A 50672-nucleotide genomic window follows, 5' to 3' on the forward strand; every position below is an offset into this window, starting at 1 on the left:
GCAAAACGTTCGACCTTTTTGTCGATCCGCGGGATCGCGGCCATCAACTCTCGGCTATAGTCTTTGCTGGGCTGGGTCAGGATCTGCTTGGTCGGGCCGTGTTCGACCATGCCGCCATAGCGCAGAACATAGACGTAGTCGCACATTTCGGCCACGACGCCCATGTCGTGCGTGATGAGAATGATCGCGATGTTGTCTTGTTTGGCCAGCTTTTTCAGCGTGTCCAGAACGGCTTTTTGTACGGTCACATCCAGCGCCGTGGTGGGTTCGTCCGCGATAATCAGGTCGGGTCGGGCACAGATCGCAATGGCAAAGACGATCCGTTGACACAGGCCACCTGACAGCTGATGCGGGTACTTCGACAGCCGGTCCTCGGCCTCGGGCACTTCGGCCTGTTCCAGCAGTTCGATGGCATAGGCGCGGGCAGCCTCGTCGCTTTTGTCCGTGTGGGCCTGAATGGTTTCCATCAGCTGCTCGCCAATGGTCAGCACGGGGTTCAGGGCCGTCATCGGGTTTTGATAGATATAGCCGATGCGCTTGCCCCGGATCGGGCCAAAGCCAGCTTCGGGCAGATCACTGAGGGACTTGCCCTCGAGTGTCACGCCGCCGCTTTCGATCATGGCGTTTTCGTCCAAAAGCCCAAGCGCTGTCTTGCCAATGGTGCTTTTGCCTGCGCCGCTTTCCCCTACGACGCCGACGATCTGGCCGCGATGGATGTCAATCGAGATCCCCTTCAGAGCGCGAAAGATCTCGCCGTCTGACATGGGATAGGCAATGGTCAGGTCTTTGATAGAGATAAGGTTTTCCATCGACTTAGTCCTTTGCACGCAAATAGGGGTTGGCATGGTCGCGCAGGCGATCTGAGACGACATTGATGCACAGCACCATCGCCACCAGGACCAGGCCTGGGAAGATGCTGATCCACCATTTGCCCGACAGCAGATAGTCGTTGCCATTGGCGATCAAAAGGCCCAGCGACGGTTCGGTGATCGGCACGCCGACCCCCAGAAACGATAGGGTTGCTTCGGCCCCGATTGCGCCTGAAATCGACATGGGAAGGACCACCAACACGGGCGAGATTGAGTTCGGCAGCAAAAAGCGGGTCATGATGCGGAAGTCCGACAGACCGGCAAGGCGCGCGGCGTCGATGTATTCCTTTTTCATCTCAGACAGTGCCACGGCACGCACCAGCCGCGCTTTAGACGCCCAGGCCCCAATGATCAGCGCATAGATGACTTTATCGACGCCGGTGCCAAAGATCGCCAGCAACATCAGAGCCAGCAGAATGCCAGGAAAGCTGATCTTGAGATCGACGGCGCGCATGATGATGGTTTCGACCCAGCCGCCCCGAAGGGCTGCCAGCAGGCCCAGCAGAACCCCGATGGCAGAGCCGACCAGCACAGCGGTGAAGGCCACAAACAACGAGATCCGCAACCCGTACATCACGCCGCTGAGAATGTCGCGCCCCAGCGCGTCGGTGCCCAGCACACTGTAGGTGCCATCAAACAGCGTCGAGCCCGGCGGCAGCAGCCCGTCCAGAATATCCAGTTTTGCCAGATCATAGGGATCCTGCGGTGCAATCCACGGCGCGAGGATTGCGACCAAAACAAACATCGAGATACCGATAAGGCCAACAACGGCCATCGGGTGGCCCTTGAAAACTTTGCGGAAGCGCTCCCAACGGGTTGGTTCAGGCTTGTCCGCTTTAGGGGTCAGGTCTTGGTCCAATGCCGCCTCCATCATGTGTACCGAATGCGCGGATCAAGCAGCGCATAGAGAACGTCGACTACGAAGTTGATGACCACAAACATCAACACGATCAGGATCAGATAGGCCACGACGACGGGCCGGTCTGCGTTGTGAATGCTGTCCAGAAGCAACTTGCCGATGCCGGGCCAGCTGAAGACCGTTTCGGTCACCGTTGAAAAGGCGATCAAACCGCCTAGTTCCAGCCCCGTGATCGTCACGATCGGGATCAGGATGTTGCGGGCCAAGTGGCGGCGCACCAGACGGGCGCGTGAAATTCCTTTGGCGCGGGCAAAGGTCATATAGTCCTGAAACATCACCTCTTGGGTGCCAGAGCGCGCCAGTCGGGTTTGCATACAGATCTTATAGATCGCCAGATTGACCGCCGGCAGGATCATATGGCTGAGGCCATCCAGATTGAGGAAGGACACAGGGATGCCGAACAGCATCGTTGTGTCTCCACGACCTGAGGCGGGCAGCCACCTAAACCAGACCGCGAAGACCAGGATCAACAAAAGCGCCTGCCAGAAGTTGGGGATCGAATAGCCCACGGTTGTCATGAAACTGATGGACTTGGTCGAGCGCTTTTTCCGGTTAAGGCCGGAATAGATGCCCATCGGAACACCGATAATCAGCCCCAGACCGATGGCCAGAAAGGCCACTTCAAGCGTTGCGGGCAGGCGTTCGATGATCAGGTCCATCACCGGTCTGTTATAGACAAAGGACGTTCCAAAATCGCCGCGGGCGACATTGGAGAGGAAGCTGAAATACTGAACCAGCAGCGGGCGATCCACGCCCAGTTCTTGGGCCAGTGCGATGCGATCTTCTTCGGTAAAGTCATCGCTCGCAAGAACGGCGACCGGGTCCGAGACCACATACATGCCAAAGAAAACCAGAACGGACATAATCAAGACCAGCACGCTGCTTTGACCTAGCCGTCTGAGGACGAAACTCAGCATTTCCTATGCTCCATGTGTGAAAGAAACCCGCGCGAACATGCGCCCTCGCGGGTGAGGGAGGGTGTGTTTACTTCTTAGAGACCATGAAGGCGCTGGTGCGCTCGTCCTGGCGGCCATCAACGGTCAGATCCGCTTTGTGGGCCCAGAGCGAGTGGGTGTAATAGACTGGAATACCAGGCAGATCCGCCATCGCGGCAACCATCGCATCGGCCACAAACTCATTCGCTTTGGCTTCATCGGTCTCTACGGCCCAAGCTTCCATCGCGGCATCAAAGGCCGCGGAGGAATAGTTGGAGTAGTTCGAAGAGCCCAGACCCAGGTCTTTGTTGCGAGACGCAAAGGCAAACGAGATCATCTGTGCCGCGCCCTGAGGGTGACCCCAGCCATAAAAGAACGCGCCCATGTCACCTGCACGGCGGGCTTTTGCAAAGACCGACCAAGGCTGGGTGTTCAGCTCGACATTGATGCCGATGCGGGCCCAGTACTGTGCCAGTGCCTGCGCCACGCGGGTGCCGCCGGGATAGCGATCAGAAGGCGCGTTGAAGGTCAGCGTGAACCCGTCGCCATATCCGGCATCTGCAAGCAGTTCTTTGGCTTTCTCTGGGTTATATTCCAAAGCGGGCATCTCTGGTGCGCCTGCGCGATAGGCAGGGGCAAACTGGTTCGCAACCGTCGCGTTGCCGCCAAACAGACGGGATGTAATGGCCTCGCGGTTAATCGCCAGCGACATCGCCTGACGCACGCGCACATCTGCCAGTGGAGCCGAGCCGTCAGGGGCCGAAACACCGTTCGCACCCTCTGGATTGACATCCAGAACCACGAACATGGTCCGCCACGCCGGTTTTCCGGTGAACGTGTAGTCGTCGTTGCGATCCAGCGCCGAGATGTCTTCGGCGGTCGGGTTCTCGATCAGGTCATAGTCGCCAGCCAGCAATCCCGCGAACCGTGCGCCAGAGTTGCTGACAGAGGAAATCTCGACCCCATCCCATTTGGCCGGAGCGCCCCAATAGTCGTCGTTGCGCGTCATCTTGGCGAATTCTTTTTCATAGACCACGTGTTTGTATGGCCCTGTGCCAATCGCCGCGTCGCCGTTTTCAAAATCGTCGCGTGTTGGATAGGCTGTGATACCACAGTCGCCCTCGGCGTCGTATTGGATCGGCCCGTCAGGCACATCCGCGCCGGAGGCTGGCAGGACCGACAGGAACTTCATCTTTTGGATCCACAGCGGATATGGGTTCGCCATGTCAAAACGCACGTTGTAATCATCTACGGCAACAACGTCCGTCAGCGGCCCCATCGAGCTGGTCAGCAGGTTCCGTTTGCCGTCAATTTTGAACATCATACGGCAGGCAGAATACACCACGTCCCGCGCAGTCAACGCGTCGCCATTGTGGAACTTTACGCCTTCACGCAGGTGCACTGTTAGGCTTGTCGGGCTGTTCCAGGTCCAGCCGGTTGCCAGCAGTGGCGAGTCATCATGCGCCACGAGTGCTTCGTAGATGTGCTCTTTATAGCCAGCCGTGGTCGCGCCGCCAAAGGGATATGGATCGACGGACCGCGGTGCGGAACTATAGGCCATACGCAGTACGTCGGCCTGCGCTGCGCCACTAAGAGCAACGGTCGCAACCGCCGCCAGGGTGGTTAGTGTTCGTTTCATGAACTCCTCCTGTCATGCATCTGTGTATCTGAAGTGTGTGTGTCGCGGGCTGCAACATAGTCTTTGAAGTCACGCAGGATTGCGGCGCAATCTGCTTTGACCCTTAGAAAATTTTCGTTCCGGGCGCGGGTGGCCTCGTCCATGTAAAGGTCGCGCCGCAGCTCGACTTGAAAGATGTGCTGGTCCAGCTCGGGCCAGCCATAGCGCAGGGTGACTTCGCCCCCGGCAAACCGTTTGTTGATACCGACCTCATAGCCGCGCGCCTCAAACAGTTCGGCCATTTTGTCAGACAGATCCGACGCGCAGCTTTCGCCGCTGCGGGTGCCAATGTCGATCTGCGGGCGCTCTTTGCCGCCGCGCAAAGCAGTGTCAAAGCGGGTCATCGAGTGACAGTCGATGATATAGGCCCGACCATGTGCGGCGCGGGTCTCTTCTACCAACTGCGTCATCGCCTGATGATACGGAATGAAATAGCGCGCCAGCCGCGCCTTGGCTTCTTTGTGGGTCAGTTTGCGGTCATAGATGTTCAGACCGTTGGTGATGGACCAAAACAGGGTCGCGCCCGCCTGAACAGAACCTGGCAGCAGGCGGCCATACCATTTGCCAGCTTCCAGCATGTTTTCGTCGATGTCGTGCTGATGGCGGTTAACGTCCACATAGGATCTTGGGAAATTCGCCTTGATCGAAGAATACCCCAAATCCTTTGAGTCCGCGAAAAGTTCATCGACGTATTTGTCCGATGGGAAATCCAGCTGCTCTGGTGTCAGGCGAGAGTCGGCGCCAAAGTCATCTGGGTAAATGCTGCCAGAGTGGGGGAAGGAAAGCACAAGCGGCGAGTCGGTGCGATGGATCTCGACGACATCGTGGCGTTTGCCTTGGCTTATGAACTGAGGGGTGTTTGACATGAGTCTTTCGTTTCGAATCTGATTTTCACAGGTTGGGAAACGCTAGCATGTGAAAACTGCATCAAAAATCTTATGATAGATTCTAAGAGATCCATAAGTTTACGTAATGGAGTTTCGGGGTGTTTCTATCTCAGAAACCTATGCCTCTATTACTTAGACTAATAACATTCCGGCGCGGTTTTGCCTGATTTACAAGGGCGAAAACTGACAAGGCTCCGCGTTATGAAAATCTGTATCCTGCACATCGGCCATTCAGAACCGGGCGCCGTTTCGGCGCATCGCCCCTCGCCTGAACGCTTCCGCACAGCTCTTGCACCGCATTTGCCGACAGCAGACTGGACAACGATCAGCGCCGTTTTGGACGATCTGCCTGACCCAGAGGCGTTTGATGCTTATCTCATCACTGGCGGGAAGTATTCGGTGTTTGAGGATCTGGACTGGCAGCACCGTTTCCTTGAGTTCATCACCACGCTGATCAAGCAAGAAATCCCGCTGATCGGCATCTGCTATGGCCACCAAGCCATCGCCAAAGTCATCGGCGGCACGGTCGAGCGTTCTCCCAAAGGCTATGGTGTCGGCCTGATGCCCGTGAATGTTGTTGCAGAGACCGATTGGTCCACAGTATCCGACACGCCTTTGATGTTGCATGCCATGCATCAGGATCAGGTGACGTCGGTCCCAGAGGGTGCCGAGATATTCCTGAGCAGCGATTTTTGTCCGATCAGCGGCTTTTCCTATGGCACCTCGGTTCTGGCGATCCAGCAACACCCCGACTTCACGGCCGCGCTGAACCGGGATTTGATTGAAAAACGCATAGACCGCATTGGTCAATCAACCGCCTCTGAGGCCTTGGCGTCCCTAAGCGGACGCGATGACACGGAAGCAAGCGTGGCTTGGATGGCCAAGTTCCTGCAATCGGCGCTGTCACGCCGCTTCGCATCTGCTGGCTGAGAGCTAACGGAACTGCGGGATTGGGAGCCGGCCTGATCGGCTCCTATCTGCCGTCTTAAACCCAGCCATCGCTGACGCTCCAATTTTCCACACAACTAATCCCTGTTGGTGAACCCCTTTTTAGGGGCACCTCCAGCTGATCCGTTTCTACCGCTCTTGCCAGAGAGGTGGCGTTTTCGTTGCGAAGTGTTTGAAAATCTCATAAAGTGAAATTCGATTTCACTATGCGAAATGGAAGGGCGAAGTGAATAACTTTTTTAAATGGGGTGCTGCGGCCGTGTTGGCTTTTGCTCCAAATGCATCAGCGGCGGAAACGGTCCTTATTTTGGGTGAAGCCGGTCCGAACCGCGGCGCGCGTGCTGCGGCCACCAAATGGTTTGCCGAGCAGGTTACAGAACGGTCCGGTGGTGATTTGAAAGTTGAGATCCAGTGGGGCGGCGCGCTTTTTAAGGCCAATGCAGCGGTGCAATCCATCGGAGATGGTGTTGCGGATCTGGGAACTGTTATTGGTGTTTATTACCCACAAGAACTCGTATCTTACGGCATCGCGGATCTGCCGCTGGACAACCCAGATGCGTGGGTTGGCATGCGCGCCACGCATGATCTGATGACAAACTCTTCACAGATGCAGTCTGCGCTGGCGGATCTGAATCTGGTTTATCTGGGCACCTATACCACCAGTCAGGTGAATATCGGTTGTAAGGATGCGGCGATCCGCACGGCGGATGATGTGGCCGGACTGAAGGTGCGCGGCGTTGGGGCTTATGGCAAAGTCTTTGGTGATATGGGCGCCGACATGGTGCGGATGTCTATTTATGACGCCTACCAAGGTTTGGATACCGGGCTGATCGACTGCTCGCAGGGATATTCCTATGCTGTGTCTGCGCTTAAGCAAGGCGAAGTCATGACAAGCTACACCCTGTTGAACTGGGGCCAGGTTGGTGGCGTCGGCAACGTGATGAACAAAGACATGTTCGACAGCCTGTCCGATGAACATCAAGCCATCCTTCTGGAAACCGGGTCTGACATGGTGGACTATTTCGGGCGTCTGCTGACCACTGCTAATGCCAAGGCGATCGACGCGATGCGCGAGCAGGGTATCGAGATCATCGAAATGGCGGACACAGAACGCGCCAAGCTGCTGGAAAGGGGCGAAGGGTATCTGTCTGACTGGGTTCAGCGCGCCAGCTCGCAAGGGCTTGATGGCGAAGGTCTGCTGACGGAGTATCGCGCGTTGATTGCGAAATACACCGCTGAGCGTGACGAAAACGGCTATCCCTGGGCCGAATAATCATGTTGGGACGCTTCGAAACTCTGCTGCTTGCGCTGGCTGCTTTGGCGGTCTTCGCAATGGGCCTGATTATCAGTGTGAACGTCGTTTTGCGGCTTTTCGGGGTGTCCCTTCCGGACAGCGTGGTCATCGTGCAGGAGCTGATGGTGTTGGCCATCATACTCCCTTTGGCGGTGGTCACGCGGCTGCGCGAGCATGTCAGTGTCGAGGTTGTCTCGAACCTAATGCCGGGCGGCTGGCAGCGCTGGCTTCGGGTGTTGGGCTGGATCGTGGGGCTGTTTGCGCTTGGCGTGCTCACTTGGGCCGGAACGCGTGAATTCCTCAAGGTCTGGGAAAGCGGAAGCTTTTATTTCGGGGACCTGTCGTTGCCAAAATGGCCCGGGCGATTGGCCTTTGCTGTTGGCATGGCCGCGGCAGTTCTGCGGTTACTGCTGGTTCTTAAAGACGACCTGCTGGGCGTGATGAAAGACTGATCAATGGATCCTACTGTACTTGCGATAACGGCATTCTCAGCCGTCCTAATTCTGCTTGCCTTGCGGGTGCCGATTGCGTTCTGCTTAGGTGGCGCAGCGGTGATCGGCAGCTTTTTGTATTTCGCCTTTCGGACCGGCAGCTTCGCGCCAGAGCGGGCCATCAACCCGACGCTGTCCATGGCCTATTCCAACAGTTTTGACCTTGTTCACAGCTATAACCTGTCGATGATTCCACTGTTCATCGCGTTGGGGCACGTGGCTTATCACGCGGGCTTTACGACAAATATTTATCACGCCGCCAAAGTTTGGCTGGTGCGGATGCGGGGTGGCGTCGCGATGGCGTCGGTTGTTGGGTGCGGCGGTTTTTCTGCCATTACCGGCAGCTCGATTGCCTGCGCCTCGACCATGGGCCGGATTTGCACGCCCGAGATGATGCGCATGGGTTATGACGAAAGGCTTGCGACCTCTTCAGTGGCGGCAGGTGGTACGTTGGGGTCGCTGATCCCACCGTCGGTGCTGTTCATCATTTATGGGATCTTTACTGAAACCTCGATTTCCAAACTGTTTCTTGCAGGCGTCCTTCCGGGGTTGCTGAGCCTGTGCGGCTTCCTGCTGGTGATCTATGTCTGGGTGAGCTTGCGCCCCGAGATCGCGCCTGCAACGGGAACCTCCTACAGCGCTGAAGATCGCCGCCGCGCGGCACGGGATGCCTGGCCTGCGATCTTGCTCTTTGTGGTGATTGTCGGTGGGATTTATGGCGGCGTCTTCTCGGCCACCGAAGCCGCAGCGGTATCGCTGGCGATTGCCACGGCCGTTGGCTTTGCGCAGCGCAAACTGACATTGAAGCAAATGGTCGACAGTCTGAAAGAGACCTGTGTTCAGACCGCCTCGATCTTTATCATTGCCGCCTGCGCCAAGATCTTTGTAGCCTTTGTTGCGTTGACTGGTGTGTCCAATGACATCTTGACGCTGGTGACAGAGGCAGAGCTGAGTGTCTTTTGGCTGCTGGTTGCCATTGCTTGCATCTATCTGGTGTTGGGCATGTTTCTTGATCCGATCGGGATTATGGTTCTGACCCTGCCCTTGATGGTGCCACTGGTTGAAAGCTATGGGCTGAACCTGATTTGGTTTGGCGTTGTGGTGATCAAACTGCTCGAGATTGGCTTGATCACACCGCCCGTTGGTCTGAATGTGTTTGTCATCGCCAATGTGGTTGGTGACAAGGTGGCCTTGCACCGGATCTTTGCCGGTATCTTCAGGTTCCTATCCGTTGATATGATCGTGTTGATTTTGATCATTTCCTTCCCCACCATATCCTTGGTTTTGACGGGGGGATGACATGACGGATCGGAAATTCGCGAATACACTGGCGCGGGGCATGTCGCTGCTGCGCGTTTTTCGGGTCAGTGATGACGGGTTGACCCATTCCGAGCTGGTTGAACGGTCTGGCCTGGCTCCGGCGACGGTCACTCGGCTGTCCTATACCCTGTGCGAGATCGGCTATCTGACCCAAACGCGAGGCGTGTTCCGACTGGGGCCGGCGACGCTGGCGCTGGCATCGGTGGCATATTCCGGCACGTCCTTTCTGGATCTGGCCGACGCGCCCATGCGCGACCTGGCCAATCAGACCGGCACTCTGACCCTGATGGCAGTCGTAGATGGCCGCGCGATGTCGCTGGTCAAGACCTGGCGACCAGAAGGCGCTGCTTCGCTTTGGCTTGAGACGGGAAATCGTGTGCCTTTGGCCGGATCATCAACTGGGGCGGCCTTTCTTGCGGCCTTAAGCCAAGAGAAGTTTGACGCGCTGGACCCCGACGATCTGTTGCGCTCCCAACGCGAGAAAGCTTTGCAGGATCTGTCGACGCTTGGCTTCACCCATATCCTGTCTGCAGAGCGCTACACCTCTAAAATCAACGCTGTGGCCCGTCCTTATTTCTCCAGCAGCTTTGGCGCGCCGGTCGTCTTCGCGGCGGGGGCCGTTGCCGCAGAGCTGGATGAACGCAAAATTTTGGAAGAGGTTGGCCCCGCCTTGCGCGACGCTGTTGCCGATCTCGAAGAAGCGACCGGGACAGCCCTGTCCCTCGGTCAGGCAAGGTAAGTGAAGATGACGATCCATTACGAAAAACGCGGCGATATCGCTATTCTTCAGGCGGATAACCCACCGGTGAATGCGCTTGGTATCGACGTGCGCGCTGGTCTTGTTGCCGGTCTTGAGCGGGCGACACAGGAAGGCGCTAAAGCGCTGCTGATTTATGGTGCGGGGCGCACATGGTTTGCAGGTGCCGACATTCGCGAGTTTGGCAAGCCGCTCAAAGATCCGATCCTGCCTGACGTCTGCACCGCTATTGAGGCTGCAAGCATCCCCGTAGTGGCGGCGCTGCATGGTACTGTGTTGGGGGGCGGGCTCGAGGTGGCTTTGTCCAGCCACTTCCGCATCGCAGTGCCGGGAACCCGGCTTGGTCTGCCCGAGGTCACTTTAGGCATTCTTCCCGGCGCGGGCGGAACGCAGCGTTTGCCGCGCCTGACCGGGTTTGAAAAAGCGATCGAGATGATCACCTCTGGCAAGCCAATCAAAGCCGATGAGGCCAAGACGTTGGGGATCATAGATCGTGTTACCGATGGTACGCCGCTTGAGATTGGTCTGGCCTATGCGCAAGAGTTGGTGGATCAGGGCGCCACGCCGTGTCCCGTCGGGGCCTTGCCAGCGCCAGATCCGATTGATTTTGATGCGGCCCGGGCCAAGGTCGAAAAACGCGCCCGAGGACAGCTGTCACCCGTGACCGCCTTTGACGCCGTGCGCGCAGTCTCCCAGATGGGCTTTACCGAAGGTCTCGGCGAAGAGCGCAGGCTGTTTCAATCCTTGATGAAAACCATGCAGCGGGAAGGCCTGATCCACGCATTTTTTGCCGAACGTCAGGTGTCAAAGCTGCCAGAGCTGGCGGGGGTCGCTCCGCGCGAGCTTGATGTTCTGGGGGTGATTGGCGGCGGTACCATGGGGGCGGGGATCGCCACCGCTGCTTTGCTTGCGGGTCTGCAGGTGCGGATGATCGAGATGTCAGAGGCCTCTGCCGAGGCCGCAAAAGGGCGGATCGCGGGCAATCTGCAGGGCGCGCTTAAGCGCGGTAAGATCAGTGCCGAGGCCTTTGCCCAGATGACTGAAACCGCGCTGAGCTGCACGACCGAATATGCCGATCTGGCGGATGCAGATATCATCATCGAAGCCGTCTTTGAGGACATGGATGTCAAAAAACAGGTCTTTGCCGCGATTGATGCTGTGGCAAAGCCCGATGCCATTCTGGCGTCAAACACCTCGTATCTTGATATCAACGAGATGGCCGCTGGTATGTCTCGCCCGGCCGATTTCATCGGCTTGCATTTCTTTTCACCGGCGCATGTGATGCGCCTGCTCGAAGTGGTTGTCGGCACGCAGACCGCGCCTGATGTGGTCGCCACAGGCTTTGCGCTGTCCAAACGGCTGGGCAAGGTGGCGGTGCGGGCCGGGGTTTGTGACGGGTTTATCGGCAACCGCATTCTCAGCACCTATCGCACAGCAGCGGATCATATGATTCTGGATGGGGCGAGCCCGTTTCAAATCGATCGGGCGCTAGAGGCGTTCGGGCTGGCGATGGGGCCATTCGCTGTCTCGGATCTTGCGGGTCTGGACATTGGCTGGGCCAATCGCAAACGCCTTGCCCCGACACGTGACCCACGCGAACGGGTGCCGACATTTGCCGACAAGCTTTGTGAAGACGGGCATTTCGGTCAGAAAACCGGGCGTGGTTACTACATCTACGAGGGTCGCACCAAAACCGAAAACCCCGATGTCCTGCCTCTGATCGAAGCAGAGCGCGCGGCGTTGGGGCTGCGTCCGCACAGTTTTACTGACGAAGAGATCGTTGCACGTTACATGGCCGCGATGGTCAACGAAGCGGCGAAAGTCGTCGGCGAGGGAATTGCGCGCAGGCCGCTTGATGTCGATGTGACACTGCTCTTTGGCTACGGCTTTCCGCGGTATCACGGTGGCCCATTGAAATGGGCGGATATGCAGGGGCTGCCGGGGATCCTGAACACTATCACCGAGCTTGCGGCGCAAGATGCGTATTTCTGGCAGCCAGCCCCACTTTTGCAGCAACTGGTGGCCGAGGGCCGCGACTTTGACAGCTTGAACAAGGAAGCATCATGAAACAGGCGGTTATTCTGTCCGCAGGCCGGACCGGACTGGCCAAGTCCCATCGCGGGTCGTTCAACCAGACCCATGGGGTTACCATGACAGGCCATGTGATCCGCGAAGTGGTTGCCCGTTCGGGGTTAACGTCGGACGAAATCGAGGACGTCGTCATCGGAGTCGGCTATCCCGACGGCGAGACCGGCAGCAATGTGGCGCGACAGGCGGGGTTCAAGGCTGGCTTGCCTAAAACCAGCTCGGGCCATGTGGTCAGCCGGTTTTGCGCAAGCGGCTTGCAAGCGGTCGCGGCGGCGGCTGGGGCCATCGCGCAGGGTGCCGGTGTACAGGTTGCGGGCGGCGTTGAAAGCATCTCGATGGTTGTCCCCAAGGTGCGCCGCGCGCCCGAGCCGGGTTTGCTGGCCGACATGCCAGAACTGTATCACTCGATGATCGAAACGGCGGATCTGGTGGCCGAGCGTTATGGCATCACGCGCGAGGCGCAGGACGCCTTTTCGCTGGTGTCTCAGCAGCGCACGGCGGCGGCGCAACAGGCAGGGATTTTTGCCGAAGAAATCATCCCAATGCAGACCACCATGGCGGTGAAAGATCGCGAAACCGGCGAAATCTCGACTCGTGAGGTGACGGTGGACCGGGACGAGTGCAATCGCCCGGGCACCACACTGGACGGTCTTGCTGGGCTGCAACCTGTGACCGAGGGGCGCTTTGTCACCGCGGGCAATGCCAGCCAGCTGTCCGATGGGGCTGCGGGTCTCGTGATGATCGCCGAAGACGAAGCCGAACGCCGCGGTCTGTCCCCGATGGGGGCCTTCAAAGGGTTTGCTGTTGCGGGGTGCGGCCCAGAAGAGATGGGCATCGGGCCGGTGTTTGCCGTGCCGCGCTTGCTGGAGCGTCATGGTCTGTCTGTTGACGACATTGATCTGTGGGAGCTGAACGAAGCCTTCGCAAGTCAGGCGGTGTACTGCATGGAGCGGCTCAACCTTGATCCTGAAAAGGTCAACGTCAATGGCGGCTCGATTTCGATTGGCCACCCGTTTGGCATGACAGGCGCGCGAATGACCGGCCATTTGCTGCGCGAAGGCCAGCGGCGCGGTTCCAAGTGGGGCGTTGTCACCATGTGCGTCGCCGGCGGCATGGGGGCTGCGGGCCTCTTTGAAATTTATTGAGGTATCCCATGGAGTTGTCTCTTTCCCCCGATGATCAGGCCTTTCGTGCAGAGCTGAAACAGTTCTTGTCAGAGGCTTTGCCACATGAGCTGAGTGAAAAGGTGCGCAAGCATCAGTCTCTTTCAAAATCGGATTATGAATACTGGCATGCAAGGCTGAACGAAAAAGGCTGGCTGGCGGTAAACTGGCCAAAGTCCTTTGGCGGTGCCGAAATGTCGGCGACGCAGCGCCATATCTTTGAAGAGGAATGTGCGCTGGCCCATGCGCCGCGGATTGTTCCTTTCGGACTATCGATGCTGGCGCCGGTGCTGCAAAAATTCGGCAGTGCCGAGCAGCAGGCCCATTGGCTGCCCCGTATCCTGAGCGGCGAAGACTGGTGGTGTCAGGGATATTCAGAGCCCGGTGCGGGTTCCGATCTTGCGGCGCTTAAAACCCGCGCTGAACGGGATGGCGACCACTATGTGGTGAACGGCCAGAAAACCTGGACCACACTGGGCCAGCACGCCAACATGATCTTTTGTCTTGTGCGCACGGACCCTGCGGCCAAGAAACAGGAAGGCATCTCTTTCTTGATGATTGATATGTCCGCGCCTGGCATCGAAGTCCGCCCGATCCGGCTGATCGATGGCGGCGCCGAGGTGAACGAAGTGTGGTTCACCGATGTTCGCGTGCCCGTGGAAAACCTTGTGGGCGAGGAAAACAAGGGGTGGACCTATGCTAAGTATCTGCTGACCCACGAGCGGACCAATATCTCGGGCATCGGGTTTTCACGCGCTGGGTTGGCCGCTGTCAAACGTATTGCCGCCCGAGTGAGGGACCGGCATGGCACGCTGAACGATAACCCGTATTTTGCGGCGCGTGTGGCCCAGGTCGAGATTGACCTGATGGCCATGGCCGTCACCAACCTCAGGATCGTCTCAAAGGCTGCGGCGGGGCAGGCACCGGGGCTTGAAAGTTCCTTGCTGAAGATCAAGGGCACCCAAATCCGGCAAGAGATCACAGACCTTGCCCGCCGCGCAGTTGGGCCTTTGGCGCAGGTCTTTGCGTCTGAGGCTGTTGCGGGCTCTAACACCGAGCTGCCTGATGCGCTGGACGCAGGACATGTGGCGGCGAGCTATTTCAACAATCGAAAATTGTCGATCTTTGGCGGCTCTAACGAGATTCAGCGCGAGATCTATTCCAAAGCGATCCTGAAGGACTGACGCCATGTTCGATCTAAGCGAAGAGCAGACCATGCTCCAAGATATGCTGGCCCGGTTCTGGTCCGGTCCAGCGGAAACACAGACCTGGGATGCGCTGGCAGATCTGGGCGTCATCGGAGCCTGTTTTCCTGAGTCACATGGCGGGTTTGGCGGCACGGGCCGCGATATCGCAGTGGTTTTCGAAGAGCATGGCCGCGCCTGTGCAGCCGAACCGCTGATTGATATGGGGCTTTTGCCGGGAATCCTTCTGCGCGCGGCGGAGCAGGATTTAAAGCCGCTGATCGCTGGCAAAACACGTTATGCGCTGGCCCATGGCGAGGCCGCATCGCGCTATGATCTGGATTGGGTCGAGACACGGTTCGATGGCACGTTGTCTGGCGAAAAGACCGTCGTTGTTGGCGCAATGACAGCCGACAAGATCCTTGTGACCGCCCGCCATTCCGGTGTTGCGGGCGACGCGGCAGGCATCGGACTTTATCAGGTCGACGCAGGTGCCGCGGGTCTGACCTCAACGCCATATCGCACGGCAGATGGCGCGCAGGCCGCGGATCTGAGCTTTACTTCAGTGTCAGCCACTCCGGTGCTAACCGAGGCCTATCCCGCTTTGCAAACCGCATGGGCCGCCGGAGCGCTTGCGCAATCGGCGGATTGCCTGGGCGCAATGGCGCAAGCCGCGCATATGACGCGGGAATATCTTACCACGCGCCAGCAATTTGGCCGCCCGATTGGCAGCTTTCAGGCGTTGGCACACCGGTTGGCGGATATGATGCTGGCGGTGGAGCAGGCGCGGTCTGCAGTGCTGATGGCGGCGGCGGCTTTCGATACAGCCGAGCGTGATCTCAACATCGCTGCGTGCAAAAATCTGATTGGTCGCATGGGCCGTCAGGTGGCCGAGGACGCCATTCAGATGCATGGCGGCATCGGTATGACCGAAGAATACGCGCTGGGGGATCTGGCCAAACGGATCACCATGGCAGACCATCGGTTTGGGGATACCGACCACCATCTTACGGCCTTTCTTGACCTAAGCGGAGCAACGTCATGACCGCAAGGATCGAAGAAACCGACAATGCGATCATCGTCTTTAACCGCGCAGAGAAACGTGGCGCGTTGTCACCAGAATTCTACGAAAAAATAGTTGAGGGTGCGGCCCTGGCTGCGAAAAAACGCGCGCTGGTTTTGACCGGGCAGGGGTATTTCTGCGCCGGAGGTGATCTGGAAACGCTGAAACAACGCGCAACTTTGCCCTATTCCGAACGACGCGCCAAAATCGAATTGCTCAACGAGGTTGTGCGCGCGATCCGCGCGTGCCCAGTGCCAACCATCGCGGCGGTCGAGGGGGGCGCAGCCGGGGCGGGTCTGTCGCTTGCGCTGGCTTGTGATTTTCTTATCGCGGCAAAAGGCGCGCAATTTGCCGCGCGCTACGTCAATGCCGGGCTGACACCAGACGGAGGCCTGACAGGGTCACTGTCCGAAGCACTGCCACGGCAATTGGCATCAGAAATGTGCCTTTTGGGACGCCCTCAAACCGCCGAACGCCTGCACAGCTTGGGCGTTGTTAACACGCTCACTCCAGAGGGCGAGGCGATGACCGCCGCCCGGGCGTTGAACCAAGAGCTGTCTGAAGGGCCGCGCGTTGCACAGGAACGGATTTGCACCCTTTTGCGTGAGGCGCATGCGCTGTCGATGGAGCAAGTCCTTGCACGTGAAGCTGATTACATGGCCGCCGCGCAGGCCGGGCCCGAGGCCCAAGAAGGCATTTCCGCCTTTCTTGAGAAACGCAAAGCGAGGTTTGTCTGATGGCGACATTTGAAACACCACTGACGCGCCGCTTGGGAATCAAGACGCCCATTATCGCGGGCGGGCTGATGTGGCTCTCGAACGCAGACTATGTCGCAGCCGCGGCGCATGCGGGTATTATCGGGTTCATCACAGCGGCCTCTTTTCCAGAAGACGACGCCTTGCGCGCGGAAATCGCCCGGGCGCGTCAGCTGTGTGATGGCAAACCTTTTGGGGTCAACGTCTCTATGTTGCCGAAACTTGTCCCCGGGGAACGTACCGAAGACATCTTTCGCCTGATCGCGGGCGAAGGCGTGACCGTGATCGAAACCTCGGGCCGCAACCCGGCGGCCTATATGGACTTGCTCAAGGATCTGGGCCTGACGGTGATCCACAAGGTGCCCGCCGTGCGCTTTGCGCTTAAGGCAGAGGCGCTGGGGGTCGATATGGTGTCGATCGTCGGGGCCGAATGTGGCGGCCATCCGGGTATGGATATGGTGGGCAGTTTTGTGAACGCCGCCATGGCAGGACGTGACTTGCAGATCCCTTTCCTGATTGGCGGCGGTGTCGGTCACGGCGCGCAATTGGCCGCGGCACTGTCGATGGGGGCAGCAGGTGTGGTGATGGGGACAAGGTTTCTGGTCGCGGAAGAATTGCCCGCCCATGAGGACTATAAAGCGGCCATTTCAAATGCCACCGAACGTGACACAGTGCTGACCATGCACAGCGTTCGCAACACCGTCCGCACGCTTGCCAATGACACCACCGCCGCCGTCGCACAGCTAGAGGCCGAGAACCCCAACGTCACAATTCAAGAGCTTTTGCCGCTTGTCTCCGGCAAGATCGGTCGCGACGCGTATCGGACCGGAAATGTGTCAAAGGGGCTTTTGTCAGCGGGGCACGCACTTGGCCTCACCCGCGCCATTGAACCGATGGCCGATATCGTCCGCGAAATCGAAGAGCAGGCCCAAAACGCTGTCGCAGCGTTGAACCAAACTATGTCCAAAGTGCAGGTGGCATGATGAATATCAACGAGGCCCTGAGCGCACAGGCGCAGACGCGACCAACTGCGTCAGCCCTGACAGATACGCTGGGACACGAATGGAGCTTTGCAGATCTTGAAAAGGCTGCGGACGATCTGGCAGCAGAGCTGAAAACGCGCGGTGTTCTGCCTGGTGACAGGGTTCTGATGTTGTTGGAAAACTGCGCGCCCGTCGTCGCTGTGATTTTTGCGGCGACGCGCATCGGGGCCGTCGCCATTCCCATCAACGCCCGTCTTTCAGACGCAGAGGTGGATCGAGTGATCGCCCACGCCACACCAGCGGCCGTTCTGACCACATCACAGGTCTCGTCCGAAGCTGCCGCGCATGCCGACAGATTGGGAGCTGAGACGATCTCGGGCAGCTATGGAAATCTGGATTGCAAAGTGTTGGAAAACGATCCAGATCCCGACCTGTCAGACGTTGGCGTGATCCTTTACACCACAGGCACAACGGGTGTTCCCAAGGGGGTTATGCTGACCCATGACAACCTGATGTTCGCTGGCGCTGCATCGCGCGATGCCCGTGATCTTTGCCCCGACGACAAGGTTTTCGGTGTTCTCCCCATCAGCCATGTCTTTGGTCTGGCCTCGGTCGTCATGGCCTGCACCATCGCGGGCGCCTCGGTCCGGCTCGAGCCACGATTTACCGCGCAGGGCCTTTACACGGCGCTGCAAGAGGGGATCACTGCGCTGTCTGCCGTGCCACAGATGCTGGCCAAGCTGATGCATTACACGGCCACCAAAGGCTATGACAGTTTGCCCAATTCTGCACTGCGCTATGTCTCGTCCGGTGCGGCCCCATTGGATATCGACTGGAAACGCCGCACCGAAGCGTTCTTGGGCCTGCCTTTGCAAAACGGCTATGGCATGACCGAAGCCACAGCAGGGATCTGCCTGACCCGCCATACCTCTAGCACGGATGATATCTCGGTCGGTCCACCGCTGCCCGGGGTCGAATTACGCATCGATACCACCGCGCCTGGCAGTCAGGACGATGTCGGAGAGGTGCAACTGCGCGGGGCCAACGTGATGAAGGGCTACTTCCGCAACACCGAGGCAAGCGCAGAGGCGTTTACCAAGGATGGCTGGCTGCGCACCGGTGATCTGGGGGCATATGACGCGCAGAAGCAACTGCACATCAAAGGCCGGTCAAAAGAGCTCATCATCCACGGAGGGTTTAACGTTTACCCACCAGAGGTAGAAGCGGCGCTAAACGATCATCCGAAAGTCATCCAATCCGCTGTCATCGGACGTCAGATTGACGGCGATGAAAAGGTTTGGGCCTATGTCGAAGTATCCGCCGAGGATCGTCCAACCGAACAAGAGTTACTGGAGAGCCTGTCCAGAACCCTTGCCGCCTACAAACGCCCGTCCCGCATCGTCATGACCGAGAAACTGCCCGCCGCAGCGACGGGCAAGATCCTCAAGCATTTGTTGCACAAGATTCCAGAGTAACGTTTGGCGGGTGTTCTGTGGCGATGCCGAAGTCGCGGTCGGGCCGCTGTCAGACCAGATCTAGCGCGCTTGCGTATCAGGTTTCGACTGTGTTTGGAGCGACGCTTGCATCACGCAGAATCTGTATTATGCAATTAATATACTGCGTCGCCCTCAGCATCCCCCCGCTACCTAAGCTCTGACACCGCTTCATGCACCGCTTGTTTCCAATCGGGGCGTGTGATGCCAAATGCGGCCTCTAGCGAGAGGCAATCCAATCGCGCGTTCAAAGGACGCGGCGCGGTTGTTGGGTATTTGGACGTTGGAACACCCGAAATCGTCACTTGGGTTGTCGCAGCTTCGGCAATCTCCTCAGTGAAGGCTTTCCAGGACACATCCGGCGCACCGGCCAAGTGGTAGACGCCCGACTTTTTCGGTGAGGCTTTCAGCTGTTTTGCGATGTTAAGACAAGCCTGGGCGACGGCGCGAGCCGGGGTTGGGCCGCCGATCTGATCGTCTACGATCTCAAGGCTGTCGCGCTGATCAAAAAGCGCGAGGGTGGATTTCAGGAAGTTCTTCCCGTGGGCTGAAAACACGCGCGAGACCCGCAAAATCGCATAGTCGGCGCCCGAAGCGGCCACCGCGCGTTCGCCCAAGCGTTTGGAATGCCCGTAGACGCTCAGAGGTGCGGGGCTGTGATCAGGGGTAAAGGGCTGATCGCCCGCGCCATCAAAAACCTGATCGCTCGACAGGTGCACAAAGGGAATACCCAGATCCGCACAGGCAAGCGCGATTGCCCCCGGAGCCACGCCATTGATCAAGCCCGCCTGGCGTTCCTTCAGTTCCGCCCGATCAATCGAAGAAAACCCCGCGACATTGATCACCGCTTTCGGCGCGAGCCTGCGCACGAGGTCTGCACAGGTTTGTGGATCGGACAGATCCGCATCCTCACGCCCCAAACACCGCACGCTGGGATCCAATTCGGCCAGTTCACATGCAATCTGATCTGTTTTTCCAAACACGAGAATAGTCATCTATTTCACCTTGCTGTTTTCTGCCCGCTGCACATCAGGCGGGGCAATTTGTGTGCCTAAAAGGCATTGCGGCGATCAGTGTCGCAGCCAAATGCCGGTTAAATTATCGGTCTTTGTCAGATTGGCCTTTTCGAAATTGCTGCGGGCTTTTGCCGACCCGTTGTTCAAACAGGCGGCTAAAGGCCGTCCGGCTGGAAAACCCGACCATATCCGCGATGCGTTTTACGGGCGTTTTGGTGTCTCGCAACAGAACCGCGGCCTTGCGCAGTCGCAAATCTCGCAGCAGATCGATTGGCCCGCTGCCGTAGGCCGCTGAAAACCGGTTGGCGAATGTCGAGCGGCTCATGCCAACCCGCTCCGCCAGACTTTCCACCGTGTGCGGCTCTCCGGGCGCATCCAGCATCACACGCAGCGCATCCCAGACCTGCGGGTCACGCAGCGCCGCCATCCACCTCAGCCCGCTGTCGTCATCGTTCAGTCTGCGCCGGAAAATCTCGATCATACACTGGGTGAGAAGCGCCTGTATCATGGCGCGGCTGCCTGTTGTTGGCGCGCTGATTTCATGCAGCAAGGCCGCCAAAGTCGCGTGAAGGGGGCTCTCTTCGCAGATGTTCTCAACCAAAGGACTGCGGATCAAATCGACCACATTCTCGGCCCCGCGCAACCCGACGCGGACGTGGGCACAGAGCGCGATAAGTTGGCCTTCGGCTTTTTCATCCGTCGAGGGTTTCAACAGATGCTGCAGCTGTAATTCCGCTGGCTTGCACTGCGGAACGGGGTCGTTGCGCCCGGTTTTGCTACGCAGCGTATGAGTTTGCAGAGCAGGCACCAGGATCAAACTGCCAGGCTTGATCGGGATGTCTGGCGACGATTTCAGCTCTAGTACGCCCTCTCCGGAAAGGACGTAGTGCAGGATGGCCGTCGTGTCCTGCCCAAGGCCCAAATTGCTGGATCCGTTCAGCTCGCATACAGCAAAAGGTTCGGGCAGAATGTTAAGGTGGTCGAAAACATGTTCATAATTCATGCACAATGAGTTAGGCGACCACGATACGAAATGATACGCTCTTTTTTCGAATGGCACACATTCGATACAAAAAGATACATCGCCCTTCATACGTTTGTCTTACCGAAACTTTTAGGAAAGACGGATTTATGAACAACCAAGATGATGACCTGAAAAACCAATCGCTGTCGCGACGCGACGCGCTACGCGGTGGATTGATGGCGTCTGCTGCGGGTGCGGCAGCGGTTGTGGGCGCAGCCCCTGCGCAAGCGATGTCCGCAGATGATCCTTACGCAGATCCAGAGAATCCTGCGCTGCCCCCTTCTGATATGAAGCTTGACCTCAGCCGTGCAGCTGTCGTGATCATCGATCCCCAGATCGACTTTTTGCACCCAGAGGGCGTGACCTGGGGTGTGATTGGCCCAAGCGTTCAGCAGCACAACACCGTCGACAACATCGAAGCGCTCTTTAAGGTCGCGAAAGAGGTCGACATCGTCACTGCGGTATCGCCTCACTATTACTACCCAACCGACCACGCGTGGAAATTCGAAGGTGCGCTTGAAAAGCTGATGCACAACATCGGCATGTTCGATCTCGCTGGCCCTCTGAACCTGGACGGATTCGAAGGTTCCGGCGCAGACTGGATGCCACAGTACAAACAGTACATCGATGACGGCAAAACCATCGTGACATCTCCGCACAAGGTCTATGGCAATGACACCAACGACCTAAGCCTGCAGCTGCGCAAAGCCGGTGTTGATCAGGTGATTTTGGGCGGCATGTCAGCCAACCTCTGTGTCGAATCCCACATGCGTGAGCTGCTTGAGGACGGGTTCGAAGTGGCCGTTGTCAAAGACGCGACCGCAGCGGCGAAAGTTCCAGAGGGCGACGGGTATCTGTCCGCTCTGATCAACTTCCGCTACATGGCGAACGCCGTTTGGTCCACTGAAGAAGCCGTTGCCCAGATCCGCGCAGCAGCTTGACAGGCCTTAGGTGACAGCGCAGCTACGGCTGCGCTGTTGTCGTGTGCATACCGTCACAAAATCCCCTCAACCTAGGCAAACCCCATGCGTGATCCGGCACTTCAAGACGACAGAAACCTGCGCACGGCTTTGCGCCGAGGCTTCATGATGAAATGTCCACGATGTGGCGAGGGACGCGCGCTTCACCGCTATCTCAAGGTGAAACCAACATGCGATGTGTGCGATCTGGATCTCTCCCGCGCCCGCGCCGATGATGGCCCGGCCTATTTCACCATTCTGATCGTTGGACATTTGGCAGGCTTTGCACTGCATATCATCTGGTCTTTGTGGGAGCCCACTGCCTTGGTCATGGCCCTGACAGTGTCTCTTGGATCCATCGCGCTGTCGCTGGCACTGTTGCCGCGGATCAAAGGCGCGTTGATCGCGTTCCAATGGGCCAAGAAAGTGCACGGCTTCTAAGACGCATCTTTGACATCCAAGCATGAAAAAAGGCGAGGCCCTTGTCAGGCCCCGCCTTTTGTCGTTGTTTGGGCCGCCGCGACAGCGGCCCTTACGCGTGGATCAAAAGAGGTTCTTGCTGTCAGACGCAAATGTGGGGAACGCCATTGGCATATCTTTCAGCTCGCTTGCCGTGATGCCAAAGCGGATCGCCATGGCGAAGATATGGATCAAATCCTCACCGTGATGCCCGACCAAATGCGCCCCGACAACTTTGTCGCTGTCCGCATCGATGAGTACTTTCGCCCACGCCACAGGCTCGCCATAGCTTTTGGACGAGAACCACCCTGTCATGTCATTGACCGAAACTCTGACATTGATCCCTTGATCCCGCGCCTCTTGTTCTGTCAGACCAACCGTGCTGAGCGCGGGAACCGTGTAAACCGCACTTGGCGACGCCAGGTAATCAGGCGTTTTTTCCGCACCGTTCACGATGTTATGCCCAACGACACGGCCCTCATGGGTCGCAATCGGTGACAATTGAGGCGACTGAACCAGCGCATCGCCTGCCACCCAAATCGCCGGGTTGGATGTCGAACGCAAATACTCATCCACATCGATCTTGATACCATCGTGGGCGACATTTGCCGCCGCCAGATCCAGCCCATCGACATTGGCCACACGCCCTGCCCCGTTGACGACACGGTCGGCCTCGATCTGCTGCGTCTTGCCATCGTGGGTATAAAGGACAGTCAGACGCCCGTTTTCTTCGTGGATTTCGTGCACGCGTACATCTGTTTTCACGTCGATCCCCAGATGCTCTGATTGGCCACGAATGGCGGCAACCGCATCTGCATCGATACGTGGCAACAGCTGAGGCGCCGCCTCTAAGATCGTCACCTTGCTTCCGGCGTGGGCATAGACATGGCTGAATTCCATCGCGATCACACCGCCGCCGATAAAGACGACCTCTTTGGGCAGCTCGGACTCTGACATCACCTCGTCTGATGTAATCATCAGTTCGGCCCCAGGAATGGGCAGTGCGCGCGGCTTTGAACCCGTCGCAATCACGATATTCTCGCCCTCGATGCGTTTGCCGTTGACCTCAACGGTATTGGGCCCCACGAATTTCGCACGCCCCTCAAAGACGGTTCCGCGCTTTTCGGCCACGCCCTTCATGGCACCCGGAATAAAGCCGATCATATCGTCTTTGCGTTCGATCAGCTTTGCCCAGTCAAGCTTTGGCGTTCCAACGGAAATACCATGCGTTTTGGCCAAGGAAATCTCATGCATGCTGTGTGCCGCCGCAACCAGCACTTTCTTTGGCGTACATCCGCGGTTTGGGCACGTACCGCCAAAATCGCGCTCTTCAATGAACGCAATCGACTTGCCGGCCTCATGCGCAACGGCAGAGACGCCAAACCCAGCGTTCCCGCCACCTATAACTACAATATCAAACTTGGGCATCGCTATGTGTCCTTTCTCGTCCAGTGTCTGAGTTCGCTGCAGTATAGATAGGAAGTCGAATGTATCATTTCGTATCGATGTTGTGCGCGTGCCTTAAATTCATGGATTCTGGCGCAGTATCCGCCCACCCCATGTCGCCGTTCCACTTTTTCGAAAGAGAGAGCGCGCTTAAAAACCTCGCGATTTGCCCTGCCAAAAAAGCCGCGAAAGACCCGACAGGAACCTTGTTAGTTACATTTTCAACCAATATTCCCGAAGGAGCGATGCCGGGTGCCACCCGCTCCCGATCAACAAAAAGGAAAGCCAATGGCCAAAGCTTTTGCCTCCCAAGGCGACATGACCGAAAAACCCATCACCTTTGACGAAATCGGCGATGGGCTCTGGGCTTTCACCGCAGAAGGCGATCCGAACTCTGGCGTTATTATTGGCGACAAAAGCGTGATGATTGTCGAGGCGCAAGCCACCCCGCGTCTGGCCAATAAAGTCATCGAAAAAGTGCGCAGTGTGACGGACAAGCCGATCAGCCATTTGGTGCTGACCCATTATCACGCGGTGCGCGTTTTGGGGGCATCGGCCTATGGCGTGGATCAGATCATCATGTCAGACGCAGCCAGATCGATGGTTGTCGAACGCGGCCAAGAAGACTGGGACAGCGAATTCCAACGCTTCCCGCGCCTGTTTGAAGGACACGAGAGCATTCCCGGCCTCACCTATCCCACCACGACCTTCAGCGACTCTATGACGGTTTACCTTGGCAAACGCCGCGTCGACATCAAACAGATTGGCCGGGCCCATACAGCGGGCGATGCGGTGATCCACGTGCCGGATCAGAACGTCATGTTCACCGGCGATATCGTCGAGGACCACTCGGCCTGCTATTGCGGCGACGGCCATTTTGCCGATTGGGGTAACACGTTGGATCGCATCAAGGCCTATGACGTTGACGCAATTGCACCGGGTCGCGGCGGCGCACTGATCGGGAAAGAGGCCGTAGATCGCGCCATCGAAAGCACCCGTGACTTTGTCAAAAGCACCTACGAGCCCGCCGCAAAAGTCGCCATGAAAGGCGGCAGCCTGAAGGACGCGTGGGATGCCGTGCGCGACGCATGTGACCCCAAGTTCAGCGACTATGCGATTTACGAGCACTGCCTGCCCTTCAACGTCTCGCGTGCCTATGACGAGGCCCGCGGCATCGCGCATCCTCGCATCTGGACCGACAAACGCGACCTCGAGATGTGGTCCGCCCTGCAAGGGTAATCTTACTGCCACGGAGGCTTGAAAATGGTCCAAGCGCGCTACAGCACCGCATTCACCTTGTATCCATACAAGGCCAACGCCGATCAAACGGGCCCACAAAGACGCGTGCCTGTTCTGATCGTCGGCGGCGGGCCTGTCGGCCTTGCAACAGCGCTAGACCTTGGTCGCAAAGGCACTCCGGTGCTTCTGTTGGATGACCACGAGGGTCCGGGCCTTGGATCAAAAGCCATCTGTTTTGCCAAGCGGACGCTGGATATTGCCCATCGTCTGGGAGCAGGACAGACAATGGTCGACAAGGGTGTTGTCTGGAACATCGGCAAAGTCTTTAACCAGGACGACAAGCTCTTCGAATTCAACCTGTTGCCCGAAGGCGGGCATCGCAATCCTGCCTTTATCAATCTGCAACAGCCCTATTTCGAGCATTTCCTGCACGACGCCATTCTGGATGAACAGACCAAGGGCGCGCCGATCGAAATTCGCGGTCTCAACCGTGTGACATCGCTTGAAAGCAAAGACGATCACGTGGTGGTCTCTGTGGACACACCCGACGAGTCCTATGTCATCGAAGCCGATTGGCTTATCGCCTGTGATGGCGCGCGTTCGCCTTTGCGCACGATGCTAGGTCTGGGGTTTGATGGCCGCATCTTTGAAGACAACTTCCTGATCGCCGATGTGGAAATGCGCGCTGATTTTCCGACGGAACGCTGGTTCTGGTTCCGCCCCCCGTTCACCGAAGCGCAATCCACCCTCTTGCACAAACAACCCGACGACATCTGGCGCATCGACTTTCAGCTGGGCTGGGACATCGACCGTCAGGCCGAACTTGACCCAGACCGCATCCGTGCGCGCGTCGATGCCATGCTGTCTTTTCAAACCGGCGAAGTGCCGGAGTATGATCTGCACTGGACGTCGATCTATACATTCCAATGCCGCCGCATGCAGAATTTCCGCCATGGACGCGTCTTTTTTGCCGGCGACAGCGCGCATCAGGTTTCGCCGTTCGGGGCGCGAGGCGCGAATTCTGGCATGCAGGATGCGGAAAATCTGGCGTGGAAACTGCACGCCTATTTGCAAGGCGACGCGCCTGAAACGCTGTTGGACAGCTATAATCACGAGCGTGGCTTTGCGGCAGATGAGAACATCCTGAATTCATCCCGTTCAACGGACTTCATGACCCCAAAATCCGGGGTCTCCATGGTCTTTCGGGACGCCGTCCTTGACCTCGCGCAACACTATGATTTTGCCCGGCCGTTGGTGAATTCAGGGCGTTTGTCGATGCCTTGTGTGTATGATGACTTTCCGCTGTTTGGCGCCGACGAGCTGGCAGCCCCCCCGCGCACGCGACCCGGTGCCTCATGCACAGATGCGCCCGTCGCAGAGGGCTTTTTGCTCGATCACCTGCCCTCAGATTTCGCCCTGTTGGTGATCGGAGACCAAGTCGCGCAGGCCAACGGCTTTGACGACTTGCCCGTGGTGTCTGTTCCCGCCCCGTCGCCAGAGCTGAAAGACCGCTATTTGGGGGACGCGTCTGGAGCGGTCTACCTTATTCGGCCCGATCACCATATCGTGGCTCGCTGGGCAACTTTTGATGCGGGCAACGTCAACGCAGCGCATGCGCGCGCTTTGGGAAAGGAAACATAATGTCCTTAAATCTGACCCCGAATATCGACGCACCCGATAGCTTTTACCAAGCCCTGATCGCCGCGCATGAGGGCATGTCCGAAGAGGAAAGCCACGCCTATAACGCGCGTCTTATTCTGGTGCTTGCCAATCATATCGGGGATGAAACCACCCTGCGCGAAGCTTTGGCGGCCGCGAACGTCAAAGGGACGCAATAACACGCGCCGGGCCCGTCAGCCCGGAGCACCCAATTCATCTGTTGCGACCCTAGTCGCTGACCAGTGCCTTGGCCTTTTGCGCCGCACCTCGGATCGCCTTGGCAAACAAGGTGACGTCGATCTCGGTCGCCACAAAAGTTGCTCCAAGATCAAGGCAGGCCTTCTGCATGTCCGGTTGCAGCGTCAGAATGCCCGCAGCCTTGCCGGATTTCACGATCCGTGCCATCGCATCCAAAACCGCGGCCTTCACTTCGGGCGCATCTGCATTGCCAATAAAGCCCATGTCGGCAGCAAGGTCAGCAGGGCCGATAAAGACGCCATCAACGCCCTCAACCTCTAAGATGTCATCCAGGGCCGCGAGACCTGCGCGGTTTTCCACCTGAACCAACAGGCAGATCTCGTCATCGGCGGTCTGAAGGTAGTCTGGGATCGCCGAGAATTTGGACGCACGCGCCAAAGAAGAGCCAACGCCGCGCACCCCGTGCGGAGGATAGGTCACGGCACGCACCAACTCGCGCGCGTGCTCCGCGCTTTCAACCATCGGAATCAGCAGCGATTGCGCGCCGGCATCCAGCAGCTGTTTGATCATCCAGGTTTCACCGATCGGCGTGCGCACAATGGCATGGCTGTCATAGGCCGCCAAGACTTGCAGCTGCGCCAGAATAGACCGCAGATCATTCGGCGCGTGCTCGGAGTCAACCAGCAGCCAGTCAAATCCGGCCGTCGCGCTGATTTCTGCGATATAGGGATCGGCCAAACCCAGCCAGCATCCCATCTGCGGAGTCCCCGCTTTGATCGCGGCTTTGAAGGGGTTCTTTGGGCTGGGCATAGGTCTCTCCTTAGTCAAACCGCACGTCGACGGTGCCGAAATTCCCGAAGTCCGCATGAATATGCGTCCCTGACGGGCATTCAACGGGGCGAATAAAACTGCCAGACAGAATGACCTGCCCCGCTTCGATGCTTTGACCGTATTGTGCCATGCGACGCGCCAGCCAGACAACGCTTTCCACAGGATCGTTCAGAACTCCGGCGCCCAGACCCGTCTCTTCGATCTCGTCGTTGCGGAAACACATCGCGCCGACCCAACGTAGATCAAAGGCATCAACCGCGTGCTGTTCGGCACCCAGAACGATGCCTGCATTGGCCGCATTGTCACTGATGGTGTCATAGACCTTTCGGGTCGCGCCAGTTTCAGGATCCTGACGCAGAATGCGCGTGTCCAAAATCTCGATCGAAGGAGCCACATAATCAGTTGCGGCGATCACATCGTCACGGGTGGTATCGGCCCCGGCCAGTGATGATTTCATGACAAAGGCAATCTCGGCTTCCACGCGCGGCTGAATGAACCGACCCGCAGGCACCACAGCGCCATTGTCAAACGCCATATCGTCAAACAGGATCCCGCTGTCGGGGATGTCGATGTTCAGCGCATATTGCATCGCCTTCGAGGTCAGGCCGATCTTCCAGCCGATCACTTTCTGACCTGCCGCCAGTTTGGCGCGGTAGATGGCGTTTTGCACCTCATAGGCGTCATCCATCCCCATTTCGGGATAGCGGCGCGTCAAAAGCCCGATCTGCTGACGGGTCTTTTCTGCCTCAAGCAGAGCGGCGGCGGCGGCGGCGTGCTGCTCTGGAGTCATACCGCTTCATCCTCAATCGTGTTGCGCAGGGTGCCGATCCCTTCGACCTCTACTTCGACGATATCACCGGGCTTCAGGTATTTTGGCGGGTCAAACCGCGCCCCTGCTCCGGTTGGTGTTCCGGTGACAATGATGTCCCCCGGCTGCAGCTCCATAAAGGTCGAGATATACTCGATCTCGCGGCGGATCGGGAACATCATGCGTTTTAGGACATCGTCCTGACGGACTTCGCCGTTCACGCGTGTGATGATGCGGGCCTCATCCAGCTGTGCGGCATCCGTGAAGGGCACCAGCCAAGGACCAATTGCGCCTGATTTGTCCCAGTTCTTGCCTTGCGTCACATTGAATTTCGCATGGCGCAGCCAGTCGCGGATCGTGCCCTCATTACACAGGGTCAGCGCCGCAATGTGATCATAGGCGTCCTCTTGTGCAATCCGGCGTCCAGCCTTGCCGATCACGATGGCAACCTCGCCTTCATAATCCAGCGCCTCGCTTTCCGGCGGGCGGATCAACGGGCGTCCATGACCCGTGAAACCAGAGGCAAAGCGCGGGAAGAGTGACATATATTTCGGCTGCGCGGTGCCGTCTTTGTATTCGGCATTGCGGTCGGGAAAGTTCACGCCAACGCACAGAATACGCGGAGCATTGGGCATCACCATTTCATAGTCAAAATCTGTATGCGTGACAGCTTTGCCTGCGGCGGCGGCCTCCAGCTGATCCAGCGCTCCGGCCTGGATCACGTCCAACAGGGTTGGCCATTCAGGAAAGGCCGGACTTAGGGCAATCATCCCTGCATCTGTAACGGCCCCATAAAAGGTCTCACCCTTGTGGCTATAGGTTGCATAGCGCATCAGATCTCTCCTGTTGCGGGGTTGGTCACAGTGATCAAACACTCAGGGGTTGCCTGACGTCGCGAAGACCCCACAGGGGCAGCCTCGCGCAGAAACGACGGGTTTTTCAATGTCTGCATGGTTACGGCGCGATGATTGGGCTGGCTTCGATTGTTGAGTCTTTCGTCTCAACCCCCACGAATTTTGAGCCGTGCTTAAACCAGCTCTCAGGCGCAGGAGCCCCCCAGAGCGTTTGACGTTGCGGGTCTTGCAAGTCCCATTTGATCGGCTCAAGATCCGGATCAACCGTCTGATAATCCGAGCAGTAAATCTCGATCCGGTGCCCGTCTGGGTCAAGGATATACAGGAAGAACGCGTTGGAAATACCATGACGGCCCGGACCGCGCTCGATGTTGGTCACATAGCCGGTGGTCGACATGATATCGAGCAGATCGATGATGTTCAAAGGCGTCGGCACCCAGAAGGCCACGTGATGCATCCGCGGGCCATTGCCGTTGGTAAAGGCCATGTCATGCACGCCGCCTTTGCGGTGCATCCAAGCAGCCCAGATTCGGTTGCTTTCTTCATCCTCGGTATATTCGGTCACGCGAAAGCCGAAATCGGAATAGAAGGCAACAGCCTCATCCACATTGGATGAGAAGCAGTTGAAGTGGTCGATGCGCAACGGCTTTACGCCGCTATAAGTCCCGTATTTCTGATGGATGGGCTCCAGACGATCCATCTTGTGATAGAACTCCAGCGGGATACCCATGTTGTCAGACGTCAGCAACGTACGACCCTGATAGGGGCGTTCTACCCATTGCGTCGGACGACCCTTGGATTTGAAATAGACTTCAGCCTTGTCCAGATCCGCCTCGTCAAAGGTTTTGAACCCCATGACCTCGACCGTGCCGGGAACGTCAGATTTCTGCAAAATCACACAGTGATGACCGCGTTCTTCCATCGCGCGCAAATAGATATGCGTGTCGTTCTCATCCGTGACCTGAAAGCCCAGAATATCGACATAGAACTTTCTGGACGCGGCAAGGTCTTTGACATTCAAACAGATGTGGCTCAGCCGGATGACGTTGAAATCAGGGTAAAGATTTGGGGCTGGTACGGGCATAGGATCCTCCTATCAAACGGGGTGTGAACTTTGGTCTGTCCGGTGCCATGGCGCGGCCATGACCAAAGTTGAGACATGCGGCGGTCTGGCGACCGGGGTTATTGGACCCCCAGTCGCGAAATTTTATGTTGGCCAGTGGCAAAGCCGATGTGCTTTTGCTCCATATAGAACTCGAACGACCAGTCCCCGCCGTCGCGGCCAATACCGCTGGCTTTGACGCCGCCAAATGGTGTCGGCAGGTGCCGCACATTCTCAGAGTTCACCCAGATCATCCCGGCCTCAAGCTTGTTGGTAAAGCGCAGCGCACGGGTCAGATCATTGGTCCAGACATATCCTGTCAGGCCATAGAGCGTGTCATTGGCAATCGACAGAGCCTCTTCCTCGGTCTTGAAAGGAATGGATGTCAGAACCGGGCCAAAGATCTCTTCCTGCGCAATACGCATCTGGTTGTTTGCACCAGTGAACAACGTCGGACGCACGAAATAGCCCTCATCCCCCAGTGGCTCGCCCCCGGCCGCAATAGTCGCGCCGTCGTCTTTGGCGATGTCAAAATAAGAGACCACTTTGTCATAGTGTTCTTGCGTGACCAGCGGACCGATTTCAGTGGTGGGATCCAGAGGATGCCCCACTTTGATATTGTTCACCCGCTCTATCAGCTTGGCTTCGAAATCATCCTTGATGCTCTCCTGGATCAACAGGCGGGACGAGGACGTGCAGCGCTCGCCGTTGATCGAATAGATCATAAAGATCACCGCATCCAAGGCGCGCTCCAGATCGGCATCGTCAAAGACGATAACAGGGTTCTTGCCACCCAACTCCAGGTGATTGCGCTTCAGCGTGTCCGCACCCTGTTTGGTGATCAGGCTGCCCGTGCGGCTTTCGCCAACAAATGCAATGGCCTTGATCTTGGGGTGCTCACAGAGCGCACGGCCCGCGTCTTCGCCAAACCCGTTCACTATGTTCAGAACACCCGCTGGCAAACCTGCTTCTTCAGCAATCTCCACCAACAGACGCGCGGTCAAAGGCGAGGCCTCGGCAGGTTTGTGAACCACGGTACAGCCTGCCGCCAAAGCAGGTGCGATTTTCCATGTCGACAACATGAACGGCGTGTTCCAGGGCGTGATGACACCGACTGGGCCAATGGGCACACGGGTCGTGATGTTCATCAGGGTCGGGGACTGCAAATGCTGACCATCACGCGCCTGAATCACCTGATCCGCGAAATAGCGGAAGTTTTCGGCACCACGCAGGGCCGCCTTGGACATGAACCGCAGCGCCTGACCAGTATCCCAGCATTCACAAAGCGCGATGTCCTCGGCCCGCGCCTCGATCCCTTCGGCAATCGCAATCAGGATCTTGCGTCGTTGCACCGCCGGCATATCGCGCCACTCTGCAAAGGCATCCGACGCCGCAGTTGCAGCCGCATCGATATCAGCCGCCTCGCCCCGCGCCACCTGACAGATGTGGGATTTGTCGACCGGAGAGCTGTTTTCGAACTGCCCCCCTGACCCATCGCGATCTTCACCCGCAATGCGGTTTTTGATGCCCCCCTCTTGGAACCGCGCCAGCAGCCCCTGCAGCTTTTCGATATTTTGCTCAAGAACGCTCATGTTCAGTCCCCCAGGTGATCTCGGATATTGCCAAATTTCGGCGACATCTCTGCATCGATGTCTCGTACTTCTGCCGACAACGCGATCGAGGCCTCGGCCATGGCCGGCGCGATAAAGGCTTTGGCGGCCTCAAATAGTCTTTGGATGGCGTCTTGCTTGACATCCTTAGGTCGCCCTTCGCGCAGGCGCAGCGAGATATCAATGAACCCATGTTTTGGGTCGCCATCTGCTATGGAATAATGATCGACACGAATGGCCCGCACGCGAATTCCCGGCATCGGCAAGGCATCAATCTGAACCGCTTCTGCACGGATCGCGTCGCAGAAGGCAGCCATGTCAAGGGTGGCCTCAAGGTTGCCAGAATAGTCGATATGGATGTGCGGCATGCATATTCCTTAACATGTTAATTGTTGTCATGTTAAATTGCCGGTACTTGTTATGTCAACACGGAATTGGATAGTAGGGTACAAATTCGCTGTGGCACTCAAAAAAGAGAATACAGGCATGTCAAAGCTCCCGACAACCGCACGATCTCTTCCGATCTCTCTGATCCGCGCGCGCGAAGGGGTCATGGCCCCGATCCGCGAGATGCTGTCAGAAACCGGGATCACCGAACAACAATGGCGCGTTCTGCGTGTGTTGAAAGAACATGGGCCGATGGATTCAACCACATTGGCCGACCGCGCCAGTCTGCTGTTCCCCAGCCTCACCCGGATCACCCAAACCATGCGCAAGAAAGGTCTTCTGACCCAGACGCGGGACGAACACGACCGGCGCCGTCAAATGATCGAGATCACCCCGGCCGGTGTGACAATCATCGACGACAACATGGACCAAGCCAGCCAAATCGTAGCCCAGTTCAAAGCGACCCTGGGCGAAGCTCAATACGAGCAGCTGTTGGATTTGCTCGCCTTGCTAGACCCCGACAACACCGCGAGTTGACGGACATTCCGTGGGCGGTCGCAGCTGAGTGTACTACTCCGCCAATATGCGTTTTGGGTTGTAGTCGTAGTCCAAACCCACCACGCGCAAGTCCGGCTTTTCAGCCTCGCTTTCGCTGGTCTGATCCTGCTCCGAGAAGACCACATCGACGATCTCAGACGTTGGCCGAAAGCCCAAGGAAGATGCAACCAACAGCTTCCTCAGCTGAACAAGATCGCGCTTGGTCGCAAGGTTCAGAATGTCTTCAAGCAGAATAGTCAGCTCTGACATCGACAGACTCAGTTCCTGCGCACGCATGATGCGGGAATGGCTGGTCTGCATGGGTGAATTGCCAATCAGCAATTCTTCAAACAGCTTCTCGCCGGGACGCAATCCGGTAACCTTAATACCAACATCACCCGAGCCGCCCTCATCTTCCATGAAGGGCGTCAACCCATGCAGGCGCACCATTTTTTGTGCCAGATCAAGAATGCGAACAGGCTCGCCCATATCCAGTACGAAAACATCGCCACCTTCGGCCATCGATCCCGCTTGAATAACAAGCTGTGCCGCCTCGGGAATTGTCATGAAGTATCGATTGATGTCCTTATGCGTGACCGTGATCGGGCCACCGTCCTCAATCTGCTTCTTGAACCGCGGAATAACAGACCCCGAAGACCCAAGCACATTGCCGAAACGCACCATCGAGAAAACGGTCCCATTTTGACCAGACGCCATTGCTTGGCAGACCAGCTCGGCAAGCCGTTTTGAGGCACCCATAAAGTTGGTTGGGCGCACCGCCTTATCCGTGGAAATCAAAGTAAATGATTTCACCCCGTGTCGCACGGCAGCTTGCGCAATCGTCATCGTCCCAAAGACATTATTACGAAGGCCTTCGACCACGTTTTGCTCGACCAACGGAACATGTTTGTAGGCCGCGGCATGGTAAATTGTATCGACGTTGAAAGCCTCAATGATTGCCGAGACACGCTTTTCATTCTGGACAGAGCAAATGGTCGGGAACAGCAGCGTGTCCCCACAGCCTTCTCTCCGACAATACTCCATCAGTTCATCATGAATGGTATAAAGCGCGAATTCCGAAACATCCAAAAGGACAAGTTTCTTCGGCTGCTGCTTGACGATCTGACGACACAGCTCGCCACCAATCGAGCCACCGGCGCCGGACACCAAGACCACTTGATCGCGAATATTTTTGGCCATCAATTCAGGTTGTGGCGGCACCGGATCGCGCCCCAGCAACTCTTCGATAGACACATTGCGCAGCTCACTGACGCTGGCTTTGCCTTCGATCAGATCAACCATGCCAGGCAAAGTCATCACTTCGACTGGGAACTGTTCCAGCTGACCAATGATATTCTTGCGGATCTTGCGCGACGCACTGGGCATAGCCAAAAGAATGGCCTGAACGCCAAGCTGTTCCAGAGAACGCGATGCCTTGGCAAAAGACTGCACACGAAGCCCCGCGACTTCAAAACCCTGCAGCCGTTCGTTGTCATCAATCAACAACACAGGCTTATATTCCCCACTGCGGGAAAGCGCATTCAACAACTGCCGCCCGGATTCACCCGCACCGTAAATCGCGACTTTTTTCCGATGATCCTGTCGCGACGATGTATGCAACACACGCATGGTCACACGCGCACCGCCTGACATCAGGGTCAGCATCAAAAAATAGATGAACGGAACTGAACGAGGAACAGCCAGGTCAAACGCCTGGGATGCAATCAGCATGGTCAAAGCCGAGATCCCCGCACCTGCAGCGACAATCCTGATCGCCTTGGTCGAGACAAATCTTACAATGGCGCGATAGTGCCCAAGCACAGCAAACACGCCGATGGTAATTGGCAGTACAAAAGCCAAAACAAGCCAAGGGGTAGGATTGTACAGGGCGTCAAAACTGTCGAGACGCAGAACCATAGACAGCGCAAACGCGATGACGATCATGACTGCATCGGCCAAGACCTGAACCAACCGTTTGGTGGTCCTATCTAAGCGAAAAAGAATTTGGAGAAGATTTTCAAACATCAATTCATTTCCCGCTGTCGTCCAACGTCAATACAGCCGTAAGGCGTGCTCGGCTAGAGGCTTCAAGAAAGATCACGCAAAAGACGAAAAGAAACAGTGGCCACAAAAATGTAGCGCTAGCAAAAACAAACATTTGGCCCCCAAAATAAAAAAGCTTACTAAAAAACTATAGATGGCGTGTGTAACCTATGTATAACAATTTCACCTCGCAAAATAAAGGCGACTTGCACAATTCCGGCATTCCATACTGTTCCAATTTTGTCAGACTAATGCCAATTCACAGCAGCAAATTTCCCAAACAATATCATTGGTTGTAGCCGACTGTTTCGAATTAGGATAACACCAAACCCAACTAAATTGACCCGGGACTATTTCAAATGAACCTTCTGCGCTCGACTGCCATCGCGCTCACACTTGCACTGACTTCGGGATGTGGGGTGACCTACACAAGTCCGCGTGTTTCAGCAGAAGACACAGCTTATGACGTAAACGTCGTATCTCTCACACCAGATGTTGTATCGCGCGCGAATTCGAGTCGCTACGTGCCCAAACGCCTGCCCCGCGCATTTTCGCAGACGGCCGGTCAGGGCGGACGGTTTCAAGGGATTGGCTCTATTCCTGACGCGCCAGAAGTTCCGACTCGTCCCGCTCCGGGATCATTGACATTAAACCTTCCACCTGAGGTAGAGCCAGAAACCTACACAATCGGTGTCGGCGATGTTGTACTTTTTGCAACTCGGGCAAGCGGGTCTCTGCCAATCGAAGCGGCGACAGGCCTCGCCACAGCTCAGAGTCAGCGTCAAACCTTCACGGTCCGTGACGATGGGGCCATAGCGATTCCCGAGGTTGGCGCTGTCCCCGTAGAAGGCCTAACACTCGAGGTCGCCGAAGAACGCCTGTTCCAACGGTTGGTGCAAAATCAGCTCGACCCAGAATTCAGCCTCGAGATCGCCGAGTTCAATTCCAAACGTGTATCCATTGGCGGTGCCGTCAAAAGCTCGGCTTTGGTTCCGATCTCTCTGAACCCTTTGCGGCTTGACGAAGCAATTACGACCGCCGGCGGCATTACGCTTGAAAGTCAGGACTTCGGGTCCATCCGCATCTACCGCGACGGGAACCTCTATCAGATCCCCCTCGAGGCTTATTTCACACGCCCCAACGTTCGTAAAATCATGTTGATCGACGGTGACTCGGTTTATGTAGACGGCACGTATGATCTCACCAAGGCACAAGAGTATTATCGGCAACAGATCGAAGCCATTGGCCTTCGTCAGTCAGCCCGCAATGCAGCCCTTGCTGAACTGGGCACCGAAATCAATCTGCGCCGCACCGAGCTTGCCGAGCAGCGCACCAATTTTGAAGCCAAGCTCGAGGCCGGTGCCATCGAGCGCGACTATGTCTACCTGGCTGGCGAAGTCAGCCAACAGGCGCGCGTTCCCCTGCCGTTTGAGACCAAAGCAAGTCTGGCTGACGTGATGTTCGAGGGCGGTGGCCTACCCACATCGACCGGCGACCCTGCGCAGATCTATGTTCTGCGCCAAGGCAACGGCAAAACTCTCACGGCCTATCATTTGGACGCCCGCAACGTTGTGAACCTAACTGTCGCAACCAAATTTGAAATGCGGCCAGACGATATTGTCTTTGTCCAGGAACAGCCGATTACGGTATGGGGCCGCGCGCTGGCACAAGCCTTCCCAGCTCTCATCAACGTGACAGCGGCAAGCGTGTCTCAATAGGGACACGCCGCACAAAAACTGCTATAAGCACCAAGTTGGGCTCAAAGAAACCGGGGCGCCTCTGCAAAAGGCGCCCTTATTTTTGGTGAATTTTGTGAAATATTTTAAATTTCTTACCGTAGTCACACTGGCGGCAACCATCGCATTTTTTTCGCTGTATTCCGTCCATTTGCCAACAGCCACACCCGCTGGGAGCGACAAAGTCGCTCACTTCACGGCCTATCTAGTATTGGTGCTTACCGCAGCCATCTTGCGGCCTAAGTCGATCGCCTTTTATACGGTAAGCGCAATTCTCTATGGCACCTTGATCGAACTCATTCAGCCCACATTCAGTCGCCAAAATGAACTCTTGGATTTCGTCGCAAATTCACTTGGCGCGATAAGCGGCGGCGCTATCGGGGTTACGGTGACACGCTATGTCCGACACAGAACTCAGGCGTCGTAGTAGCCCTTGCCATAGGTCGAATACGCGCCGTAGTTCCCACCATAGCCATAGCGCTTCATGCCCCTAGGATTGATCTGCGCCAATACCAGACCTGCAATATTCAAATTCACCGCCCGCAGTTCATTCAATCCGGCAATTACCTGGCTTTTCTGGGTGGAATCCCACTTCACGCTATAAATGATCGCGTCGCAGTGCTGGCCGATGACCCGCGCATCAGGCACCACAAGAACCGGAGGCGTATCGATGATGACAAAGTCATAGGCCTTGCGTACTTCCTCAACAAATTCCGCAAATTTCTTAGAAGAGAACACATCAGCTGCGTTGTTCGTGCTTTTCTCACCAATCAAGACATCTGCGCCCAATCGATCGCTATGGAACACGGCGTCCGCCAATGGAACAGAGCCGGAAATCACGGATACGATACCATGCTCACCCGCGTCCTGCTTAAAGTATTCATCCAAGGTACGACGCCGGATGTCCCCTTCTACAAGCAGCACTTTCTTGCCAAGGCCCGACAGGTTTTGTGCCAAGGACACAGATTGCGTGGTCTTCCCTTCGCCCGGAACAGTCGATGTCGACATGATCACCGTGGGCTGTTGATCTACGTCAGACAATAGGATTGAGGTGCGGAGATTCCTGACAGCCTCGACCGCCGCCGATGTTGGCTTGTCCTTAATATAGCCGATCATGTCGGCACGGGCGGCAACGGGGAACAATGGAATTTGGCCAATAACAGTGATGCCCGTTGCGTCCTGCAACTCTTCGGCAGAACGGTATCCATTCTGCCGCATTTCACGCAGCAAAACCAAGCCGATACCTAGCATCGCACCCAGAACCAGACTCAAAGCCGCAATCATCGACGATCGAGGTGCGACCTTCTCGCCCGGAATCGCCATCGAAAGGACACGCGCGTCTGCCGTTTGAATACCTTGCTGGATGGTCGTCTCTCTCAAGCGCGTCAGAAAGGTTTCATAGAGGATCGAGATGGTATCCAGCTCACGACGCATTTGCTGAAGCTCCGATAGCTTCTCTGCTTGTTCCGTAACACGTCCCTCCATTGCGGCAATGGAATTCTCGAGCGCCGTAACTTGAGTCTGCGCACGCGTTACATCTGTGCGAGCTCTGGAAACCAGCGCGCTCACGCGCGCTTCAAAGGCGCTGCCCTCTGCCCACAGCTGATCCGTCACCCCAGATCGACTAAGCCGGTCCAATGCGGGGTCTTTGGTGATGTCCAACACCATGTCTGTTTGTTGAGCCGCAACCGCATTCTGCAACTGCGCAAAATTCGCAACGACTTGAGACGCGTCATTTTCTTCGCCAATCAACCGCTCACGCAATTCGCGCACCTGACGGTTCATAAGCTCAAGACCTTCGGCATTCACAAAATCCGCCGCTGCAGATTGCTCCTTTAAGGCATCATCCCGCGTCTGAAGCTCTTCTTCGAGCTCAACCACGCGCGCAGACAGCCAGGTCACAGCCTGATCCATCGTATCAAATTTCACACGCACCTGATCTTCGAGATAGATCTCTGCGATCGTATTAGCGATCAACTGCGATTTTTCCGCAGAATTGCTGGTGACGTTCAGCGTGATCACAAAAGTATCGCGCTTGACGCTCGCGCTTAAGCGTTCGCCAAGAGCTTTGACCGCGCTATTGCGAATCTCGGCATCCGTCGGCTGCACGTCCACGACACCACGCCAGTCATTTATCAGATTGAAGAACCCACCAACGGAAACAGGTGACACGGGCGTCAGGCTTGCATTGAACTCTGGATCACTTGTCAGGTCCAATTCCGCAACCACACGCTCCAGCAAGCCACGCGAGCGCAGGACTTCGAGCTCTGTGTTCAAGGCCTCATCTTCCGATGACAGCCCGGGAACGACAGCTTCGATATCGATCACGCTCGGGTCGTTGCTCTGCACGGTCAGCGTGGTTGATGACGTGTAACGCTCTTCTGCCACTTCAACCGCGTAATAGACACCGAACGCTAGTGTCATCAGGGCAACGGCAAGGATCAGAAATTTGCCGCGCCACAGTGTACCCAGCAAAGCCAGCAGATCGATTTCGTCGTCATCGATACGGTCCATTGACCCAATCAATCCGGTGTTGCGCGATTCATTTCTAACCAACAACGTTTAGAACTCCAACTTCACTCGGCACTAAATACATCGAACTGCATTTTTTTGAAATCAGAATTCAAAGCGCCACAATAATACTTTTGGTTGAGTTACCCTCGTATTTGACAGAACTCAACCTCGGTTTTTTGAATGATCGCCGCAGTTAACTTCCCTGTGGCATACGCGCCTGTATCAACAGCAATGCGGCCATTTTGAACAGTAGGGATTTGCACAATTGTATGCCCATGAGCGACCCAAATGCCATCCTGTCGCCCAATATGTTCAAATTTCGGATGACCCCACATTAGAGTGTTTTCGTCCTGGGCAGTTATCGGATGTTCTGGATGCGCAGCAGCGTGCACAACGCTTAGATTGCCATTGATATGCATCAGCGGCAGGTATTGCATCCAGTGCACCATGTCGTCGCCCATGGCTTCCAAAACTTCATCCCGTAGAGCGCGTAACTGATCCACTGGCGTCGTGCAGCCAAAGCTCGCCACCGTTTGCAACCCACCATAGCGCAACCACCGAGCGCCCTTCTCTTCGGGGTTCTCAAGAAAATCGAGCATCATCTGTTCATGATTGCCCTTCAGACAAACAGCATCAGGCATGTCCATCAGCAACCTCAGCACCTCGGCGCTGTTTTCACCGCGGTCGACATAGTCACCAACGAACACCAATTCGGCGTCTGGTGCGAGTCCCTGGATTTTGGTCAGCAATCCCTGTGTCAGCTCGTAGCATCCATGAAGATCTCCGATGATCGCAATGGGACGCTCCACCGCCAAAGGAGGCATTTCAACCCGTACCGGCTCTGCTCTCTCTTGCGCTTTGCGACCTTGAAACAGCCGATTAAATAGTCCCGCCATAAGCGCCGCTTTAGTCCGTCTTTAGTCCACGCTCACATCTGCCCGCCCAACCGAGGCATAGACCCGGAACTTGGCTTGTTTGGCTTCTTTCGCACTATAGACATTGCGAAAGTCGGCAAACACCGGATCTGACATTTTGCGAACAATCTTCTTCAGGTTCAGCGCCCTAAACTCGTTCCATTCTGTAAGCAGAACAAGCAAGTGCGCACTCCCAGCAGCTTTATAGGGATCATCGACCCAAGTCACCCCAGGAAGCAGGTTTTCGCCTTCGCGACGCCCTTCAGGGTCACAGACCTTAACCTTGGCCCCTGCCCCAACCAGCGCTGGGACGATCGTTAGCGCGGGCGCATCCCTCATATCGTCTGTTTCCGGCTTGAACGTCACGCCAAGCACGCCAATCGTTTTGTCTTTGAATGAGCCATCACACAGGTCCAACAGGCGATCCAGCAGCCGTTGTTTCACCACTTCGTTGACAGAAATCACCGTCTCAGTGATTTGCATCGGCACGGCGTTTTCCTGACCGATCCGCGCCAGGGCTTTGGTGTCCTTTGGAAAACACGACCCGCCATAGCCCGGCCCCGCGTGCAGAAACTTGTTCCCGATGCGCCCGTCTAGCCCCATGCCGCGGGCGACTTCTTTGACGTCGGCCCCTACCCTTTCGCAAAGCGCGGCCATCTCGTTGATGAACGTCACTTTGGTCGCAAGAAAAGCGTTCGCTGCGTATTTAATCAGCTCGGCGCTCTCGAGGTCGGTCACAACCACAGGGAACTCACGCAAGTACAATGGGCGATAGATCTCGCGCATGACCTCTTCGGCGCGAGAATTTTGGACGCCGACAACCACACGATCCGGGTTCATGAAATCCTTGATCGCGGCCCCTTCGCGCAGGAACTCGGGGTTAGACGCCACCTCGAACACCAAGTCGCGGTTGGCTTTACGAATCGTTTGCTTGACCTGACGGTTGGTGCCAACGGGCACGGTGGATTTCGTCACCACCACAATCCCATCGGGAGCAAGATGTGCGATCTCTTCGGCTGCGGCCATCACATAGGACAGATCAGCGTGCCCGTCTCCGCGACGCGTGGGCGTGCCCACAGCGATGAAAACAGCGTCGGCCTCCTGCAGAGCATCCCCAAGATCCATCGAAAAGCTCAGTCGACCTGCAGCAATGTTCTTGGCCAGCAGATCCTGCAGTCCGGGCTCATAAATCGGCACTTCCCCGCGGGTAAGGCTGTCTATTTTTGCAGGGTCTTTATCGACGCAAATCACCTCGTGCCCGAAATCTGAAAAACAGACACCTGACACCAGGCCGACATAACCTGCCCCAATCATGACAATCTTCATCTAAGCCGCCCTACCCTTTGAAATCGTAAATACATGAAATAAAACACATTTATAGACCTTATCCGCGGATAAGATCATGCCAGACCATCCACCAGCGACGCAATCGCCGCTTCCAGCTTGCGCCGGTCGATCGCACTGAAATCCCGATCCACTTTGATTTCAAGCCGCCCAACAGCGGCGGTGCATTTGACTTGCCCGGCACTGGAGCGGATGTGGAATGTGGTTTTGGGCTTCGCCCCCCTGCCCTTCTCTTTCGGCTTGGCCACGGGCGTTTCCGCGTCGGCGAGGTTGTCGACATCTGCGAGACCCGCGTGGCGGCGCAACACGTCGAGCTCGTCTTTGATCGAGCGGTTGTCCCACCCCTTGAGGTCTTTCTTTATGCGGCCCGCGATCTCGGGGTTCTCTTTCATCTCGCGTGCCAGTGTCACACCCAAGGCTCGGGGGATTTCGGTGGGGTAGTTCAACACGCCTTCCAGACGCTCCAGCAGCATGGCGAATGACCGGATGTAGCTGCGCTTGGAATAGGCCGCGGACTGGAACAGAGCCGCCACGGCGCTGCTCAGGTCGTTCGCCTCGGTCGCGGGGTCTGCTGCATAGTTCTGTGCGGCGTGGGCCATCTCGGCAAAGGACAGGTCTTTGCGGATGACGTTTTCATCCACCATGCGGCGGTAGAGGCCTGCGATGTCGGTCTCGCCGGGCAGGATGAGGGCTGGGATTGTGGCGTAGCTCCCCTGCCCCTCTGCGGCCTCAGCGAGCGTCTTATAGGCGCTCAGGCGGCGGAAGCCCTGCACCAGCTCATAGCCGGTGCCATCGGGGCGTTCAAAGACGCGGATGGGGTTGGAGAGGCCGAGGTCGCGGATACTGGTCACAAGGCTCTCAAGCTCCAGATCTTCCCCGGGGATACGGTCGCGCACGAGCATATAGGTGTGCACATCCTCCAGCGGGATTTCACGCACCACATGACCCGCTTCGCGCAGGGCGACGAACTCATGGGCGAGCGCATCGTTTTCCTCGCGGATCGCCTCGGCGGCGGATTTGCGCGCGGTGAGCGCTTCGGCATTCTCGGTGATCGCGGCGGCCATAGGGCTGCGGCCGGGCTTTTTGGTTTCGGGTTTGGAGGCCGCCTTGAGAGGCTCTGCGCCCGCCTCAACTGGCATGTCGATCTCAAACATTCTGCGTTTGCGGGTCATGCATCAGCTCCTTCTCCGGCCTTAACCTTATCCGCGGATAAGGTATCGCCACTCATCTCTGCCTCCATGGCCTCCCAATGCGGCAGCATCGTTGTTTTCATTTCCGCATAGGCCCTATCGAAACTCGCCCGCGCACGGCGCCAGGTTTCGCGGGTCATATCACGGTAGTCCATTTCATAAATCGAGCTGAGGAAGCGTCCGGATTGTTCCACCGCCCGGGTCATCTCGATCGGGTGCTCGCAAAGCGTATCCTCGAAAACCCTACCAAAGGCTTCAAACATAGCGCGGTGCAGATCATTGCCGGGCTCGTAGCGGGTCAGCAGGAAACGGATGTCGCGAAAGACCTTGGGCAGCTCAGCCTTATCCGCGGATAAGGTTCCTTCGAACCCATGGGCGAGGTCTTCGAGTGCTTCCGACAGCTGGCCGATGAAAGAGGTTGTGGAGTCATATTCCCAGTAGCCGGGGCCAGAGGGGATGTAGAGCATGTCGGCGGCGAAGACTGCGTTCATGGATTGGTAGCCGATGGCGGGAGGGCAGTCGAAGAAGATCAGGTCCCATTGGTCTTCGGGCAGCTGGTCGAGGAAGCGCGACATGGCGGCGAAGAACGACCATTCGGGGTTCAGGTGGCGGTATTGAGCCGAGGCGAACTCGACGAAGGCCGCGTTGGCGCAAGAGGGGATCAGGTCGATGGTCGGCCAGTTGGTCGGCTGGATGAAATCCGCGACGCGCAGATCCTGAAGGCCAAGGCCAGTGATAGAGGAGGGGATTTGGCGCTGGGGAAGGGCGGTGCCACTTGCAGCCCCTCGGGGCGCGTTGTTTTGGGCCTCGGTCTCGCGGATCAGGTCACGGGCCATTATGCCCCAAACGGTGTGTTCCTCACTGACGTCGTTGAGACCCATGGAGTGGGAGAGCGTGGCTTGCGGGTCAAAGTCGACACAGAGGACGCGATAGCCATCGAGCGCAGCAGCATGTGCCATATGCAGAGCGACGGTAGACTTGCCGGCACCGCCCTTAAAGTTGGCGATGGCGGTGCGAAAGGCGCGGCCACCGGGACGCTTGGGTTGCAGTGTCTTGCCGCGGGGCTTCAGGCGGCGACGCAGCGTGTTGATCTCGTCCAGAGTAAACCAGCGCTGCCGCCCATCCGGTTCGACCTTACCCGCGGGTAAGGTGGGGTCTGAAGCGAGCTTGCCCCGGAAGGTCGACTGGTTCATGCCAAAGATCAGCTCGGACACTTCCCAGGACGAGAACCGCCGAAGGGTCTTCTCGTTCTCAGGAGAGAAGGTCTGCTGGCGGATCCAGCTCTGGAGTTTCAGCGATTTGGTCTGCAGCTCGCGCAGGTCTGTATGAGTTAACAAGAAAGCCTCGGACGTTAATTTCTGCGTTTTCCGCATTTACGCGCAATTTGCGCCATTTGTCGAGTTTGTTATTCTTAATGTAAAGTAAAGCTAACCTGATCGTCCGCGCGCCTAATAATAAGCGTATCATAGCAGGGCAGGGGGCGAATTTCGTCAAAGCGATTCGGAGCTTAGCCTTGATCTGGTGACCAAACTTAGGGGGACATGCGGATCACGTTCCCTGCATCTTGGGGGGACATCAAGACGCTTTGGGGTGACATCCTGAGCGTCCCCCAATACCAATACCATACCCATTTCTTTCGAAATTGGGTTTAGGATCAGCGACGAAAATATCGAATCCTTGACAGCTGCTGCAGTTCCAACGTTAATTTCGACAAGATCGGGAAAAGCGTTTGAACGGATGGTCAGAGCAGGACCATTTTGCTAGTCTCTCTCACAAGCAATCACGAATCGACGCATCAAAAAGACGCGCACAGGAGCAGGCCGTGCCATGGGGCATTCTGGGATCATAGAGAATATCGGCTCGTTCAATGGGCCAAGCGCGGGCGCGGCAAAATATGACGTGCTCACGGCGCTCCTGGTTATGGCCTCGCAAGGCGAAGCTGTCGAGGCCCGGTTGGCCTTAAGACTGTCTTTACTTATCACCGCTAGGTTCAATTGGCGCAAAGGTGTCTTTGCGGTCGGCCAGAAAGAACTCGCGCGCATGTGGGGTGTGACCGAGCGCACGGTCAAGCGCGAGATGGCAGAGTTGCGCGCGCGTGGCTGGATCGAGGTCGCTGTGCCTGCGGCGCGGGGCAGAGTGGCGGAGCACCGGATTATGTTTGAGACGGTGCTTGGGGAAACTATGCCGTATTGGAAGGCGGTCGGACCGGACTTTGCTGCGCGATTGACTGGAGCGCCAGAACCGGAAGGGCAGGGGGGCAATGTGGTGCCTTTGCGGCGCGAGGCACCTGTTATGCCCGAAGCTGGTTTGTGGGGCAGTGTAGCAGCTTCTTTGCGCGCGCAAGATCCGGCTATCTATGACGCTTGGTTTGCGCAATTGATCTTTGTTGATGTGGCTGACGGTGTACTGACGCTTTTGGCCCCTACGCGGTTTTTGGCGGACTACGTGGGAACACATTTCAAAGGGCGTATATTGGCCGCGGCTTTGGCAGAAGATCGGTCTGTGCGCGACGTAAAGGTCTCGGCATTTGAGCGTGGGCACTGATTGCTGCGTCAATCACCGGGTTGCATAAGGAATTTGGCGTTTCCAAAGATCAAGTCATGGTGAAACCATTGGTTCTTACTTATGGTGATACCAATGTTGTTGATTAAAGAAGTCATCACTTAATGACAAAAATTCTCATTACCGGAACGGCTGGTTTCATCGGATACCACCTTGCCAACGCATTGCTGCGTCAAGGACATGATGTGCACGGCTTTGATGGCATGACGGACTATTACGACGTCTCTCTGAAGCAAGAGCGCCACCGGATGCTGGGCGCGCATGACCGGTTCTTTAGAACCGAGGCGATGCTTGAGGATATGGAGGCGCTTGCGTCTGCGGCCAATACTTTCAAGCCTGATGTTATCGTTCACCTCGCGGCGCAGGCGGGGGTTCGCTATAGTCTTGAAAACCCTCGTGCTTATATCGACAGCAATATTGTCGGAACGTTCAACGTCATGGAAATCGCACGGCAACATGGCGTTGCGCATCTTTTAATGGCGTCAACCAGTTCTGATTATGGGGCAAACCAGGTGATGCCCTACGCCGAGACACATAAATCTGACCACCAGCTGACCATTTACGCGGCGACGAAAAAAGCCAATGAGGTGATGGCGCATTCCTATGCACATCTTTGGAATTTGCCGACCACGATGTTTCGTTTTTTCACGGTCTATGGGCCTTGGGGGCGGCCTGATATGGCCTATTTCAAGTTCACCCAGAACATACGCGACGGCGTCCCGATCGGTATTTTCAACCACGGCGACATGTTTCGGGATTTTACCTACGTAGACGATTTGGTGCGTGCCATTGCACTTTTGATTGAAACACCTCCTGTGCGGCCGCCTTCTGCGGCGCAGGTCGCTGTGGGCGATAGCTTGTCGCCGGTCGCGCCGCATCGGGTTGTGAATATCGGCAATTCAGACAAGGTGCGATTGCTGGACTTTGTGGAAGCCATTGAAGATGCCTTGGGCCAAAAAGCCATTCGCAACTACATGGACATTCAACCCGGTGATGTGCAGGCGACCTGGGCCAATGCAGATCTGTTAAAGTCATTGACCGGTTACGCTCCGCAGACGGATGTCAAAGAGGGCGTTCAGCAATTTGTTGATTGGTATCTGTCGTACTACGGGAAATAGGATTTGGGTCTGTCGCCGACGCGCGCTACACATGGCTTACAGGTCGTCAGTAAAATATTAAGGCAGGTCCATGTCGCAAATTATTCACCCAATTCTGCTCTGTGGTGGCTCGGGCACGCGGCTATGGCCGCTGTCGCGCAAGTCTTACCCCAAGCAATTCACGGATCTTGTTGGCGACGAAAGCTTGTTTCAAGCTTCTGCGCGGCGCCTGTCCGGTGACGGGTTCTTTGCGCCGGCCATCGTTACGGGTTCCGATTTCCGTTTTGTCGTGCTCGAGCAGCTCGCCGCGCTGGAAATCGTTCCAGCAGAGGTGTTGATCGAACCGTCTGCGCGCAATACTGCTGCTGCGATCTGTGCCGCAGCGATCTCTTTGGAAGCGAGAGAGACGGGCGCCCTCATGCTTGTTGCGCCATCTGATCACGTGATCCCGGATCCCGAGCGATTTCGCGATGCGGTCCAAGCCGCGACTGGTGCTGCGGAATCGGGCCAGCTGGTGACATTTGGTATCAAACCTGATCGTGCCGAAACTGGCTATGGGTGGCTTGAGCTGAGCGACCAGCCAGATGCTGAATTTTCACCGGTGCCACAACAGCTTAAAAGCTTTGTCGAAAAGCCGGATGCAGCCAAAGCCCACGCGTTGCTGGCGGGCAATATGCATCTTTGGAATGCCGGCATCTTTCTGTTTTCCACCACAACAATTCTTGACGCCTTTAGAACCCACGCGCCAGACACGCTGGCAGCTGTGAAGATGGCTTTTGACGCCGCTGCAAAAGATCTGGCCTTCACCAAGCTCGACCCCGCGGCATGGGAAGAATGCGAAGACATTTCCATCGACTACGCCGTCATGGAACGCGCGGACAATTTGACGGTCGTGCCCTATGGGGGGGCTTGGTCGGACCTTGGCGACTGGCACGCAGTCTGGCGCGAGAACGAAGGCGACGAGAGCGGGACCGTTCTGAATGGCCCAGCGACTTCGATTGACTGTTCCGATACGCTGCTGCACGCCACGTCTGAGGCGCAAGAGATAGTCGGAATTGGTCTGAAAGATATCGTCGCGGTTGCCATGCCCGACGCGGTGATGATCGCTCACAAGGACCGCGCGCAGGACGTCAAGAAAGCGGTTGCCGAGCTGAAAGCCAAGGGCGCGTCTCAGGCCGAGACTCTGCCCCGCGATTATCGCCCCTGGGGTTGGTACGAAAGCCTTGTCATCGGCACCCGCTTTCAGGTGAAACGCATCGTCGTAAACCCTGGCGCGGCCTTGTCATTGCAAAGCCACCACCATCGGTCAGAACATTGGATCGTCGTCGAAGGCACCGCTAAAGTTACCATCGACGATGAGGTCAAATTGGTGAGCGAGAATGAGTCGGTCTATATCCCTCTGGGCGCAGTTCACCGTATGGAGAACCCTGGCAAGTTACCGATGACCCTGATTGAAGTGCAAACCGGCAGCTATTTCGGTGAAGACGACATCATTCGTTATGACGACGTCTATGCGCGGGGGCAGGGCGCGAAGGGTTAGCAGCGGTCTAGAACGTGAAGCGTGAGAAGCGATAGGTAACGCCAAGTTCGATGTTGCTAGAGCGGTAACCGTCCTGTCCAAAGGTTTGGCTTGCCGCGGCGCGCAGGGCCAGATCTTCGGATAGTCCATAGTTCACCCCGAGGGCACCTCGTACAATCAAACCTTCGACATTCACCCCGCCTTGCAGCGATCCAAATACCTGAAGAGGCTTGTCTGCGCTGTACTTGCTGTTAAGGCCGATACCGGCAGTCACTTCGCCATACCCCGGAAAGGTTTTATAGGCCTCATAGGAAATGGCGCCGCGCAAGGGTACGTAAAGATAGTCACCTGCAATGAAATCAATTTGACCCGCCAACAGATTTAGCTGACCGCGATCAACGCCTGCATAAGCAGATGACAGTTTTGTCTCGTTCACGGCGCTGAATCGATAGCCCTGATAACGACCTTCTGTCGGGGTTTGACCGTCTGGTTGGGTTGACCCGAAATGTGTGTTCAATGCCAGTCCATAGGTCATATTTCGAGAGGTCCCGTCCGGGGCCATAATATAGCCCGACGTCAAAGCGATGCCGATACGATCTGACAGTTTGAATTCCGCAGACGCTTTTGGATAAACCAACAATCCAGTTCCCGTATCGATCAAAGCTGGTGCATAGCCACCTGACCCAAGGCCTAGCTGGCCATAGAGGTTGATCCGGGGGGACACGGAATAGCGCATACCCAGACCCGCGAGAACCTGATTGTAGGTCGCCAGTCCTTGATACCCGACACCGGGTGCAAAGAACCAATATGCGCGGTCGTTCATGAAATGCGTGTACTGGACATCAACTGTGCGCAGGGTACCCTTAAAGCTGCCGGTCGGGTTGATCTGATTGAAGTTGTCCAAACCGACGGACAGAATGCTGGGCGCGCGGAACTTGAAGGTGTCTTGGCCGCGCAAGCTGAAGTTTTCGCCATAGCGGCCAAATGGGCCAACCTGATGCCCGATCGGAATTTGCGCAAAGACATTTGCCTGAGTGCTGTCGATCGCCGAGTTGATGAATTTGAAATGTGAGATATTCACGCCGGCAGAAACCCGACCAAAGTCATACCCGATCCCAGCATAGCCTTTGACATAGCCGCCGGTGCCAGACAGCACGACGCTTTGTGCGGTACTGCGGCCACCGCCGCCGCCTCCGAAAGAAAGCCCGCCTGTTAAGAACATCTTGTCCGAGATCGGGACCTGCGCGTGGGCCAATCCTCCAAACGCCATAAAGCCACCGTACTCGCCCATCGCAACGGGCGCATAGCTGCCGAGGCCCAGCGACAACCAGTCATTGACAGGTGTCATGATATGATAGCCCAGCAGGTCCAAGTCGGGCAGGCCGGCTACGGACAACATTTGATAGTCAAACATCATCCACGATGGGTGGGTTTTGATTTCAACAGAGGGAAGCGCAGGCGATTCACTTGCGTCGACCTCTTGTGCGGAAACGGTCGTGCCCAAACCGCATAAAAGAGCGGCTGAGGCAAACAGAGTTCTGGCAACTTTGCGAAACGGGGTCTGACATACCGGCAACTTGAGTGCTTTGTCAGAAGACGCATAGGTTTTGTGAGGGATAGTGGTCAGAACGATCCGTTTCAAAAAACTCATTTCAAATCCACCTGCAAATTAACTCACGATCTCGGATACCATTGTTCCAGTCGTGGCTCAAACGAAAGTGGTGAAACTCATAGCTTTTGCGAGAGTTTCTGGATGCGACGGGTTAGATATTAGTCTTGCTGCGAAACCTTCCGGCATTTTCGATGCGGAATAGCAGCCGCAACGCACGATCCCGCGGGGAATCCCACACCCCCCCGTCTATTGCAGTGACGATCGAAAACAGTCTTCCACCAGTTTGTGGGTCTCGCCGCCGTATTGCCAGTCGGCAAGGGCGAGGAAGAACGTTGTGGTTTCCTCGATGCCGTCGACGAATTTCCATGTCAGGCGGTCATCTTTCAGACAGGCCGAGCGGGCCATGATTTCGTTGTTGAACGACAGGGCCTGAAAGGTGTGCACCATCTGCATCGAGAGGCTGGCGAAAGGGGATTGCAGCACCTGGGTCGCGGGGACTTTGTGGCGCTGCCACAGTTCTGAATAGTACCGATAGGACGGGTCATTGCGCGTCGCCCCGACCAGTTTGCAGCCGCGGATGTCGTCGATTTCCAGCACGTCTTTTTCCGCCAGCGGATGCGTCTTGGGCATTACGGCAACTTGCCTGACACGGGTCAGAACTTCGTTGCGGATCTGGGGGTGTTCAAGCGGGCGGGTGTGAAAGGCAAAGTCGACGTGGCTTTGGGTCAGCGAGTCGATCATGGCTGTCAGTGGGATCGAGCTGACATAGAATTTGGCTTCGGGGTGCTGCGCGTGGATTTCCGAAATCACATGCGGCAGGATTTCGTTGGTGATACTGAGCGTCGCCGTGATGCGAATGGTGTTCAGGATCTGGGTTTCGCGATAATTCAGCTGGGTCTGAAACCGGTCCAGCCGCGCCAGCAGCTCGATTGCGTCTTCGCGCAGGTTTTCGGCCCGCGCGGTGGGAAAGATCGCGCCGTTTCGGCGCACAAACAAGGGCGCGCCGACGGCCTGCTCCAGATTTTTGATCAAATGGCTGACGGCAGGCTGAGACACGCCCAGCTGCCGCGCGGCTGCAGAAATGGAGCCGGTGGACACGACGGCCGAAAACGCCTCGATATATTTGAGGCGTCGGATCCGGTTTGATTTGCGAGCGTCAGACATGGCCTATCAGTTTTCTTATGA

General features: G+C 56.7%; 45 protein-coding genes. 23 read left to right on the plus strand and 22 right to left on the minus strand.

What is annotated here, in order from left to right:
• The 5 genes from ACEQWH_RS14195 to ACEQWH_RS14215 form a co-directional block, all read right to left on the minus strand.
• A partial coding sequence (locus ACEQWH_RS14195) for an ABC transporter ATP-binding protein (protein ID WP_370231903.1) occupies window positions 1-809 on the minus strand: 809 nt, incomplete at its 3' end.
• A gap of 4 nt (window positions 810-813) precedes the next feature.
• Window positions 814-1728 carry an ABC transporter permease gene (locus tag ACEQWH_RS14200; protein WP_370231905.1) on the minus strand — a complete coding sequence of 305 codons (915 nt, stop codon included), beginning with the start codon at window positions 1726-1728 and terminating at the stop codon, window positions 814-816.
• Window positions 1729-1739: 11 nt separating this feature from the next.
• On the minus strand, window positions 1740-2705 hold the full coding sequence (locus ACEQWH_RS14205; protein WP_370231907.1) for an ABC transporter permease: 966 nt from the start codon (window positions 2703-2705) through the stop codon (window positions 1740-1742).
• A gap of 67 nt (window positions 2706-2772) precedes the next feature.
• Complete coding sequence (locus ACEQWH_RS14210) at window positions 2773-4362, minus strand: ABC transporter substrate-binding protein (protein WP_370231909.1); 1590 nt, start codon at window positions 4360-4362, stop codon at window positions 2773-2775.
• A complete protein-coding gene (locus tag ACEQWH_RS14215; protein ID WP_370231911.1) occupies window positions 4359-5267 on the minus strand; it encodes an N-formylglutamate amidohydrolase in 909 nt (302 codons plus the stop codon). Before ACEQWH_RS14215 ends, ACEQWH_RS14210 begins: the two co-directional genes overlap by 4 nt.
• A 222-nt stretch (window positions 5268-5489) precedes the next feature.
• On the opposite strand from ACEQWH_RS14215, the gene ACEQWH_RS14220 reads away from it, so the two are divergent.
• The 12 genes from ACEQWH_RS14220 to ACEQWH_RS14275 all read left to right on the plus strand — a co-directional run bounded on the left by ACEQWH_RS14220 (window position 5490) and on the right by ACEQWH_RS14275 (window position 18809).
• Window positions 5490-6218 (plus strand): type 1 glutamine amidotransferase, encoded by a 729-nt coding sequence (locus ACEQWH_RS14220; RefSeq protein WP_370231912.1) that lies wholly within the window; start codon window positions 5490-5492, stop codon window positions 6216-6218.
• A 244-nt stretch (window positions 6219-6462) separates the two neighbouring features.
• Entirely contained in the window at window positions 6463-7509 is a 1047-nt protein-coding gene (locus ACEQWH_RS14225) for a C4-dicarboxylate TRAP transporter substrate-binding protein (protein ID WP_370231914.1), read from the plus strand.
• 2 nt (window positions 7510-7511) lie between these two features.
• Window positions 7512-7982, plus strand: coding sequence for a TRAP transporter small permease (locus tag ACEQWH_RS14230; protein ID WP_370231916.1), 471 nt, complete (start codon window positions 7512-7514; stop codon window positions 7980-7982).
• A 3-nt stretch (window positions 7983-7985) separates the two neighbouring features.
• Complete coding sequence (locus tag ACEQWH_RS14235) at window positions 7986-9320, plus strand: TRAP transporter large permease (protein ID WP_370231918.1); 1335 nt, start codon at window positions 7986-7988, stop codon at window positions 9318-9320.
• A gap of 1 nt (window position 9321) precedes the next feature.
• A complete protein-coding gene (locus ACEQWH_RS14240) occupies window positions 9322-10080 on the plus strand; it encodes an IclR family transcriptional regulator (RefSeq protein ID WP_370231920.1) in 759 nt (252 codons plus the stop codon).
• A 6-nt stretch (window positions 10081-10086) separates the two neighbouring features.
• Entirely contained in the window at window positions 10087-12165 is a 2079-nt protein-coding gene (locus ACEQWH_RS14245; protein WP_370231922.1) for a 3-hydroxyacyl-CoA dehydrogenase NAD-binding domain-containing protein, read from the plus strand.
• The gene (locus ACEQWH_RS14250) at window positions 12162-13331 is read left to right on the plus strand and encodes an acetyl-CoA C-acyltransferase (RefSeq protein ID WP_370231923.1); all 1170 of its coding nucleotides are present in this window, start codon (window positions 12162-12164) and stop codon (window positions 13329-13331) included. The genes ACEQWH_RS14245 and ACEQWH_RS14250 overlap by 4 nt, the downstream gene beginning before the upstream one ends.
• A gap of 8 nt (window positions 13332-13339) precedes the next feature.
• Window positions 13340-14533, plus strand: coding sequence for an acyl-CoA dehydrogenase family protein (locus ACEQWH_RS14255; RefSeq protein ID WP_370231925.1), 1194 nt, complete (start codon window positions 13340-13342; stop codon window positions 14531-14533).
• Window positions 14534-14537: 4 nt separating this feature from the next.
• Complete coding sequence (locus ACEQWH_RS14260; protein WP_370231927.1) at window positions 14538-15578, plus strand: acyl-CoA dehydrogenase family protein; 1041 nt, start codon at window positions 14538-14540, stop codon at window positions 15576-15578.
• On the plus strand, window positions 15575-16333 hold the full coding sequence (locus tag ACEQWH_RS14265; RefSeq protein ID WP_370231929.1) for an enoyl-CoA hydratase family protein: 759 nt from the start codon (window positions 15575-15577) through the stop codon (window positions 16331-16333). The genes ACEQWH_RS14260 and ACEQWH_RS14265 overlap by 4 nt, the downstream gene beginning before the upstream one ends.
• Entirely contained in the window at window positions 16333-17334 is a 1002-nt protein-coding gene (locus tag ACEQWH_RS14270; protein ID WP_370231931.1) for an NAD(P)H-dependent flavin oxidoreductase, read from the plus strand. The genes ACEQWH_RS14265 and ACEQWH_RS14270 overlap by 1 nt, the downstream gene beginning before the upstream one ends.
• Window positions 17331-18809 (plus strand): class I adenylate-forming enzyme family protein, encoded by a 1479-nt coding sequence (locus ACEQWH_RS14275; protein ID WP_370231933.1) that lies wholly within the window; start codon window positions 17331-17333, stop codon window positions 18807-18809. Before ACEQWH_RS14270 ends, ACEQWH_RS14275 begins: the two co-directional genes overlap by 4 nt.
• 167 nt (window positions 18810-18976) lie before the next feature.
• On the opposite strand, the gene rfbD is transcribed toward ACEQWH_RS14275, so the two are convergent.
• Together rfbD and ACEQWH_RS14285 are read right to left on the minus strand one after the other, a co-directional pair.
• The gene (gene rfbD / locus ACEQWH_RS14280) at window positions 18977-19822 is read right to left on the minus strand and encodes a dTDP-4-dehydrorhamnose reductase (RefSeq protein ID WP_370231934.1); all 846 of its coding nucleotides are present in this window, start codon (window positions 19820-19822) and stop codon (window positions 18977-18979) included.
• 103 nt (window positions 19823-19925) lie between these two features.
• Window positions 19926-20846 (minus strand): helix-turn-helix domain-containing protein, encoded by a 921-nt coding sequence (locus ACEQWH_RS14285; RefSeq protein WP_370231936.1) that lies wholly within the window; start codon window positions 20844-20846, stop codon window positions 19926-19928.
• A 128-nt stretch (window positions 20847-20974) separates the two neighbouring features.
• Between ACEQWH_RS14285 and ACEQWH_RS14290 the strand changes: the two genes are divergently transcribed.
• Both ACEQWH_RS14290 and ACEQWH_RS14295 read left to right on the plus strand, forming a co-directional pair.
• Window positions 20975-21808: a cysteine hydrolase gene (locus tag ACEQWH_RS14290; protein WP_370231937.1), complete on the plus strand. Its 834-nt coding sequence runs from the start codon at window positions 20975-20977 to the stop codon at window positions 21806-21808.
• A gap of 84 nt (window positions 21809-21892) precedes the next feature.
• Window positions 21893-22267: a DUF983 domain-containing protein gene (locus ACEQWH_RS14295; protein WP_370231939.1), complete on the plus strand. Its 375-nt coding sequence runs from the start codon at window positions 21893-21895 to the stop codon at window positions 22265-22267.
• 102 nt (window positions 22268-22369) lie between these two features.
• Here the strand turns inward: ACEQWH_RS14295 and ACEQWH_RS14300 are convergent, their stop codons facing one another.
• Window positions 22370-23713 (minus strand): NAD(P)/FAD-dependent oxidoreductase, encoded by a 1344-nt coding sequence (locus tag ACEQWH_RS14300; RefSeq protein WP_370231940.1) that lies wholly within the window; start codon window positions 23711-23713, stop codon window positions 22370-22372.
• A 306-nt stretch (window positions 23714-24019) separates the two neighbouring features.
• Between ACEQWH_RS14300 and ACEQWH_RS14305 the strand changes: the two genes are divergently transcribed.
• The 3 genes from ACEQWH_RS14305 to ACEQWH_RS14315 are packed head-to-tail and all read left to right on the plus strand — an operon-like array spanning window position 24020 to window position 26808.
• On the plus strand, window positions 24020-24970 hold the full coding sequence (locus ACEQWH_RS14305; protein ID WP_370231941.1) for an MBL fold metallo-hydrolase: 951 nt from the start codon (window positions 24020-24022) through the stop codon (window positions 24968-24970).
• 24 nt (window positions 24971-24994) lie between these two features.
• A complete protein-coding gene (locus tag ACEQWH_RS14310; protein WP_370231943.1) occupies window positions 24995-26611 on the plus strand; it encodes an FAD-dependent oxidoreductase in 1617 nt (538 codons plus the stop codon).
• Window positions 26611-26808, plus strand: a complete 198-nt coding sequence (locus tag ACEQWH_RS14315) for a DUF2783 domain-containing protein (RefSeq protein ID WP_370231944.1) — start codon at window positions 26611-26613, stop codon at window positions 26806-26808. Before ACEQWH_RS14310 ends, ACEQWH_RS14315 begins: the two co-directional genes overlap by 1 nt.
• Before the next feature lie 49 nt (window positions 26809-26857).
• Here the strand turns inward: ACEQWH_RS14315 and ACEQWH_RS14320 are convergent, their stop codons facing one another.
• The 6 genes from ACEQWH_RS14320 to ACEQWH_RS14345 form a co-directional block, all read right to left on the minus strand.
• Window positions 26858-27637, minus strand: coding sequence for an aldolase/citrate lyase family protein (locus ACEQWH_RS14320; RefSeq protein ID WP_370231946.1), 780 nt, complete (start codon window positions 27635-27637; stop codon window positions 26858-26860).
• Between the two features lie 10 nt (window positions 27638-27647).
• The gene (gene hpaH / locus ACEQWH_RS14325) at window positions 27648-28448 is read right to left on the minus strand and encodes a 2-oxo-hept-4-ene-1,7-dioate hydratase (RefSeq protein WP_370231948.1); all 801 of its coding nucleotides are present in this window, start codon (window positions 28446-28448) and stop codon (window positions 27648-27650) included.
• Window positions 28445-29299 carry a fumarylacetoacetate hydrolase family protein gene (locus ACEQWH_RS14330; protein ID WP_370231950.1) on the minus strand — a complete coding sequence of 285 codons (855 nt, stop codon included), beginning with the start codon at window positions 29297-29299 and terminating at the stop codon, window positions 28445-28447. The genes hpaH and ACEQWH_RS14330 overlap by 4 nt, the downstream gene beginning before the upstream one ends.
• Before the next feature lie 121 nt (window positions 29300-29420).
• Entirely contained in the window at window positions 29421-30404 is a 984-nt protein-coding gene (gene hpaD / locus ACEQWH_RS14335) for a 3,4-dihydroxyphenylacetate 2,3-dioxygenase (RefSeq protein ID WP_370231952.1), read from the minus strand.
• A gap of 98 nt (window positions 30405-30502) precedes the next feature.
• Entirely contained in the window at window positions 30503-32014 is a 1512-nt protein-coding gene (gene hpaE / locus ACEQWH_RS14340; RefSeq protein ID WP_370231954.1) for a 5-carboxymethyl-2-hydroxymuconate semialdehyde dehydrogenase, read from the minus strand.
• A 2-nt stretch (window positions 32015-32016) separates the two neighbouring features.
• Window positions 32017-32400, minus strand: a complete 384-nt coding sequence (locus tag ACEQWH_RS14345) for a 5-carboxymethyl-2-hydroxymuconate isomerase (RefSeq protein ID WP_370231955.1) — start codon at window positions 32398-32400, stop codon at window positions 32017-32019.
• A 118-nt stretch (window positions 32401-32518) separates the two neighbouring features.
• Between ACEQWH_RS14345 and hpaR the strand changes: the two genes are divergently transcribed.
• Window positions 32519-32956: a homoprotocatechuate degradation operon regulator HpaR gene (hpaR, locus tag ACEQWH_RS14350; RefSeq protein ID WP_370231957.1), complete on the plus strand. Its 438-nt coding sequence runs from the start codon at window positions 32519-32521 to the stop codon at window positions 32954-32956.
• A gap of 33 nt (window positions 32957-32989) precedes the next feature.
• Here the strand turns inward: hpaR and ACEQWH_RS14355 are convergent, their stop codons facing one another.
• On the minus strand, window positions 32990-34915 hold the full coding sequence (locus tag ACEQWH_RS14355) for a polysaccharide biosynthesis protein (protein WP_370231959.1): 1926 nt from the start codon (window positions 34913-34915) through the stop codon (window positions 32990-32992).
• 443 nt (window positions 34916-35358) lie between these two features.
• Here ACEQWH_RS14355 and ACEQWH_RS14360 point away from each other — a divergent pair, with 443 nt between their 5' ends.
• Window positions 35359-36717: a polysaccharide biosynthesis/export family protein gene (locus ACEQWH_RS14360; RefSeq protein ID WP_370231961.1), complete on the plus strand. Its 1359-nt coding sequence runs from the start codon at window positions 35359-35361 to the stop codon at window positions 36715-36717.
• 94 nt (window positions 36718-36811) lie between these two features.
• Window positions 36812-37162, plus strand: coding sequence for a hypothetical protein (locus ACEQWH_RS14365; protein WP_370231963.1), 351 nt, complete (start codon window positions 36812-36814; stop codon window positions 37160-37162).
• On the opposite strand, the gene ACEQWH_RS14370 is transcribed toward ACEQWH_RS14365, so the two are convergent.
• The 5 genes from ACEQWH_RS14370 to ACEQWH_RS14390 form a co-directional block, all read right to left on the minus strand.
• Window positions 37150-39249 carry a GumC family protein gene (locus tag ACEQWH_RS14370; protein WP_370231964.1) on the minus strand — a complete coding sequence of 700 codons (2100 nt, stop codon included), beginning with the start codon at window positions 39247-39249 and terminating at the stop codon, window positions 37150-37152. The genes ACEQWH_RS14365 and ACEQWH_RS14370 overlap by 13 nt on opposite strands.
• A gap of 140 nt (window positions 39250-39389) precedes the next feature.
• Complete coding sequence (locus ACEQWH_RS14375) at window positions 39390-40145, minus strand: metallophosphoesterase family protein (protein ID WP_370231966.1); 756 nt, start codon at window positions 40143-40145, stop codon at window positions 39390-39392.
• A 21-nt stretch (window positions 40146-40166) separates the two neighbouring features.
• Entirely contained in the window at window positions 40167-41489 is a 1323-nt protein-coding gene (locus tag ACEQWH_RS14380; RefSeq protein WP_370231968.1) for a UDP-glucose/GDP-mannose dehydrogenase family protein, read from the minus strand.
• A 74-nt stretch (window positions 41490-41563) separates the two neighbouring features.
• Entirely contained in the window at window positions 41564-42679 is a 1116-nt protein-coding gene (locus ACEQWH_RS14385) for a ParB/RepB/Spo0J family partition protein (RefSeq protein ID WP_370231970.1), read from the minus strand.
• Window positions 42676-44034 (minus strand): AAA family ATPase, encoded by a 1359-nt coding sequence (locus tag ACEQWH_RS14390; protein ID WP_370231972.1) that lies wholly within the window; start codon window positions 44032-44034, stop codon window positions 42676-42678. Before ACEQWH_RS14390 ends, ACEQWH_RS14385 begins: the two co-directional genes overlap by 4 nt.
• Before the next feature lie 490 nt (window positions 44035-44524).
• Here ACEQWH_RS14390 and ACEQWH_RS14395 point away from each other — a divergent pair, with 490 nt between their 5' ends.
• From ACEQWH_RS14395 to ACEQWH_RS14405, 3 genes are all read left to right on the plus strand, one after another.
• Window positions 44525-45241 (plus strand): DnaA N-terminal domain-containing protein, encoded by a 717-nt coding sequence (locus ACEQWH_RS14395; RefSeq protein WP_370231973.1) that lies wholly within the window; start codon window positions 44525-44527, stop codon window positions 45239-45241.
• Window positions 45242-45363: 122 nt separating this feature from the next.
• A complete protein-coding gene (locus tag ACEQWH_RS14400) occupies window positions 45364-46377 on the plus strand; it encodes an NAD-dependent epimerase/dehydratase family protein (RefSeq protein WP_370231975.1) in 1014 nt (337 codons plus the stop codon).
• Between the two features lie 70 nt (window positions 46378-46447).
• Complete coding sequence (locus ACEQWH_RS14405; protein WP_370231977.1) at window positions 46448-47896, plus strand: mannose-1-phosphate guanylyltransferase/mannose-6-phosphate isomerase; 1449 nt, start codon at window positions 46448-46450, stop codon at window positions 47894-47896.
• Between the two features lie 7 nt (window positions 47897-47903).
• On the opposite strand, the gene ACEQWH_RS14410 is transcribed toward ACEQWH_RS14405, so the two are convergent.
• The gene (locus ACEQWH_RS14410) at window positions 47904-49526 is read right to left on the minus strand and encodes a hypothetical protein (RefSeq protein WP_370231978.1); all 1623 of its coding nucleotides are present in this window, start codon (window positions 49524-49526) and stop codon (window positions 47904-47906) included.
• A 207-nt stretch (window positions 49527-49733) separates the two neighbouring features.
• On the minus strand, window positions 49734-50651 hold the full coding sequence (locus ACEQWH_RS14415; RefSeq protein ID WP_370231980.1) for a LysR substrate-binding domain-containing protein: 918 nt from the start codon (window positions 50649-50651) through the stop codon (window positions 49734-49736).
• Window positions 50652-50672 lie beyond the last annotated feature (21 nt).

It is taken from the genome of Cognatishimia sp. (assembly GCF_964229375.1).
In the GTDB taxonomy this organism is placed as follows: domain Bacteria; phylum Pseudomonadota; class Alphaproteobacteria; order Rhodobacterales; family Rhodobacteraceae; genus Cognatishimia.

Bases quoted from the DNA above. Each gene is read 5' to 3' on its own strand.
- ACEQWH_RS14305 (WP_370231941.1), top strand. From the start codon at position 24,020: ATGGCCAAAGCTTTTGCCTCCCAAGGCGACATGACCGAAAAACCCATC.
- hpaH (WP_370231948.1), bottom strand. From the start codon at position 28,448: ATGACTCCAGAGCAGCACGCCGCCGCCGCCGCCGCTCTGCTTGAGGCA.
- ACEQWH_RS14410 (WP_370231978.1), bottom strand. From the start codon at position 49,526: ATGAGTTTTTTGAAACGGATCGTTCTGACCACTATCCCTCACAAAACC.
- ACEQWH_RS14295 (WP_370231939.1), top strand. From the start codon at position 21,893: ATGCGTGATCCGGCACTTCAAGACGACAGAAACCTGCGCACGGCTTTG.
- ACEQWH_RS14250 (WP_370231923.1), top strand. From the start codon at position 12,162: ATGAAACAGGCGGTTATTCTGTCCGCAGGCCGGACCGGACTGGCCAAG.
- ACEQWH_RS14360 (WP_370231961.1), top strand. From the start codon at position 35,359: ATGAACCTTCTGCGCTCGACTGCCATCGCGCTCACACTTGCACTGACT.
- ACEQWH_RS14315 (WP_370231944.1), top strand. From the start codon at position 26,611: ATGTCCTTAAATCTGACCCCGAATATCGACGCACCCGATAGCTTTTAC.
- ACEQWH_RS14300 (WP_370231940.1), bottom strand. From the start codon at position 23,713: ATGCCCAAGTTTGATATTGTAGTTATAGGTGGCGGGAACGCTGGGTTT.
- ACEQWH_RS14375 (WP_370231966.1), bottom strand. From the start codon at position 40,145: ATGGCGGGACTATTTAATCGGCTGTTTCAAGGTCGCAAAGCGCAAGAG.
- ACEQWH_RS14275 (WP_370231933.1), top strand. From the start codon at position 17,331: ATGATGAATATCAACGAGGCCCTGAGCGCACAGGCGCAGACGCGACCA.
- ACEQWH_RS14245 (WP_370231922.1), top strand. From the start codon at position 10,087: ATGACGATCCATTACGAAAAACGCGGCGATATCGCTATTCTTCAGGCG.
- ACEQWH_RS14405 (WP_370231977.1), top strand. From the start codon at position 46,448: ATGTCGCAAATTATTCACCCAATTCTGCTCTGTGGTGGCTCGGGCACG.
- ACEQWH_RS14380 (WP_370231968.1), bottom strand. From the start codon at position 41,489: ATGAAGATTGTCATGATTGGGGCAGGTTATGTCGGCCTGGTGTCAGGT.
- ACEQWH_RS14385 (WP_370231970.1), bottom strand. From the start codon at position 42,679: ATGACCCGCAAACGCAGAATGTTTGAGATCGACATGCCAGTTGAGGCG.
- ACEQWH_RS14290 (WP_370231937.1), top strand. From the start codon at position 20,975: ATGAACAACCAAGATGATGACCTGAAAAACCAATCGCTGTCGCGACGC.
- ACEQWH_RS14220 (WP_370231912.1), top strand. From the start codon at position 5,490: ATGAAAATCTGTATCCTGCACATCGGCCATTCAGAACCGGGCGCCGTT.
- ACEQWH_RS14400 (WP_370231975.1), top strand. From the start codon at position 45,364: ATGACAAAAATTCTCATTACCGGAACGGCTGGTTTCATCGGATACCAC.
- ACEQWH_RS14230 (WP_370231916.1), top strand. From the start codon at position 7,512: ATGTTGGGACGCTTCGAAACTCTGCTGCTTGCGCTGGCTGCTTTGGCG.
- ACEQWH_RS14240 (WP_370231920.1), top strand. From the start codon at position 9,322: ATGACGGATCGGAAATTCGCGAATACACTGGCGCGGGGCATGTCGCTG.
- ACEQWH_RS14330 (WP_370231950.1), bottom strand. From the start codon at position 29,299: ATGCGCTATGCAACCTATAGCCACAAGGGTGAGACCTTTTATGGGGCC.
- ACEQWH_RS14270 (WP_370231931.1), top strand. From the start codon at position 16,333: ATGGCGACATTTGAAACACCACTGACGCGCCGCTTGGGAATCAAGACG.
- ACEQWH_RS14205 (WP_370231907.1), bottom strand. From the start codon at position 2,705: ATGCTGAGTTTCGTCCTCAGACGGCTAGGTCAAAGCAGCGTGCTGGTC.
- ACEQWH_RS14210 (WP_370231909.1), bottom strand. From the start codon at position 4,362: ATGAAACGAACACTAACCACCCTGGCGGCGGTTGCGACCGTTGCTCTT.
- ACEQWH_RS14370 (WP_370231964.1), bottom strand. From the start codon at position 39,249: ATGGACCGTATCGATGACGACGAAATCGATCTGCTGGCTTTGCTGGGT.
- ACEQWH_RS14260 (WP_370231927.1), top strand. From the start codon at position 14,538: ATGTTCGATCTAAGCGAAGAGCAGACCATGCTCCAAGATATGCTGGCC.
- ACEQWH_RS14395 (WP_370231973.1), top strand. From the start codon at position 44,525: ATGGGGCATTCTGGGATCATAGAGAATATCGGCTCGTTCAATGGGCCA.
- ACEQWH_RS14255 (WP_370231925.1), top strand. From the start codon at position 13,340: ATGGAGTTGTCTCTTTCCCCCGATGATCAGGCCTTTCGTGCAGAGCTG.
- ACEQWH_RS14265 (WP_370231929.1), top strand. From the start codon at position 15,575: ATGACCGCAAGGATCGAAGAAACCGACAATGCGATCATCGTCTTTAAC.
- ACEQWH_RS14310 (WP_370231943.1), top strand. From the start codon at position 24,995: ATGGTCCAAGCGCGCTACAGCACCGCATTCACCTTGTATCCATACAAG.
- ACEQWH_RS14235 (WP_370231918.1), top strand. From the start codon at position 7,986: ATGGATCCTACTGTACTTGCGATAACGGCATTCTCAGCCGTCCTAATT.
- hpaD (WP_370231952.1), bottom strand. From the start codon at position 30,404: ATGCCCGTACCAGCCCCAAATCTTTACCCTGATTTCAACGTCATCCGG.
- hpaR (WP_370231957.1), top strand. From the start codon at position 32,519: ATGTCAAAGCTCCCGACAACCGCACGATCTCTTCCGATCTCTCTGATC.
- rfbD (WP_370231934.1), bottom strand. From the start codon at position 19,822: ATGACTATTCTCGTGTTTGGAAAAACAGATCAGATTGCATGTGAACTG.
- ACEQWH_RS14215 (WP_370231911.1), bottom strand. From the start codon at position 5,267: ATGTCAAACACCCCTCAGTTCATAAGCCAAGGCAAACGCCACGATGTC.
- hpaE (WP_370231954.1), bottom strand. From the start codon at position 32,014: ATGAGCGTTCTTGAGCAAAATATCGAAAAGCTGCAGGGGCTGCTGGCG.
- ACEQWH_RS14415 (WP_370231980.1), bottom strand. From the start codon at position 50,651: ATGTCTGACGCTCGCAAATCAAACCGGATCCGACGCCTCAAATATATC.
- ACEQWH_RS14345 (WP_370231955.1), bottom strand. From the start codon at position 32,400: ATGCCGCACATCCATATCGACTATTCTGGCAACCTTGAGGCCACCCTT.
- ACEQWH_RS14320 (WP_370231946.1), bottom strand. From the start codon at position 27,637: ATGCCCAGCCCAAAGAACCCCTTCAAAGCCGCGATCAAAGCGGGGACT.
- ACEQWH_RS14285 (WP_370231936.1), bottom strand. From the start codon at position 20,846: ATGAATTATGAACATGTTTTCGACCACCTTAACATTCTGCCCGAACCT.